This is a genomic window from Stenotrophomonas beteli (assembly GCF_001431665.1).
Classification (GTDB): Bacteria; Pseudomonadota; Gammaproteobacteria; order Xanthomonadales; family Xanthomonadaceae; genus Stenotrophomonas; species Stenotrophomonas beteli.
Window position 1 is genome coordinate 1 of the sequence record NZ_LLXV01000044.1, and the last position, 55397, is coordinate 55397.

The window sequence follows — 55397 nt, forward strand, 5'->3', positions numbered from 1 at the left end:
ACCTGCCCGGCCTCACCCATGAACTGCTCTACGTGTCCACCCACGAGGGGCTGCGCCGTTGGCTGGAAACTACAACCCGCTGCCGGCGTCGCCCTCGGGCTCCAGCGCCTTCACCAGCACCGCCGCCTGCGTGCGGCTATGGCATTCGAGCTTCTTCAGGATCGCGGTGACATGCACCTTCACCGTGTTCTCGGCCAATCCCAGCGTATAGGCAATCTGCTTGTTGAGCAGGCCATCGGCCAGGCACAGCAGTACGCGGAACTGCTGCGGGGTCAGCTGGGCCAGGCGGCTGGCCAGCAACGCATCGGCCTCCGAGCGCTCGGCGGCCATCGCCGGGAACCACAGGCCGCCGTCGAGTACCGCCTGCACGGCCTCGCCGATGGTCTCGGCCGGCGCCGACTTCGGGATGAAACCGGCGGCGCCGAACTGCTGCGCGCGGCGGATCACACGGGGGTGGTCGTTGGAGGAGAGGATCACCACCGGGATGTCGGGATGCGAGCCACGCACGTGCAGCAGTGCAGAAAAACCGTGTGCGCCGGGCATGGTCAGGTCGAGCAGCACCAGGTCCACATCCGGGTGCGCGTCGAGTGCTTCGGCCAATGCCTCGGCGCTGGCGACCTCGCGCACCTGCGCCAGCGGCAGGCTCTGCCGCAATGACTGCACCACCGCCGAGCGCAGCAGCGGATGGTCGTCGGCGATCAGGATGGTGTATTCGCTCATGCCGCCATTGTACGGGCAGGCCAAGCCTCAGCGCCCTGCCGGCTCGACGCTGCTGCGCCAGGCGTCGAGGAACTGGCGGCGCTTGAGCGCATCCAGATACACCAGCAGGCCGGGCCCGAGCTGGATCGGGCGACGGCTGCGGCCCGGGGCGTCGTCGGCACGCGCATTGCCGGTCACGATCGGCATCAGCCGCGCCTCGCGTGACAGCACCTGCTGGCCGCGTGGCGACAGCAGGTAGTCGAGGAAGCGACGCGCTTCCTCCGGGTGCGGGCCAGTGCGCGGAATCACCGCGGTGCGCAGCACCACCAACGTGTAGTCCTCGGGCTCGACAATGGCCAGTGGCGCGCCAGCATCGACACGTGCCTGCGCATAGGAACCGAGCACGTTGTAGACCAGCGACAGCTGGCCGCTGGCCACCTTGTCCAGCAGCACGCCGGTGCGCTCTTCGCGCACCACGTCATTGTCGCCAAGCGCCCCCAGCAACGCGCCGGCGATGCTGCCGCGCTGCGCGTCCTGGGTCGACAGCAGGTAGCCGACACTGCTGCGCTCGATGTCATAGGTGCCGACCCTGCCGCGCAGCGGTGCACCTTCGGCACGCAGCTGGTCCAGCAGCTGGCGGCGCGTGTGCGGCACCTTCGCCGCCGGCAGTACACGGGTGTTGTAGACCATCACCACCGGCTCGTAGCTGATGCCGAACGCCTCGTTGCGCCACTGCGCCCAGGCCGGCAGCGCAGCGGTCTGTGCCGAGCGGTGCGGCAATGCGTGGCCGTCATTGACCAGCTTGGTCTGCAGGTCCATGCCGCTGGAAATCAGCAGGTCCGGCGATGCCGGCCCGGCGCGGTCGTGCAGGTACCGCGCGTACAGGTCCTGGGTGATGATGTCCTCGTACACCACCTCGGTGCCCGGGTGCAGGCGCTGGTAGTCGGCGATGACCACCGCGAACACTTCGATGTCGGTGGTGCCATGGATGCGCAGCTGCGCAGCAGCCTTTCCCTGCGCCGGAAAACGCCGCACCTCGCCGGGCGCGGCCAGCACCGGCAGGGCCAGCAGCAGGGCGACGGCAGCAGCGAACAGGCGGGTCATGAACTGCTCCGGGGCAGGCGGACGGTGGCGACCAGGCCACCCTGCGGGCGGTTGCTGAGGTCGATGCGGCCGCCATGGCTGTCGACCACGCGCTTGACGATGGCCAGGCCCAGGCCGGCGCCGCCAGAGGGCGCTCCCTCGCCACGGGCGAAGCGTTCGAACACGCGCCCGGCATCGGCAGCGGCGATACCGGCACCGTGGTCGGCAATGGTCAGCACCGCCTGCTCGCCCTCGACGGTCAGCGCGATCTGCAATGGGCCATCACCACCGTACTTCAGTGCGTTGTCGACCAGATTCTTGATGGCCTCGCGCAGCAGCAGCGCATCACCCTGCACCTGCACCGGCTCGGCGGTCATCGCCAGCTGCACGCGCGGTGCCGGGCCAGCCTGCGGCAGCGCTTCGTGCAGGGCCTGGTGCACGGTTTCGGCCAGGTCCACCGCCGCAAAGCGCTGCAGATGCGAGCGATGGATCACGCTGGCATCGCTGAGCAGCTGGTTCAACAGCCGGCTCATGTGGGTGGCATTGCGCTCGATCGCCTGCAGGCTGCGCCGCATGTCCTCCGGGTCGTCGTCATCCAGCGCCAGCTGTGCCTGCGCGCGCAGGGCCGCCAGCGGCGTACGCATCTGGTGGGCGGCCTCGGCCATGAACGCGCGGAGTGTCTCGTTGCTGCTGGACAGCCGCTCCATGAAGCGGTTCAACGCCGCCACCATCTGGTCCATTTCACGCGGTACGCGCGCGTCCAGCGGCTTCAGGTCAGAGGGCTCGCGCCGCGACAGCTCACGCTCGACCCGCACCAGCGGGCGGAACGCGCGGTGCACGCCGAAGGCTACCAGTGCCAGCAGCAGGCCGGACAGCACGCCGATCGACAGCAAGGCACGGTTGACCATGTCCTGCGCCACCGCTTCGCGCGCACGCCGGGTCTGGCCCACCTGCACCTGCACCTCGCCCTGGGCCGAGGCAGCGGCGAAGCTGCGGCCGACCACCACGAAGCGCACGGTCTCGCCACTGTAGGGGGCGTCGAACAGCTGAGGCTGCGTGCCGGGCCGGCGCGACGGCACGGGCAGGTCGCCATAGCCGGTGATCAGGCTTCCGCGGCTGTCGGCCACCCGATAGAACACGCGGTCTTCCGGCGCCATCGCCAGAAGGTCCAGCGCCGCGTAGGGCAGATCGACCTGCCATTGGCCATCGACCAGGGCCACCGAATCGGCGATGGACAATGCCGAGGACACCAGCAGATGGTCGTAGGAACGGTTGGCGGCACGCTGGCCATAGTCGCGCGCGGCGAACAGCAGGGCCACCGCGAACACCGCCAGCAACGCACCGAGATACAGCAGCAGCGTGCGCCGCAGCGAGCCTGGTGCGGCATTCGCGGCACGTGCATCAACCATCGGCGTCGCCGCTGCCGTCACTGGCCTCGAGCAGATAGCCCACGCCGCGTACGGTGGTGATGCGCAGTGGAGCGCCGGCCAGCTTCCTGCGCAGGCGACCGACATACAGTTCGATGGCATTCGGGCCGGCCTCGTCGTCAAAGCCGAACAGGCCGTTGCCGATCTCGTCCTTGCCCACCACCTGGCCAAGGCGACCGACCAGGATCTCCAGCAGGCGGTACTCGCGGTTGGGCAGCTCGATCGGCTCGCCGTCGAGGCTGACCCGGTGCGCGGCGTTGTCGAACTGGAAACCGCCGATCTGCACCACTTCGCTGGCCTGGCCCCGCGCACGCCGCAGCAGCACGCGGCAGCGCGCTTCGAATTCGCGGAAGTCGAACGGCTTGCCCAGGTAGTCGTCGGCGCCCACATCCAGCGCCTGCACACGATCTTCAATGCCGTCACGCGCGGTCAGCATCAGCACCGGCGTGCTGTCACCGCGCTCGCGCATGCCGGCCAGCACGCGCAGGCCATCGAGCTTGGGCAGGCCGATATCCAGCACCACCAGGTCGAAGCTCTGGTAACGCAGCACGCTGGCGGCGGCCAGGCCGTCGGCCTGCCAGTCCACCGCATGGCCACTGCGACGCATGCGACGGATGATCGCATCGGCCAGATCCGGGTTGTCTTCGACCAGCAGCAGGCGCATGGGCACGACGGTGGGAGGGGAAGCGAATGCTACCGCATGGCGCCGGGCCTGCCCGCCGGGCGTGGACAGGCGACCATTTACGCTGCACCGCACAAACCGCTGACAGGACGATGACAGCTACGGCAACCCAGACTGCGGCCGCGCACCGTCCGGTGCCCACGATTGCCGCGCGCCTGGCGCGCACCTGGGAGGGTTTGTGGAATTCACGTTTGCCTGGCGGCGTCCTGCCGTCATGATGGCGCTGGCGGCCCTGTCGGCGCCGGCCTTCGCTGCCGAAGACGACCGTCCGGTCACCGCCACGCTCGGTGGCCGCCTGCACCTGGACTTCGCCACCTTCGACAACGACAACCGCGGCACCCCGAACAAGGACGACACCGAGGTCCGTCGGGCCTGGGTCGACGTGTCCGGCAAGTTCTTCGTGGTCGACTACAAGCTGGAAGCCGATTTCTCCGGTGACCGCGTCGAAGCCAAGGACGTGTACCTGGCGCGCAGCTTCGGCAAGGCCGGCAAGCTGACCGTGGGCCAGTTCAAGCAGTACTTCTCGCTGGATGACCGCACCAGCTCCAACTACGGCAGCCTCCTGGAGCGCGGCAACGCCGGCACCACGCTGGCACCGCTGTACCGACTGGGCGCGTCGTGGCAGGCCAACCCCGGTGACTTCACCTGGGCGGCCAGCGTCTACAGCCTGGAAAGCATCGATGCCTGGCAGGTGAAGGGCCGCGCCGCCGGTGGCCGCGTCACCTGGGCGCCCTCACCCAGCGACGGCGACGTGCTGCACCTGGGCCTGTCGCTGGCCCGCGAGGCCTATGACAACCCGGGCGCGAACGGCGTTCCGGGCCTGAAGATCCGCCCGCGCCCGGCGGGCCATCTGTCCGACAACAGCCGCCTGACCCTGGTCGACTTCTCCGCCGGCCGCGATACCGACGTCAACAAGTGGTCGCTGGAATACGCGCAGGTACGCGGCCCGCTGTCGTGGCAGGGCGAGTTCAGCGGCGCCACCTTCGATGATGGTGCGCAGCGCGGCGATGTGATGGCGGCCTACGGCATGCTGAGCTGGTTCGTGACCGGCGAAAGCCGCGCCTACGACCGCAAGACCGGCCGCTTCGCGCGGGTCAAGGACATCCGCCACAAGGCCGACGCCTTCGAAGTGGCGCTGCGCTATGACCAGATGTGGGGCGCACAGCACCTCGACGGTGCACCCGACCTGCGCCGCGGCAGCACCGAAGCATGGACGCTGGGCGGCAACTGGTACCTGCGTGACAACCTGCGCTTCATGCTCAACGTGATTGAGAGCCGAAACCGCGACCGCCTGGCCGGGGTGACGGTGGACCGCACGCGCGCGGTCACCGGCCGCCTGCAGTACGACTTCTAAGCCCGGATTCCCGGGCATGCCGCCCGGGCCCCTTCCACTCCCCCACGTCCTGTTTTCGCAAGGAGTCCGCAGATGATGCTGAGCATCCTCGGCTTTGGCATGGTCATTACGTTCATGTACTTGATCATGAGCAAGCGCCTGTCGCCGCTTGTCGCCCTGATCACCATCCCCATCCTGTTCGCGCTGATCGGCGGCTTCGGCGCCGGCATCGACGAGATGATGCTGGAGGGGATCAAGAAGATCGCGCCCACCGGCGTGATGCTGATGTTCGCCATCCTCTACTTCGGCGTGATGATCGATGCCGGCCTGTTCGATCCGCTGGTGCGGGTGATCCTGCGCTTCGTCAAGGGCGACCCGATGAAGATCGTGCTCGGCACGGCGGTGCTGGCGATGCTGATCTCGCTCGACGGCGATGGCTCGACCACCTACATGATCACCGTCTCGGCGATGCTGCCGCTGTACCAGCGCCTCGGCATGAACGCGTTGAACATGACCTGCGTGACCATCCTGGCCGGCGGCGTGATGAACCTGACCCCGTGGGGCGGCCCGACCGCACGCGCGGCCACCGCGCTGCACGTGGACCCGGCCGATGTGTTCGTGCCGCTCATCCCGTCGATGGTGATCGCCTGTGCCGGCGTGCTGCTGCTGGCCTGGTACCTGGGCCTGAAGGAACGCCGCCGCCTGGGCGTGGTGACCCTGCCGCAGGGGGGCAGCTGGATGGACAACAGCGTGTCCGATGACAACAACGCGCTGCCGTCGGTGGAGGACGCCGAAGACATCAAGCGGCCGAAGCTGCTGTGGGTGAACCTGGCGCTGACCGTAGCGCTGATGACCGCGCTGATCATCGGCGTGCTGCCAATGCCGGTGCTGTTCATGGTCGGCTTCGCCATCGCCCTGGTGATCAACTACCCGAACCTGGCCGAGCAGCGCCGCCGCGTGGTCAACCACGCCGGCAACGTGCTGTCGGTGGTGTCGCTGATCTTCGCCGCAGGCATTTTCACCGGCATCCTCAACAACACCGGCATGGTCGAAGCGATGTCGCACAGCTTCCTGGCCATCATTCCGGAATCGTGGGGCCCGTACCTGGCGGTGATCACGGCGGTGGCGTCGATGCCGTTCACCTTCTTCATGTCCAACGACGCGTTCTACTTCGGCGTGCTGCCGATCCTGTCCGAGGCCGCCAGCAACTACGGCATCACCCCGGTGGAAATGGCGCGCGCCTCGCTGGCCGGCCAGCCGGTGCACCTGCTCAGCCCGCTGGTGCCCTCCACCTACCTGCTGGTGGGCCTGGCCAAGGTTGAGTTCGCCGATCACCAGAAGTTCACCCTGAAGTGGGCCATCGCCATCTCGATGCTGCTGATGATCGGCAGCCTGCTGTTCGGCCTGTATCCCCTCGCCGCCTGACCCTTTGCCAAGGAGCCTTCTGCAATGACGCTTCGAATCGCTTACGTCACCAGTGGAATGGGCAGTGTCGGCACTGCCATCTGCCAGAGCCTGGCCCGCAGCGGCCACACCGTGGTCGCCGGCTGCGCGCCGAATTCACCGCGCAAGGCCAACTGGCTGCGCGAGCAGCGCGAACAGGGTTTCGACTTCATCGCCTCCGAAGGCAATGCCACCGACTGGGCCTCGACCAGCGCGGCGTTCGCCAAGGTCCGCGCCGAAGTCGGCGAAGTGGACGTGCTGGTCAACAACTCCGGCGGCAGCCGCGACCTGCTGTTCCGGCAGATGACCGTGGAAGACTGGAACGCGGTGATCGCCTCCAACCTCAACGCGCTGTTCAACCTCACCAAGCAGGTGGTGGACGGCATGGCCACGCGCGGCTGGGGACGCATCATCAACATCGGCTCGGTCAGCGCCCACAAGGGCCAGATCGGCCAGGTCAACTACGCCACCGCCAAGGCCGCGATGCACGGTTTCAGCCGCGCACTGGCCGCCGAAGTTGCGTCGCGCGGGGTCACTGTCAACACGCTGTCGCCGGGCTACATCGCCAGCCAGGCGATCAGCAGCTTCCCGCCGGATGTGCTGGACCGGCTGGCTGCCTCGGTGCCGGTTCGCCGCCTGGGCCGCCCCGAGGAAGTGGCCGGCCTGTGCGCGTGGCTGGCGTCGGATGAAGCCTCGTATGTGACCGGCGCCGACTACGCCGTCAATGGTGGTCTGTACATGGGTTGAGCCCGTCTCCACGCAACGCGTGGACCGCCTCCCCCACGGAGTGCGCGGGGCCGGATCACCTTCAGTTGTGAAGGTGATCCGGCCCCTTTTTGTTTCTGCATTTCTGAGATGCACTTCCCGATACATCGGCAGAACCGGTGCTATACCTGCCAGCGCTCGCCGAGCCCGATGGATGAACGGCTGGAATCGCGGATCAAGGAGGTTGGCATGCGTGCATTGCTGACTGCGCTTCTCGTGGTCGCCACTACGCTGCTGGCGACACCGACCCGCGCGGAGCCCCCGCTGGGCTCCCGCGTCCTATACCAATCGCGATCCCATCCGGATCTACATCCAGTCCTTCGACTGCGATTCCTTCGACATTGCAGGCTATTACTTCCGGATCGCAGCCATTGCCCATGAAGTGGGACACGCACTGAATTTCGAAGGTATCGCCTTGAGCACCCGAGGTGCGTTCATCCAGCACTTCTGCACCATGGAGGGGAAAGCGGTACTCAACAACCTCACCGCGCGCGGTGAGCTTCTGGTGACCAGCCTGAGGTACTACGACATCGGCGTAGCTGCGTCCAACGGTCCTGGCCTCATCGCACAGGCCGATGCCGGCGGTGAAGACCTGGACCGGCAGGTAGGTAAGCTGTTCTGCGACAACAACGTAACTTCAACCACCGGCGAGAACTACAACGACTTCTACGGAAGAATCTACGATGAAGCGATCGCAGCCCGTCCCTGAACTTCTTCTGATCCTGAGCCTGTTGGTTGCCGGTTCTGCAACAGCAGCCACGTCCGCTGCCACTGCGGAAGAGGCGGATGCAACCTGGCGGCTCGTGGAGCGCTGGTCCTTGCAGCTGTCACGCTCTGACCTTGTCGCGCAGCTGTCACCCCTGGCTCCGGCCGGCTCGCGTTCGGAAGCAAGAAGGGGCCGGGGCGACAGCGCCACCATCGATCTGGCGCCATTCATGGTCGCTGGGAGGATCAAGGGGCCCTCTGGCCAGATCTACACCGACGCGTCGGGGCGAATCATCAAAGGCATTACGCTGCGGCTGAGCGGCGCCTGCATCTCGCGAAAGCAGATGGGTCGTCGCTACCCCGACTTCAATGTCCTTTCCGTGCCGTCAGGGCATAGCCTGGACGAGTCGACGGTGTTCGGCACAGTAGTGAACGGCATCCAGATCGGGTTTTCATTCTCCGAACATGACCGTGACTGCATGGACCAGCTCAAATTGAGCTGGCCTGGGGAGCGCTTCTGATTCCCGCCGGCCTACCACCATGACGAACATGTTGCAGGACACGCACCACTGCCCTGCATCGTTCGTTGGTTTTTCGTAAAGAAGGTTTCATGTTCCGTTCGCATAGTGGCCCTGCACCGCGCACGCGTGCCGGTGATCACCCCCCATGCAACGGACCACCATGCAGACCCGACACCTGACGATCGCCGTGGCGATCGCGCTCTCCGCCGCCGCCAGCGCCCATGCCGCCACCACCGCCGATACCGGCACCAGCACCGATGCCGCGCTGAGCGCGCAGACGCTGGATACCGTCTCCGTGATCGGCCAGGGCGAGACCCGCCAGGTGCAGCGCATCACTGCCGTGGACAAGCAGGTGCTGCCGCCGGGCACCAGTGGCCAGAAGATTCTCGACCGCCTGCCGGGCGTGTCGGTACAGTCCAACGATGCCTTCGGTGCCAACGAGGAATCGCAGACCATCAGCCTGCGCGGCTTCGACAAGAGCCGCCTCGGCTATACGCTGGACGGCATCCCGCTGGGCGACAACAGCTACGGCAACTACAACGGCCTGAGCATCGCCCGCGCGATCATCGCCGAGAATCTGGCCGGCGCCGAACTGTCGCAGGGCATCGGTTCGCTGGGCGTGGCCTCGACCAGCAACCTGGGCGGCACCATCCAGTACTTCTCGATGGACCCGTCCACCGAGTTCGGCGGCCGCGCCAGCGTCACCGTGGGCGACAACAACCAGCGCCGCGGCTACCTGCGCGTGGACACCGGCGACCTCAACGGCTTCTCGGCCTACGTGTCCGGCGTGCACCAGGACCAGGACATGTGGGCCGCGCCCTACCAGAACCAGACCACCCGCCAGTTCAACGCCAAGGCGGTGTGGAACGTCGGCGACCACCGCTTCGGTGCGTTCGTGGCCACCTCGCGCGCCAGCCAGGCCAACTACGCCTACCTGTCCAAGGACATGCTGGCCCGTGGCCTGGGCTATGACTGGAACATCTACGCACCGGACTGGGACCGCGCCGTGGCCGCCGCGTACTGCGCGCCGGGCACCTACAACAAGGCACGCTGCAAGTTCAGCGGCGGCGTCAACAGCATCGACGATGCCTACTACCAGAGCCGCGCATTGCGCGACGACAATCTCTATTCGGTCGATGCCGACCTGCGCCTGGGCGAGCAGGGCCGCCTGAAGCTGCTGGCCTACCACCACGACAACCGTGGCCAGGGCCACTGGTGGGCACCGGGCCAGCCGTCCTACCCGGGCACCGACAAGATGCTGCCGATCTCGATCCGCAGCACCAACTACACGATCAACCGCGATGGCCTGACCGCCGCGCTGTCGTGGACGGTGGGCATCCACGAGCTGGAAGCCGGCCTGTGGTACGAGCAGAACGACCATAACGTGTCGCGCAACTTCTACTACATCAGCGGCCCGTTCCTGGACGACCTGTACCTGAAGAACCCGGACCGCCTGCTGTTCAACCAGGACTTCGACATCCGCACGCGCCAGTTCTACGTGCAGGACCGCATGCGCTTCCTCGATCAGCGCCTGACCGTGGACGTGGGCATCAAGAGCCCGAATACCCGCATGCGCGCCACTGCCAAGCCGGGCGTGGAAACCAGCATCGCATCGGGCACGCTGACCGCCAAGGAATCGGTGCTGCCGCAGCTCGGCCTGGGCTTCAAGCTCAACGCCAACAACGAGCTGTTCGCCTCGTACGCCGAGAACATCGCCGCGTTCGTCGGTGGTGGCAGCGGCGGCCCGCTGCAGGTGTCGCCGGAATCGTTCGCGGCAAGCGCCGGCCTGGAGCCGGAGAAGTCGAAGAGCCTGGAAGCCGGCTTCCGCACCTTCGGTGAGACGTACCAGGCGTCGATCGCCGCCTACAACGTGAAGTTCGACAACCGCCTGCTGTCGCTGAACCCGTGTTCGAGCATCGAAGTGGGCACGCGCCCGGAGTGCGTGACGCGCTTCATCAACGTCGGTTCGGTGAAGAGCCACGGTGCCGAGCTGACCTTCATCCTCAAGCCGATCGACGGCCTGCAGTGGTACAACGCGCTGTCCTGGAACAAGACCACCTACGAGGATGACTACACCTCGGGCGGCGCGATCGTGCCGGTGGCCGGCAAGATCACTGTGGATACGCCGCAGCGCATGGCGTCCAGTGAAATCAGCTGGAACCGCGACGGCTTCTTCGCCAGCCTGCGTGCCAAGTACACCGGCAAGCGCTACTACACCTACACCAACGACCAGTCGGTGCCGGGCGTGACCACCTTCGACGCTGGCGCCGGCTACGACTTCGGCCCGGGCCTGGGCCTGCGCAACGTGCGAGTGTCGTTGAACGCGACCAACCTGACCAACAAGCGCTATGCCGGCCAGCTGAGCTCGTTCGCACCGACCGATCCGAAGGGCACGCGTTATGCGATCCATGCGAGCGCACCGCGGCAGCTGTTCATGACGGTGGCGGCGGAGTTCTAAGTCAGAAGCGGGCGCTGCGGCGCATTGAGTGTTCCTGCATGGCGCAGGTAGGCAGGCCCATGCAGGACACGCCGTAAACCCGTCCTTGGGGGCTCGATGGCGCCATTCATGGCGCCAACGGTCCTGCATGGGCCTGCCTACCCGCGCTCGACAATTCCCAGCGCCGGCGCGGAGGCAATGGAAAGCAAGAGCAAAAGCAAAGAGCCGGGCATTGCCCGGCGCTTTGCTTTTCAAGCTTTTCAAACGCAATCCCTCTGGTGGACCTGCTGCCGCGCCCGCAGGAAGTTGTCTGGAGGAGGCGGGGCACCCTGGTCAGGACCGTTGGCGCCATGGATGGCGCCATCGAGCACCATGGAGGGGCTTTTGCGTGTCCTGACCAGGGTGCCCCGCCTCCTCCCAGCCGATAGCAGGCAGGCGCAGGAGGATCCGCCAACGCATTTCATTCCGGCGCCAGCTGGTCCATCCGTATCCGGTTGGCAAACAGCGAGAACGCCAGCATGCCCGCCAGGCCATTCGCCCGACTCATCCAGTGCGGCAGCCAGCGCGGCGGCTTCAGCACCCCCGCCTCGAACAGCGGCGCGAATGCGATCGCATCGGTCAGGCTCATCTTGCCGGCGAACAACCAGCGGCAGACCTGCAGGCGATCCTCGGCCAGCATGTGGCGGAAGAAGGTATGCACCGACACCAGGCCGCGCAGGTATACCGTGTCCTTGGTGAACGCCAGGCCGCCGCTGGGCGGTACCCCACGGAACACGCGCTGTGCCGAAGCGAAGCTCTCCTCGGCGTTCTGTCCTGCATCGCAGAAGTAGCGGAACACCTCGATGAAATCGGCGCCTTCGCGTGCCATGGCAATCGCTTCGGTACGCAGGCTGATGCGCTTGAGGCGCTCGATGTCGATGCTGCCGGTAATCTGCTCGGCGAACGTGGCCAGCCCTTCCTGGGTTGCCGTCACCCGTGGCGAGGACAATGCCAGGCTCGGCAGCACCGGCTGCTCGCGGCCGTTCAATGCAGTCAGCGAATGCACCAGCGCTTCGTGGTGGAACAACTGCGCGCGGTCGTAGGCGCTGAAGCGCGCACTGGTGCGCAGGCGGATACGGGTCGGGCCGGCGGCGGCCTTGGACACCAGTTCCGGATCCAGCTGCACCTGGATGATGCGCGATTCAAAGAAGGCATCCAGGTCGTTCTGCAACTGCAGTTGCAGGGCAATGGCCGAGACCGGCACCTGCTCTTCCGGTGCCAGCAGTTCGTGATCCAGTTCGGCGGCAATCTGGATGAAGTGGCGCGCGGCCTCGCGCGTGCTCGGGCCATTGCCCGGCAGCGGCTGCTCAGGGGCACCGAACAGCTGCACCGAACAGGTATCGACGGCGGCAGTGCCCAGCCCTTCCAGCAGCTGAGCGGCCAGGTCCCAGCTCTGGGCCGATTGCCGCACATAGTGGCCCAGCGGGTGGCTGTCCTCGCAGTCGGCAGCGATCGCGGCCAGCGCGCGGCGCTCTTCGCTGAAGTCCAGCCGCGGGTAATCCACTTTCGGCAGCACTGGCTGGCCGCGCGCCACGCTGTCCAGGAACGGTGCCTGCACCGTCGCCGGCCAACTGGTCAGGCCCAGCAGGCGGATGCCTCCCACGGCCTCGACCAGGCGCGCGTCGAGCGCTGCATGGTGGGCCACGTCACGGTCCAGCGTCGCGGTCGGTTCCATGCGCGGACTATAGCGCCCTGCCGTATCCGGCGCAGTGCGCCGCCGCCCGAGCATTGGCTCGGGCGCTACAAGGTGTCCCGGGATGCAACCGTTGTAGAGCCGAGCCCACGCTCGGCTGCACTGTCAGCGCCGACGCGGCTTGGCGGCGGGGCGGAACTGCTGGCCCTTGCCCTTCCTGCCGCCACGCTCCTGCGCGGTCTCGGCCTGGCGCACGGCCAGCTTGGCGGCAGCGGCGGCCACTTCTTCCTTCAGCTTGAAGTAGTTCAGCAGGCGGCTCTCTTCGATCTCGCCGGCATCGATCGCCGCTCGCACCGCGCAGCCCGGCTCCTGCTGGTGCTTGCAGTCGTTGAAGCGGCACTGTGCCGCCAGCGCTTCGATATCGGCGAAACCGCCTTCAGACAGCGTTTCTTCGCCGGTCGGCTTCAGCTCGCGCATGCCCGGCGTGTCGATCAGGCAGGCGCCGGTCGGCAGCGGCATCAACGCGCGATGGGTGGTGGTGTGGCGTCCGCGCGAATCGTTGGCGCGCACCGCATTGGTCTTCATCCGCTGCTCGCCGAGCAGGGTGTTGGTCAGCGTGGATTTGCCAGCACCGGACGAGCCCACCAGCACCACGGTGCGGCCCGGGCCCAGCCACGGTTGCAGCACGGCCACACTGTCAGCATCCAGGCCGTTGATCGCGTGCAGCGCGATGCCCTGCATCTCCAGCTCTTCCAGCACCGCCAACGCGTCTTCGCTGTATTCGGTCTGGTCGGCCTTGGTCAGCACCACCACCGGTTCGGCACCACCACCGCCGACCAGCAGCAGGTAGCGCTCGATGCGCCTCGGATTGAAGTCCGCATCCAGGCCACAGACGATGAACACCGTATCGATGTTGGCCGCGATCACCTGCTGGTGGTAATGCTCGCCGGCCGCACCACGCTTGATCGCGGTGCGGCGCGGCAGCAGGGCGACAATGCGGATGCCGTCCAGCAGCACCCAGTCACCCACCGCCGGCCGTTCATGGCTGGGGAAGCGCGGGCGCTGCCATTCCGGCAGCGACTCGGCCTTGATCGATGCGTCAGGGCCATCGGCCACCACATAGTGGGTACGGTGCTGCTCGATCACCCGCGCCGGGCGGGCCTGCGGATGGGCGGCCATCGCGGCCTGCCAGTCGGCCTGCTGTGCCGGGCCCGGCCAGGGCCAGCCGATGGTCTGCAGGGCGGTGAAATCGGGGGTCTGGGTCATCACCGCCATTCTACCCGTGCCGACGCCCTGCCAGCCCAACAACGGCAGGCCCTGGGGCCTTGCCATGCATTGCAGCAATTCCGGTAGGATGGAAGCCCCATGCCTTTTGACGGCCCATTCCCCATGTCCACCTCCTCGCCCAAGCCCCTGGCCATCCGCGAGCGCCTTTCCGAAGTGCGCTACGAAATCCGCGGAGAACTGGCCCGGCGAGCCCGGGAGCTGGAGGCGCAGGGCCGCAGGCTGATCAAGCTCAATATCGGCAACCCGGGCAACTTCGGTTTCCGTGCACCGGAGCATCTGCAGCGTGCGATCGCCGACGACATGGGCCGCACCGACCCGTACACCCACCAGCAGGGCCTGCCGGTGGCACGCGAAGCGATCGCCGCGTACTACGCCCGTCGCGGCGCACCCGATGCGCACCCGGACCGCGTGTTCGTCGGCAACGGCGTCAGCGAACTGATCGACCTGTCGCTGCGCGCACTGCTCAACCCGGGTGACGAAGTGCTGGTGCCTTCGCCGGACTACCCGTTGTGGTCGGCCTCGACCATCCTCAACGATGGCCGTCCGGTGTACTACCGCTGCGCACCGGAGAATGGCTTCCAGCCGGACCCGAGCGAGATCGAGACACTGGTTTCCTCGCGCACGCGCGCCATCGTGCTGATCAACCCGAACAACCCCAGCGGCGCCAGCTACCCGCGTGAGCTGCTGGAACGCGTGGTGGAGATCGCGCGCCGCCACAACCTGCTGTTGCTGGTTGACGAAATCTACGACCAGATCCTGTACGACGATGCGGTGTTCCAGCCGGTCGCGCCGCTGGCCGGCGACCACCCATGCCTGACCTTCAGCGGCTTGAGCAAGGTGCATCGTGCCTGCGGCTGGCGCGTGGGCTGGGCCCACCTCAGCGGCGACGACGCGCGCCTGGGCGACTTCCGCGCCGCGCTGGACCTGCTCGGTGCGCTGCGCCTGTGCGCCAACGTGCCGGGGCAGTACGCCATCGAGGCGGCGGTGAATGGTCCGGACACCATCTCCGAGCTGTGCGCCCCCGGTGGCCGCCTGTATGAAACCCGCCGCGCGGTGATCGAAGCGTGCGAAGCCAGCGAACACCTGTCGCTGGTCGCGCCCGCCGGCGCGCTGTACGCATTCCCGGCCGTGGTCGGCGCCGCCGCCAAGGGCTTCGACGACCACACCTTCGCGCTGGACCTGATGAACAACGAAGGGGTGCTGGTGGTTCCGGGATCCAGCTTCAACGTGCCCTACCGCCACCATTTCCGCGTGACCCTGCTGCCGGAAGCCGCGGTGATGCGTGACGTGTTCGCCCGCATCGACCGCGAGCTGGCGCGCCGTGCCGAGGACGCGACCAAGGTCGTGCCGATGAAGCCGCGCCGCTCGGTGGCCTGAGCCGTGGCGTTGTCCTACCTGGCGCTGGGCGACTCGTACACCATCGGTGAAGCGGTTGCGGTTCAAGGCCGATGGCCGCACCAGCTGGCCGCCGCGCTGCGTGCGCAGGGCCTGGACCTGGCCGACCCGCAGACCATCGCCACCACCGGCTGGACCACCGACGAACTCGGTGCCGGCATCGATGCGGCCGCGCCGCAGGGCCCCTTCGATTTCGTCAGCCTGTTGATCGGGGTCAACAACCAGTACCGTGGCCGCCCGCTGGACGAGTACCGCGAGCAGTTTGAAGCGCTGCTGCAGCGGGCGATCGGCTTCGCCGGTGGCCGTCCCGGACGCGTGCTGGTGCTGTCCTTCCCCGACTGGGGCGCGACCCCGTTCGGCGCCGGCAGTGGCCGCGACCTGGCCGCGATCGAGATCGAAACCGACGAGTTCAATGCCGCCGCCGAGGTGATCAGTACCCGGCACGGTGTGGCCTTCGTCGACATCACCGGCATCAGCCGCGCGCAGGGCGACGCGCCGACAATGATCGCCGAAGACGGGCTGCATCCCTCGGCGCGGATGTACGCGTTGTGGAGTGCGCGCGCGCTGCCGGTTGCCGCGCACCTGCTCGGCGGAACGGACTGAGGCGATGGACGGCACGCCACGGAATGGCACGCCCCTGCCCTGCACGCCCCTGACGGCACTCCAGGCCCGCTTGATTGCCGAGGCCTTCCGCCCGGCGCGGGCCTGGGGCAACCACCGCGACTATTACTACACCCGTGGCAAGCTCGGCAGCGATCCGCTGTACGACGGCATCCTGCAGCAGCTGCCGGAGGACGGACAGCCGGTACTCGACCTGGGCTGTGGGCTGGGGCTGCTGGCCCATGTGCTGCGGCAGCGCGGTGGCACCCGGCGCTACCTCGGCGTGGACGTGGACGCCGGCAAGATCGCCCGCGCGCAACGTGCTGCCACCGGCCTGCCCGATGTGCATTTCGACTGCCTGGACGTGCAGGCGCCGCTGCCTGCGCAGGCCGGGCACGTTCTGCTGCTGGACGTACTGCAGTACCTGGACGCAGGCCCGCAACAGGCACTGCTGCACGCGGCCAGCACGCGGGTGGCACCCGGCGGCCGCCTGCTGCTGCGTACACCACTGGCCACCGGCGATGGCCGAGACCGCACCACGCGGGTGGCGGACCGGCTGGCCTGGCTGGTCGGCTGGATGGGTACGCGACCGCGCCACTACCCCGACCCGCAGGTGCTGCAGGCGACACTGGCCGAGGCCGGCTTGAAGGTGACGGCGCCGCGCCCCCTGCATGGGCGCACGCCGTTCAACAGCTGGTTGCTGGTGGCCGAACGCCGCTGACGTGCGCGCCGCCGCCCGAGCGTGGGTTCGGGCGCTACAGGAGGGCGCCCTCGCCTTGTAGGGCCGCGCCCACGCTCGGCTGCTTCACGCGGCCCGGACCGGGCGCTACGGGATCGGCAGCCGCGCTTTCAACCCCCGCTCGTCCAGCGCCTGCAGCACGCGCTCGATGATCACCAGGTTGTGGCCATGGGCGGCGCCTTCATGCAGCAGCACGATGGCGCCCGGACGCAGGTCGGGCAGCAGCCGTGCCAGCACGCCCTCCGGCGTGCAGCCGACGCCGTCGTAGCCGCGGGCACTCCAGCCCACGCGCACCAGCCCCAGCGCCTTCAGTACCGGCGCCACGAACGGGTTGGTCATGCCCACCACCGAACGGTACCAGCGCACCGGCTGTCCCCCGACCGCCTGCAGCGCGTGCTGGCAGCCTTCGATTTCGGCGCGCATGGCAAACGGGCCCAGTCGCCAGAACCGGGCCTGCGGATGGCTGAAGCTGTGATTGCCGAGATCGTGCCCACGGCGCAGGATCTCGCGCACCAGTTCCGGCTGCGCCAGCGCGCGCTCGCCCACCAGGAAGAAGGTGGCACGCGCCTGGTGGCGGTCCAGCAGGTCGAGCACCGCGCGGGTTTCCGGGCCGGGGCCATCATCGATGGTCAGCCAGACACGGTCGCCGGGCTCCGCCAACCGGCTCAGCACCGGCGCGTAGAAGCGGCTGTTGGGCAGGAACACCGGCACCATGAACAGCGCGTGGCTGGCCACCATCACGGGCAGGCCCCAGTGCCACCCGGCCAGCACCCAGATCAGGATCACGGCCAGCTGCGACACCAGCAGCCAGGGCAGCCAGCGCCAGGGGCGGGCCGGGATGCGATGCAATGTTCCTGCGTTGCTCATCCCCCATGATGCCATGGGGGGTAGAATTGCGGATTCGAATTCCCGGAACCCCGACGTCCATGTCCCTCGATCCCGCCCTGCGTTCGCGCATCGAATCCATCCTCAACGCCAACCGCGTCGTGCTGTTCATGAAGGGCCAGCCGTCGATGCCGCAGTGTGGTTTCTCGGCCAAGGCCGTGGGTGCCCTGCAGGATCTGGGCGTCGAGTTCGCCCACGTCAACGTGCTGGCCGACCAGGAAATCCGTGAAGGCATCAAGGCCTACGGCGACTGGCCGACCATCCCGCAGCTGTACATCGACGGCGAACTGGTCGGCGGCAGCGACATCGTGCTGCAGATGGCCGCCAGCGGCGAGCTGAGCAGCGTGCTGGGCCTGGCCGCGCCGGACCGCACCCCGCCGAGCATCACCGTCACCCCGGCCGCCGTGGAAATGCTCAAGGGCGCGCTGGCCGATGCCCCGGGCGCTGCGCTGCAGCTGACCATCGACGCGCGCTTCCAGCCGAACTTCCAGCTGGCCCCGCACGATGAAGGCGCGATCGCCGCAGAGTCCAATGGCCTGCGCGTGCAGTTCGACCTGGCCAGCGCGCGCCGCGCCAACGGCATCACCATCGACTGGGTGGACGACATCCGCGGCAAGGGCCTGGCCATCGACAACCCGAATGCGCCCAAGCCGGTGCAGGAAATCAGCGTGCGTGATGCCGATGACCTGGTGCGTGCCGGCAACATCACCCTGGTCGACGTGCGCCCGGCCGACGAGCGCGAGATCGCTGCCGTGGGCGTGCCGTTCAAGACCTTCGACGGCAACGGCCGTGCCGCGCTGGAAGCCCTGCCCAAGGACACCGCACTGGCCTTCATGTGCCACCACGGTGGCCGCAGCGCGCAGGCTGCCGAGCAGTTCCGCGCCCTGGGCTTCACCAAGGTGTTCAACGTCACCGGCGGCATCAACGCCTGGTCGGAAGACGTCGACAACGGCGTGCCGAAGTACTGATTGAAGGCCCGGGGTCAGAGCCCTTTCCTGCGGAAAGGCGATCTGCCCCCTAAAAAAGGGGACGGAGGGGATTAAGTCGTTTGTGGCATGAACGACTTAATCCCCTCCGTCCCCTTTTTCTTACCCTGCAAAACCGCCTTCGGCCAGGTAGTCCAGCTCTTCGGCCGTGGGGAAACGACCGAGCACCGCGTTGCGGTGCGGGAAACGGCCGAAGCGGCGGATGATGTCGCGGTGCAGTTCGGCGTACTGCAGGTACTCCTTGTCACCGAGCACGTCGAACATCGCCACCGAACGGTCCTGATCCAGCGGATCTTCGGAATGCTCGAAGGGCAGATAGATGAAAGCCCGCAGCTTCGGAACCAGCTGCAGGTCCAGCCCTTCCTCGATCGCGCGCATGGCGTAGTGCCGCGCCAGGCCGTCGGTGGCGTAGGAATGGGCGGTCCCGCGGAAGCAGTTGCGCGGGAACTGGTCCAGCAGCAGCATCAACGCGAGCGCGCCCTCGGCACTGCCCAGCCAGTGCTCGCGCGCGCGCGCGGCCGCAGCGAAATGCTCATCCAGAAACAACTGGCGGAACTGCGCGTCGAACGCGTCGTCACGGGCGAACCACTTCGCAGGGCCCGCCTCCTTCCAGAATTCCACCACTTGCGCGGCAACGTCCATCACCTACTCCCCAGGGCCGGCGCGCCGCGCCAGGCCGTCATCATCATTCGTCGAAGCGCAGGTGGCGGACCGACTTGCCGTTGCGCCGGATAAGCTTAAGCGCCTCGATACCGATCTGGATATGGTTTTGCACGAACTGGGAGCTGACCTTGGCATCGGACGCCTCGGTCTTGACCCCGTCCGGGATCATCGGCTGGTCCGATACCAGCAGCAGCGCGCCGCTGGGGATGTGGTTGGCGAAGCCGGCCGCAAACACCGTGGCCGTCTCCATGTCGATGGCCATGCAGCGCATCGCCCGCAGCCGCTCCTTGAAGGCCTCGTCGTGCTCCCAGACCCGGCGGTTGGTGGTGTAGACGGTGCCGGTCCAGTAGTCGTGGCCGAGGTCGCGGATCATGGTCGAGACCGCACGCTGCAGCGCGAACGCCGGCAACGCCGGCACTTCCGGCGGCAGGTAATCGCCCGAGGTGCCTTCGCCGCGGATCGCAGCAATCGGCAGCACCAGGTCGCCCAGCTGGTTCTTGCGCTTGAGGCCACCGCACTTGCCCAGGAACAGCACCGCCTTGGGCATCACCGCCGACAGCAGGTCCATGATGATCGCCGCGTTGGGGCTGCCCATGCCGAAATTGATCATGGTGATGCCGTCGATGGTGGCGCTGGCCATCGGCCGGTCCAGGCCGATGACGGGTGCGCCGGTCAGCTCGGAAAAGGTATGCAGGTAGCCGCCGAAGTTGGTCAGCAGGATGTGCTGGCCGAACTGGTCCAGCGGTACGCCGGTATAGCGTGGCAGCCAGTTGTCGACGATTTCCTGCTTGCTCTTCATGGGCGGTGGTCCGGTGTACGGCGTGGGGACCGGCTATTTTCAGCCAGCCGGGCGGCCCCGTCGAGGCATTGCCGGCACGCGTGTGAAGAAGGTCACTTGGCAAGCACGCCGCCGTCCGGCTAGCGTCGGCGGCTGGACTACGCTGCGAGGGGAACTGCATGGCATCGACGTTGTTGCGCGCCGGGGTGGCACTGGCGCTGCTTTCATTGAGCACGGCACCCGCCGTGGGCGCTTCGCGCTTCGTCGCCGACCCCTACCCCAGCACCTACCAGGCCCATCCCGATGCGCCGGTGCTGATCCACAACGCCACCGTGCTGACCGGCACCGGCCAACGCCTGGACAACGCCGACGTGCTGCTGCGCGATGGCCGTATCGCCGCCGTTGGCCGCCAGCTGCAGGCCGACGCCGGCGTCACCCGCATCGATGCGCAGGGCAAGTGGGTGACGCCGGGGCTGATCGACGTGCACTCGCACCTGGGCGTGTACCCCAGCCCGGGCGTCGGTGCGCACAGCGACGGCAACGAAGTGACCGCGCCGGTCACCGCCAACGTCTGGGCCGAACACTCGGTGTGGCCGCAGGACCCGGGCTTTGCCACCGCACTGGCCGGCGGCGTGACCAGCATGCAGGTGCTGCCCGGCTCGGCCAACCTGGTTGGCGGCCGCGGCGTGACCCTCAAGAACGTTCCCGCCATCACCTATCAGGCGATGAAATTCCCCGGCGCGCCATGGGGGCTGAAGATGGCCTGCGGCGAGAACCCCAAGCGGGTCTATGGCGAAGGCAAGGGCGTGGCCCCGGCCACGCGGATGGGCAACGTAGCCGGCTACCGTGCCGCCTTCATCGATGCCGCCGACTACATCGCCAAGAACACGCCCAAGGCGGCCAAGCGCAAGCGCTGGTTCGGCAGCGACAAGGGCGACAGCGCCGGCGACGCCGGTGGCAAGCGCGACCTCAAGCTGGACACGCTGGCGGGCGCGATCCAGGGCGACATCCGCGTGCACATCCACTGCTACCGCGCCGACGAAATGGCCACCATGCTCGACCTGGCCAAGGAGTTCGGCTTCAAGGTGGCCGCCTTCCACCATGGCGTGGAAGCCTACAAGCTGGCCGACCGCCTGGCCGCCGATGGCGTCTGCGGTGCGCTGTGGGCCGACTGGTGGGGCTTCAAGATGGAGGCCTTCGACGGCATCCAGGAAAACATCGCGCTGGTCGACCGGCCGAAGAACAGCTGCGCCATCGTCCATTCCGATTCGCCCGAAGGCATCCAGCGCCTGAACCAGGAGGCAGCAAAGGTGATGGCCTCGGCGCGACGTGCGCGCATGCCGGAGATCACCCCCGAACATGCCATCACCTGGATGACCGCCAATGCTGCCAGGGCGCTGGGTATCGAGGGCCAGACCGGCACCCTGGAAGCCGGCAAGATGGCCGACGTGGTGGTGTGGAACGGCAACCCCTTCAGTTCCTATGCGCTGGCCGAGCAGGTCTTCATTGATGGCCGCAGGCTGTACGACCGCAGTGCACCGGCAGCGACGCCACGTTCTGATTTCCAGCTCGGCCAGGAGGTGCGCTGATGATGGTGCTCAAGCAGTTGGCGCAGTCTGCCGCGAAGGGCAGCCGGGCATGGCTCGGCGCTACTTTCATGGTGCTGGCCTGCCTCTCCGCCTCCGCACAGGCGCAGGACCTGCTGGTGCGCAATGCCACGGTGCACACCGCCAGCGCGCGCGGCAGCCTGCAGAACGCCGATGTGCTGGTGCAGGGCGGCATCATCCGCGCGGTGGGCAACGGCCTGTCGGCGCCGGCCGGGGCGACCGTGGTCGAGGCCAACGGTCGGCCGCTGACCCCGGCGCTGTTCGGTGGCATCACCGAAATCGGCATTGAAGAAGTGTCGGGTGAATCGAGCACGGTCGACAGCACGCTGAAGATCGGCGAACAACCGCTGCGCCCCGAGTTCGATGTCACCCTGGCCTACAACCCGGCCTCGGTGCTGATCCCGGTGGCGCGCCTGGAAGGCATCGGGTTCACCGCACTGGGTGCGGCCACCGGAGGCGGCTTCGTGGCCGGCCAGGGGGGCGTGGTCCGGCTGGACGGCAGCGCCGACCCGCTCGGCCCGCGTGCCCTGTTCCTGCGCCTGGGCTCGGCGGCATCGGAGCTGACCGGCCACTCGCGCGCGGCGCAATGGATGCTGCTGCAGCAGATGGTGGATGAGGCCCGCGGCCAGGTGGCCGCCGATTCGCCGCATGCGCTGCTGACCCCGGCCGGGCGGCGCACGCTGGGCCGCTACCTGGCCGGCCAGGGCCGCATCGTGGTGGAGGTGGACCGCGCGGCGGACATCCGCCAGCTGCTGCGCTGGGCCGGGCGCGAGAAAGTGAAGATCGCCCTTGCCGGCGCCAGCGAAGCCTGGCAGCTGGGGCCGGAACTGGCAGCGGCGCACGTGCCGGTGTTCGTCGATGTGCTGGCCAACCTGCCGGCCAGCTTCGACCAGATCGGTGCCACCCTGGAAAACGCGGCACGCCTGCAGCGGGCTGGCGTGGCAGTCTCGTTCGTGCAGCGTGGCGACGCCTCGCACAACGCACGCAAGATGCGCCAGCTGGCGGGCAATGCCGTGGCCAATGGCCTGCCCTGGGCCGACGGCCTGGCCGGCCTGACCCGGGTTCCGGCACAGGCCTTCGGCGTGGCCGACCAGATCGGCAGCATCGAGCCCGGCAAGCGCGCCGACCTGGTGCTGTGGGAAGGCGACCCGCTGGATGTGGCGCACTACGCCGAACAGGTCTGGCTGGGCGGCCGCGCGATGCCGATGCGCTCGCGCCAGACCGAACTGCGCGACCGCTACCTGCAGCGCAACGCGCAGCCCTGACCGCTTTCGAGGACCCTCCATGGCTACGCTGCGCTGGTATTTCGACTTCGTCTCGCCCTATTCCTACCTGCACTGGCAGAAGCTGAAGCAGCTGCCGCAGTTCGGCCAGATCCAGCCTGTGCCGATTGCCTTCGGCGCGGTGCTGCATCACCTGGGCAACCTCGGCCCGGCCGAGATTCCGGCCAAGCGCCGCTTCATGTACCGCCAGCTGCAGTGGACCGCGCAGGCCGAGGGTACGCCGATGCGTTTCCCGCCGGGCCATCCGTTCAACCCGCTGTCGGCGCTGCGCCTGTGCCTGGCGGCCGGTGCCAGCGCGCAGGCGGTGGACGTGCTGTTTGACTGGATCTGGCGCGAGGGCAATGCCGGCGACAGTGCCGAGGCCCTGCGCGAGCCCGGCGCCCGGCTGGACATCGAGGATGTCGCTGCTGCCATTGCCGATCCGGCGGTGAAGGAGCAGCTGCGGCGCAACACGGACGCCGCCATCGGCGCGGGCGTGTTCGGCGTCCCGACCCTGGCCATCGGTGATGAACTGTTCTGGGGCAACGACGCGCACCCGTTGATGGCCGCCGTGCTGGACGATCCGGGCCTGTTGCAGCAGCCCGAGTGGCAGCGCCTGGACCACCTGCCGATGGCGGTGCAGCGCAATCGCTGAACAGGCACTGGCGTATTTCCCTCGCGCGCCGGGCGCGGTTTTGAGATAGTTTTCACATTTCCGAACCTACAACCGCCCTGGAGGGGGAGCCGCGGATGCGCATCGGAATCGTCGTCGACTCGGCCTGCGACCTGCCGCAGGACTTCATTGCCGAACACAACATCGTGCTGCTGCCGATCACCGTGCGGATCGGCGAAGCCGTGCTGGCCGATCATCGTGACGAGCAGGCCACGCTCAGTTTCCTGCATGCCCACGTGGCCGAACACGGCGCCGAGGCGGAGACCATCCCCTTCAGCGTCAACCAGATCCGCGACCTGTTCCTGCAGCAGCTGGTGATCGACTACGACCACGTGTTCTGCATGACCATCACCAAGACCCGCAGCCCGATCCACGACAACGCACTGCAGGCCAGCTTCGCCATCCTCAACGACTACAAGCCGGTACGGCAGGCGGCGGGCTACAACTCGCCGTTCGCGCTGCGCGTGCTCGACACGCAGAACCTGTTTGCGGCGCAGGCCGTGACCGCGGTCGAGGCGGTGCGCCTGCGTGACAGTGGCGCCAGCGTGCAGCAGATCCGCGAGCGGCTGGAGGAACTGGCCGGCAGCGTGCATGGCTACATGGTCACCCGCGACCTGTACTACATGCGCGCCCGCGCACGGCACAAGGGCGACCGCAGCGTCGGCCTGCTCAGCGCGGCGCTGGGCAGCGCACTGGATATCAAGCCGGTGCTGCACGGCTACCGCGGCGAGACCGGGCCGGTGGCCAAGATCAAAGGCTTCGACAACGCCGTGCAGAAGCTGTTCGCCGTGGTCGGCCAGCGTGTACGCGCCGGTCTGATGACACCGACGGTGTGTGTCAGCTACGGCGGTGAACTGGACGAACTGCGCGCCCTGCCCGGCTATGCGGCGTTGAAGCAGGTCTGCGCCGAGCAGGGCGTCAGCCTGTATGAGTCGGTGATGAGCCTGACCGGCATGGTCAACGTCGGCAAGGGCGCGGTCACCGTGGGTTTTGCCGATGGGCCGCATCGGTTTGAATGAAGGCCGACCGCAGCGGGAATCTGCACATCGATTCCACCGCGGTTGTGCCAGCCTTGCCGCACCTCAAGGAGAACTCCATGCCTGCGCAGTATCACATCAGCCTGCCCGACCCCTCCAAGGCCCGCGGCAACGACCCTGACCTGTCCTTCCATTCGCAGGGCGCCACCGGTTTCGCCGAAGAGCTGCAGGACGCCCTGCGCAGCGGCACGCTGTTCGAGCGCTGGAAGGCCAAGCAGCCCGACCCGGATGCGGTGGAACCGCAGTGGGGCGTGACCGATCCGGACGCCACCGTGACCGGTGAGCAGAAGGACCTGCGCATCAACCTGGTGGCCACCACCCGCATCGACAGTGACGTGTTCAAGCAGCGCCTGCGCCTGCTGGCCGGCAGCCACTGGGAACTGCGCGACGTGCGTTGAGGCCCTGCCCGCCGGGCATGGCCCGGCGCTACCGTGCCCGTGTCGTGATCGACCCGGTGCCGATGACCATGCTCGGGTAGACGCCAACCTTGGTTGGCGCTTGCACAAACGGCTGCCAACCAAGGCGCCGCCGGACATGGCCCGGCGCTTCCGGGGCCTGCTCCGGTAGATGCCAACCTTGGTTGGCGCTTTCCAACCCGCCACGCATGTGGCTGGCACACTGTGGGAATGAGAAACAGAGATGCTGACTGCTTCAGTGGTGCGTTTCCCTCGCCAGAGGAGTTGGGCAGTCAAGCTCGCTACTGGAACTACAAGGTTCCGACCCGAGCCGGCCTGATCGAAGGCCCGGCCACCAGCCTGAGAATCCAGCGTGCCTGCGCCCAATCGCTCATCGGCGCCTGCGCAAATCTGATCCAGTCGCGGCCCGCGTCACAGGCTACTGTGCGGGTAACCAGCTGCATCGCCCAGCCAGGGATGTTCTCCAGCGAGATTTGCCTTTACCTGGACGAAGCGTACTTCCAGGGCCACGTCGCCTCGACAGCGGATGGCCAGGTCACCGCCATCACCTCGCGCAGCCTTTCCGCCGAATGGCAGCTCGCCCTAACTCGAGGCGTTGAGGAGCGAGGTGTGCAGGTCAGCATTCCTCCCGCCGACCACGATGAAGGTCTGGAACAGGAGTACTGGTTTTACCGCGAGGTAGCGGACCGGCGTTGATGCGTCCACCGGGTCCACAGCACGTGGCCCGGCGCACGACGGGCTCTGGTAGACGCCACCCTTGGTTGGTGCTCCCAAAAAACTGCCAACCAAGGTTGGCAACTACCGACGAACCGCCGGGCATGGCCCGGCGTTTCCCTATCGCTACCAGCCACCACCCAGCGCGCGGTACAGCTCCACCCGCGCGATCGCAGCCGTGGCCTGGCTGTTGGCCAGCGCGGCCTGATTGTCCAGCGCGATGCGCTGGGTGGTCAGCACATCCAGCATGTCGACCACGCCAGCCTGGTACTGGCGGCGCGCCGCCCGCAGTGCGGTCTCGCTCTCATCCACCGCCACGTGCAGCTGCACCGTGCGCTGCTGCTCGGCACTGTAGCCGCCGATGGCGTCGTCCACTTCATGCCAGGCCTGCAACACGGTACGGCGGAACTGCAGGGCCGACTGTTGCTGCTGCAGCCGGCTCAGCGCGAGGTTGGCCTTCAGCCGCCCGCCCTGGAAGATCGGCAGGCTGATCGACGGCCCGATGCTGAAACGGTGCGCGTTCCAGCCATCCAGATCATCCAGCTGCCTGGCCTGGAAGCCAGCGTCGCCATTCAAGGTGATGCGCGGCAGGAAACTGGCCTTGGCCACGCCGATGCCGGCCGTTGCCGCATGCAGTGCCGCCTCGGCACGACGGATGTCCGGGCGACGCTCGGCCAGTTCACTGGGCAGCCCCACCGCCACCGCTGGCAACGCCGGCCAGTCACGGCGTGCACCCTGCAGCTGCGCGTCCAGCGCCTGCGGCGGCTGCGCCAGCAGGAACGCCAGCGCATTGCGCAGCTGCGATTCGCGGTGCCGCAGCGGCGCGATACGTGCGTGCAGCGATGCCACCTGCGCGGATGCGCTGGCCACCTGCAGCGTGCTGGCCACGCCCTGCCGCTGGCGTGCCTCGGTCAGCCGTTTGATATCGTGCGCGATGCTGAGATTGTCCTCGGTGATTGCCAGCAACTGCCGCGTCGCACGCAGCTGCAGGTAGTCACGCGCGGTTTCCGCCAGCAGCGCGATGCGCACGGCATGTGCATCCTCCTCGGCCATCTGCACGCGCGCGTCGGCCGCTTCCACCTGGCGGCGCACGCGGCCCCACAGGTCCAGCTCCCAGCTCAGGCCGATGCCGGCCTGAAACAGGCCGTAGTCATCACGGCCGCCGTTGCCGGACGGATCATTCAGGCCCACCTCGCTGTTGCGTGCACGCACGCCACTGGCGCTCGCGCCGACGCTGGGCAGGCGGTCGGCAGCGGTGATGCCGCGTGCGGCGCGACTCTGCTGTACGCGGTTGGCGGCCAGCTGCAGGTCCAGGTTGGCCGCCAGCACCTGGTTGGCCAGCTGCCCCAGCATTGGATCATCGAAACCGGCCCACCAGGCCGCGTCCTGGTCGATGGCGTTGCCGGCGACGGCCTCACCCTGCCAGTGGCTGGGCAGTTCCGCCTGCGGGCGTACGAAGTCCGGACCCATCGTGCAGGCCGCCAGGGCCGTGCACAGGCTGGCCGCAACGAAGGTACGGAACACGGTGATCGCGCTCATGCACCCTCCCCGGCCGCCTGGCCCGGACTGTGCTGCACGCTCTGCGCGCGCACGCGGCTGCCCAGGTCAACGCTGGCTTCCACCGACATGCCGGCACGCAGCTGGTCCAGCAGCGGCTGGCCCGGCTCCAGCACGATCTTCACCGGAATGCGCTGCACCACCTTGGTGAAGTTGCCGGTGGCGTTCTCTGGTGCGACTGCAGCAAAGGTGACGCCGGTGGCTGGTGCAATGCTGTCGATGTGCCCGCGCAGCGGCGTGCCCGGGAATACGTCCACCTTCAGTTCGACCTGCTGGCCGGGCTGCATGCGGGTCATCTGCGTTTCCTGGAAGTTGGCGACCACGAAGGCGCGCTTCAGCGGCACCACCGCAGCCACCGGGGTGCCCGGGGTCAGGTAGGCACCCACGCGCACTGCGCGGCGACCGACCATGCCATCGATCGGTGCGCGCAGCGCGGTGTGCGACAGATCCAGTTCAGCGCGCGCCTGCGCCGCTTCCGCACGCTGCACCGCCGCCTGCGCGGCCTGTACGCCCGCGCTGAGGATGTCGGTGCGCTGGCGTGCGGTCGACAGCGCGGCCTGGCCCTGCTGCAGATGGGCACTGGCCACGGCCTGCTTCGACTGCGCCTGCTGCGCGTTCTGCACGGTACCGGCGCCGTCGCGGGCCAGTTCGCGGTAACGCTGCTGGTCGGCACTGGCCAGGGTCAGCTCGGAACGGCTGACATCGACACTGGCCCTGGCCTGCGCGATCAACGAGTCCTGCTGGGCCAGTGCGGCCTGCGCATTGGCCAGCTGTGCACGGGCATTGGCGAGGTCGGCACGGGCCGCCTGCAGGGCGACCTGGTAGTCGCGGTCGTCGATGCGGGCGAGCACATCACCGGCCTTCACCGACTGGTTGTCCTCGACTTCCACGGCACTGACGAAGCCGGGAATCTTCGGCGCTACCAGGGTGTAGTCGGCCACCACGTACGCATTGTTGGTGGTCTGGTGACCGCCATCGCGCAGCAGCAGCCAGGCGCCGACGGCCAGGGCCAGCACGCCCAGGCCCAGGCCGGTGTTGAGGGTGGTTCGATTGATCGTCATGAGGGGGTTCCTGCGAAGGGTTCAGGCCACGGCACGTGGCGGATGGATGCGGGTGGGCATCCAGGCAATGAGGGGAATGAAGGCCAGCGCCACCAGCGCGACCACCCAGTACAGGTCGGCCGAAGTCAGCGCCTGTACCTGCGCATGCAGGCGCGCGCCCAGCTGCGGGCCATCGGCCAGCCACGGTTGCTCGCCGAGGCGGTCGACCAGCACGGTGGAATGGAAATGACGGCGGCCCTGGGCGACAGCATCCAGCACGCCACCGGCGAGCACGGCAGCGAAGCCCTTGACCGTGTTGAACCACGCCGAGGCGAACGGGCCGTCCTGCGGCGCCAGGCCGCCGGTGGCCAGCATCAGCAACGGCAGCACCGCCATCGGCTGGGCGAACACCTGCAGCAGCTGCACCCACAGGAAGTTGTCGCCGATCCAGGCCACATCCAGGTGCGAGCCCAGCCAGCAGGCCAGCGCCAGCATCGCCAGGCCGGTGGCCTGCACCCAGCGGCAGTCCACCGCGCGGATGTTCAGCAGTGCCGCCACCAGCGGCAGCGCGATCACCTGCGGCAACGCCACCCACAGCAGCATCGGTGCGGTCTGCAGCGGCCGGTAGCCCTGCACGCTGGCCAGGAAACCGGACGGGATCGAGATCACTGCCAGCAGCACGAACAGCACGCCGCCCAGCGTCACCAGCGAGTAGCTGAGGTTGCGGTTGGCCAGCAGCTGCAGCTTGAAGAACGGCAGCGGATGGAACCATTCATTGATCATGAACAGCACCATCAGGCCGGCACCGCCACCGATCATCAGCGTGATCATCGGCGAGTCGAACCAGTTCAGGCGCGGGCCCTGCACCAGGCCCAGCACCAGCAGCACCAGCGCCGGCAGGCCCAGCAGCAGGCCGACGCCATCGAACTGGGCGAAGCGTTCCAGCCGCAGCGGGTCCTGCGGCAGGCCCCAGCCGACCATCGCCATCGCGGCCAGGCAGTACGGCACGATCTGCCAGAACGCCCAGTGCCAGCCCACCTGCTCGACCCAGAACGCGGCCAGCGGGGTGCCCATGCTTGGGCCGAACGTCGCCGTCAGCGCATAGCCGGCCAGGCCGTACAGCTTGATGCCCGGCGGCAGAAAGCGCAGCGCCACGCTCATCAGCAGCGGCGGCAGTGCACCACCGCACAGGCCCTGCAGCGCGCGCAGCAGCAGGAACACCTGCAGGTTCGGGGCAAGCGGGCACAGCACGCCCAGCACCATGAAGCCACCGATCATCGCCAATGCGAAGCGGCGCAGCGAGAAGGTGGCCGCACACCACGGTGCGAAGGCCATCGCGCTGACCGACATCGCGCTGTAGAGGGCGATGATCCAGCTGCCGTCATCGACGCTGAAACCCATCGCACCGCGGATGTCGGCCAGGGCAACCTTGGTGATGTTCTCGTTGAAGCCCGACACCAGCACTGCCAGCAGCACGCCACACAGGCCGACCAGAATGCGGCGATCGAGCCCGGGGGCGGCGGCAGGACGGGGCGCTGCGGCGGCCGGGACAGCGGCGGCCGGCGGACTCATCGCCGGGCACCGATCCGTGCACTGCACGGCATGTTGAGGGTCATTGGAATGCGCTCAGTGAAACTCCGGGGAGCGCAGTCTAGGGAGCCGGTGCCCTACGAAAAATGGCGTGGCCCGCACCCCACGCGTGCGTCAGGCGCACGCTCCGGTCCCGTCAGCGACGCCCATCCTCGCTGGCGTCGCACATGCCCTTGATCGCACGGCGCAGCCACTGGTGTGCCGGATCGTTGTCCATGCGCGGATGCCAGGCCTGTACCAGAGCCACCGTACGTACCGGCACCGGCAGCGGGAACATGCGCAGCGGCAGGCCCATGTAGGCGATGCGCTCGAGCATTACGCTCGGCATCTGCGGCAGCACCAGATCGGAATCGGCAGCGGCGAAGATCGCGCCATGGAAGGTGGGAATGACGACGGCCACACGCCGCTGCAGGCCAAGCAGCGCCAGTTCTTCGTCGATCGGCCCATGGGTCAATCCGCGCCGGGAAACAGCGATGTGGTCGCATGCCGCAAAGCGCTCGGCGCTGATTTCGCCATCGAACAGCGGGTGATCCGTACGGGCTGCGCCCAGCAGCGAAGTAGTGAACAGGTGCTGCACCTTGGTCTCGGGACTGTGCCGGCCCGCCGTACTGATGTACAGGTCGATGCGCCCCTGCACCATCGCGTCATCATCAGTGTCGCCCTCGGGAACGAAGCGCAACGTGCAATGCGGGGCCTGCTCGCGGAAGACTTCGCGCAGCCGACCACCGTAGCTGCCGACGAACACATCATTGGCCCGCACGCTGAAGGTACGCTCCAGCACCCGCATGTCGACTGCGCGACCGGCGTTGAATACGCGATGGGCCTGCTCGATCACATCGCGGACCTGCTCACGCAATTGCAGCGCACGGGGCGTGGGAGCCAGGCCTCGTCCGGCACGTACCAGCACCGGGTCGCCCAGCGCGGTACGGATCCGGCCCAGGGTACGGCTCATCGCCGGCGCGCTCAGGTTCATCCGCCGCGCAGCGGCGGCCACGCTGCATTCGTCGATCAGCACGTCCAGTGCCAGCAACAGGTTCAGGTCCGGCAGGGGCATGACAGTCTCCAGTAAATCAGATGACTCTACGACACGCGTAACGACCGTAGATTGCGTTTTACGCATTCATTGACTGCCGCGCACGGCATGGGTGCGCGCACGGACATCGGCGACCATCCCCGGCCTGCCAAGGAGACATCCATGTTCACTACCCTGCTGGTCGCCCTGGACGGCGGCCCCCAGCACGCGCGCGTGCTGGACCTGGCCGCGGCCATCGCCGGCCCGCGCAGCCGCCTGCACCTGCTGTGCGTGCTCGACCCCGAATTCGCGCTGGCCGCCGATGCCAGCGAAGCCGATCGCCGCGAGTATCCGGAAGCCGCGCGGCAGCGCTTGCAGGCAGAGACGGTGCTGGCCGAAGCCCTGGCCGAGCTGCGCGAGCGCGGCGTCGATGCCATCGCACAGATTCCCTCCGGCGATCCCGGCGAAGTGATCAGCGAGCAGGCGCTGCGCCTGAAGTGCGACCTGATCGTCATCGGCCATCGCCACCTGTCCCGGCTGGAACGCCTGTTCGAACCCTCGGTCGGGCAATGGACCATCGACCACGCGCCCTGCCCCGTGCTGGTGGAAACCCGCGACCCACACCCCTAGCCCCCATGGCTCCACGTTCCCCGCTGTTTCCCACGCGGGTCAGCTACCGCGCCTTCGGGCGCCAGTTCGGCCGCGGCGAACAGGCGCTGCTGGGCGCGATACGGCAGCTACGCGACCCCGATCTGCACGCCGATGGACTCGCCCAGCTGAGCGGACTGGGGCTTGGCCAGGAGGGCTGCGAGGCCTTCATCGGCCTGCTGCCACTGCTGGCCACGCCCGCGGCCCCGATCGATCTGCTGCCGGCCGGCTCGCCGTTCATTGCCGCCAGCGAACTGGACCTGCTGGTCTGCCTGCTGCGCATCGCGCAATGGCGGCACGCACGGCCCCGCGAAGACGACACGCTGGCACCGTTGCGTCGGCAGTTGGCGCGCTGCGCGACGGCCGTGCAGGCGGCACAGCTGCCGTTGCGGCAGCGCTCGTTGTCCCCGGTCGGGCTGAGGCTGCTCGATCCCAGCGGCTGGTTGCGGCAGCGATGACCCGGCCGCACCGCCCCGCGTTCGCATGCAGGGGCAGGACGCGCTCAACAGTCCATCGTTCCGTGCGCGCTGCCCTCGTCATCCAGCACGTGCGCATGCAGGACCACCTGGTTGCGGCCGGCACGCTTGGCGGCATACAGGCCGGCATCGGCATCGGCCAGCAGCTGATCGGCGCTGGCCATCGCGGGCGGATGCAGATAGCCCACGCCGATGCTGATACTGACCGGCCCTTCCGGCAGTGGCAGCGCCGCCACCGCCTCGCGCAGGCGCTCGGCCAGCGCCAGCACCCCCGACAACGCGCTGCCGGGCACGATCACTGCGAATTCCTCGCCACCGTAGCGCGCAACACGATCACCGGCACGACCGGCGCTCGCCTTCAGTACCGCTGCCACGGCCTGCAGGCAGCGGTCGCCGGCGGGATGGCCGTGGCGGTCGTTGAAGGCCTTGAAATGATCGATGTCCAGCAGCAGCAGGCCCAGCTCGGTGCCACTGCGCCGTGCGCGGTTCCACTCCGCCAGCAGCAGCGCATCGAACTCGCGGCGGTTGGCCACCCCGGTCAGGCCATCCTGCCGCGCCAGTTGGTCCAGTGCTGCCTGGCGTTCCAGAAGATCCGCCTGGAGCAGCACGCTGCGCAGGCCGAAGCCCAGGGTGGCTACGACGAAGCCCGCGACTGCCAATGGCCGCGCATGATCGACCACCAGCGTGCCGACCACCAGCAGCAGCAACGGCAGGATGATCGGACCGGCGGCCTGCACCGTCCGCGCCAGCCGCGGGTGTGGCGTTGCGCCTGTGTCCGGCGCCGTGTCCAGCGCCAGGCAGGCGATCAGCAGGAACGGTACGTCGATCAGCAGATCGTTGAACGCACCGAATGCATCATCGGATGTGTAATGGTTGATGTAGTAGGCCACCAGCAGGTAGGCCAGCGCGTACAGCGCCAGTGCGCGGAAGAATCTGCGCCGTTCGGGCACGTCGCCGGCCAGCCATCGCACCACGGCGAACCCGGCGATACACAGGTTCTGGATGTCGAACATGCGCTGCATGTTGGCCATCGCGTGGGCGTCGACCTCGACACGGGCGGCAAACGATGCGGTGTGTACGAAGAACAGCACACCCAGCAGCGCTGCCATCGCCGCGTCGATCAGGCTGATGCTGAAGCGCTCGCGGCGTGCCCGGGCCAGGATGAACACCAGCGGCACGCCATACAACACGTACAACAGCAGGCTGACGCGCGGAGTGAAGTCAGCCCGGCCGGCGCCCAGTGCGTCCACCATGTTGAACGTCATACCGCCGGCCCACAGCAGCATTGCCATCGCGGTGGCACGCCAACCCAGAGCGGCGCGGTCACGTTGCGCCCGTACCAGGCACGCGGCAGCGGCCAGCAGCGGCGCGCCGGCCAGGAACACGAAAGAGCCCACGCCCGCCGGGCCCGGCCAGAACGCCACGGCCAGGCCATGGCACAGCACATACAGCAGCGCCAGCACTACCGGCATGCCTTCCCCCATCCGCAAGGCCGTATGGGCGCACGATAGCGCGCCGGCACGCCACAGCGGCGTGATCCACTGCGGCAAAACGACACTCCGCGTGCACCACCACGGTAGTGCCGGCCGCTGGCCGGCAATCCCAGGCAATCACAAGGCTGCAGGTTGCCGGCCAGCGCCCGGCACTACCGGAATGCCCTCAGGCGTACAGCGCGCGGGCGTGATGGGCGATGTGCTCGCCGATGAAGCTGGCGATGAAGTAGTAACTGTGGTCATAGCCGGGCTGCAGGCGCAGGGTCAACGGATGACCGGCCGCTTCGCAGGCCGCCTGCAGGCGCTGCGGCTGCAGCTGGGTCTGCAGGAACTCATCGGCCTCGCCCTGGTCGACCAGCAATGGCAGCCGTTCTTCGGCCATGGCCAGCAGCGCACAGGCATCCCACTGCGCCCAGTCTGCGGGGTTGTCGCCCAGATAGGCGGTGAAGGCCTTCTGCCCCCACGGCACCTGGCTGGGCGCAACAATCGGCGAAAACGCCGACACGCTGCGGTAGCGCCCCGGGTTGCGCAGGGCGATCACCAGCGCCCCATGGCCCCCCATCGAATGCCCGCTGATGGCGCGCGCGGCGGTCACCGGGAAGTGGGCCTCGATCAGCGCCGGCAGTTCCTGCACCACGTAGTCGTGCATGCGATAATGCTTGGCCCACGGCTGTTCGGTGGCGTTGAGATAGAAGCCGGCGCCCTTGCCCAGGTCGTAGCCTTCGGCATCGGCCACCTCATCACCGCGCGGGCTGGTATCGGGCGCAACGATGATCACCCCGTGCTCGGCCGCATAGCGCTGCGCGCCCGCCTTGGTGATGAAATTCTGCTCGGTGCAGGTCAGTCCGCTCAGCCAGTACAGTACCGGCAGCGCCTGCGTCTGCGCCTGCGGCGGCAGGAACACGGCGAACTGCATCGGGCAGCCCAGCGTGGTGGAATGATGGCGGTAGACGTCCTGCCAGCCGCCGGAACAGGCGCGATGTTCGATGCGTTCCATGAAACTCTCCTGCGTGCCGGTCTCAGCCGCCACGTGTGTTGATCAATTCATCCAGCTGCGACAGCAGGCGCAGCAGCGGTCCGACGCCGGGCTGGCCGTCCAGATTGCGGTACGCGGCCACCGCCACCTGGCTGCGCGGCGGCCATTGGCCGCCAGCACAGGCTTCGTGCAGGCGGGGCAGGAACACCTGCGCCAGCCAGTGTTCGAACGGCATCTCATCGATGCCGAACGGTGAATCCACCGCACGCGGCGCCCCGACCGGCCCCTCGAGCCAGCCCAGCGCACGCAGCGCCTGCTCGATCGGTTCGACCAGGGCCGCGCGCGGGTCGTCCGCGCGCGGCCTGCACAGGGCATCCCGCCAACCCACGCCGCGGCTCAGTAGTGGACCACCGAACGGATCGACTTGCCTTCATGCATCAGGTCGAAGGCTTCGTTGATCTTGTCCAGGTCCATGGTGTGGGTCACGAACGGCGCCAGTTCGATATCGCCCTTCATCGCATCCTCGACCATGCCCGGCAGCTGGCTGCGGCCCTTCACGCCGCCAAAGGCGGTGCCCATCCACTTGCGGCCGGTCACCAGCTGGAACGGACGGGTGGAGATCTCCTGGCCCGAACCGGCCACGCCGATCACCACGCTCTGGCCCCAGCCACGGTGCGCGCATTCCAGTGCCGCACGCATCACGTTGACGTTGCCGATGCACTCGAAGCTGTGGTCCACGCCCCAGGTGGTCATCTCGACGATGACCTGCTGGATCGGCTTGTCGTGGTCTTTCGGGTTGATGCAGTCGGTGGCGCCGAACTCGCGGGCCAGCTCGAACTTGGACGGATTGGTGTCCACTGCGATGATGCGGCCGGCCTTGGCCTGGCGCGCACCCTGGATCACCGCCAGGCCGATGCCACCAAGGCCGAACACCGCCACGCTGTCGCCTTCCTGCACCTTGGCGGTGTTGTGTACCGCGCCGATGCCGGTGGTGACACCGCAGCCGAGCAGGCAGACATGCTCCGGGTTCGCGTCCGGATTGATCTTCGCCAGCGATACCTCGGCCACCACGGTGTACTCGCTGAAGGTCGAGCAGCCCATGTAGTGGTACAGCGGCTCGCCGTTGTAGCTGAAGCGGCTGGTGCCGTCGGGCATCACGCCCTTGCCCTGGGTGGCGCGCACCGCAACGCACAGGTTGGTCTTGCCGCTCCTGCAGAACAGGCACTCGCCGCACTCGGCGGTGTACAGCGGAATCACGTGGTCGCCCGGCTTGACGCTGGTCACGCCCTCGCCCACCTCCACCACGATGCCGGCGCCTTCATGGCCCAGCACCACCGGGAACAGGCCTTCCGGATCATCGCCGGACAGAGTGAACGCATCGGTGTGGCAGACACCGGTATGGGTGATCTTCACCAGCACTTCGCCCTTCTTCGGCGGGGCGACGTCGATCTCGACGATCTGCAGCGGCTGGCCGGGACCAAAGGCGACGGCGGCACGGGACTTCATGGTGGCTTCTCCAAAGACAGGCAGTAACAGGATGGGCGGCGCAATGTTGCGCCGTCGTTTATTTCAGGTACGAGCGGATCAGCGCGCTCATGTCGCGCACGCGTTCGGCGCGTTGTTCGTCGGACGCCGCGGGCTGGCCGAACTCCTCGCGCAGATGGGCCTCCATCACCTCGGACATCAGGCCGTTGACCGCGCCACGGATGGCGGCGATCTGCTGCAGCACCGGCCCGCAGTCGGCACCGGCTTCCAGCGCGCGGTCCAGCGCATCGCACTGGCCGCGGATGCGGCGCACGCGGGCCAGGACCTTCTTCTTCTCTTCGGGGGAGTGCGGCATGGCGAGGCCACCTCGGAACTATACTGGGGGATAGTATACACGCCCGCCTCCGAACTCAATCTGCCGGGGTCAATCGAACAGCCCCTGGCCTGCGAGCCGAGTCAGCTCATCCACCACATAACGCACCTTCGGCCGCAGGTGGCGGGTTGGCGGCCACAGCGCATGGATGTCGATATGCCGCTGCATATGCGCGTCCAGCACCGATTGCAGCGCGCCGGATTCCAAGTGCCGGCGCACCAGTGACTCCGGCATCTGGCAGATGCCCAGCCCGGCAATGGCCGCATCGATCACCGCATCGCCGTCGTTGAGCTGGTAGCGGGCGTTCGGGATGAACGTCCCATCCGCATCATCGCTGCCGACCCGCCACGCCACCGGTTGCCCATGCCGGAAGCCGACGATGCTGCGGTGCTGCGCCAGTTCCTCCACGGTCGCCGGCACACCGTGCGCCTGCAGGTACTCCGGCGATGCGCAGGTGACCAGTCGCTGGCGCCCCAGCCGCCGCGCCACCAGATGCTCGGCCTGGTGCAGCCCGCCGAAGCGGATCAGCAGGTCGATGCCTTCCTCGACCGGATCGACGAAGTGATCGGTGAAGGTCATCGTCAGCTGCAGGTCCGGGTACTGCCGGCACAACCGCAGCAGCACCGGCAACACCACCAGCCGCCCGAACGAGGACGGCATGTCGATGCGCAGCCGCCCGCTGGGCAGGCCGGCCGAGCCCAGGCAGGCCTCGGCCGCGGAGATTTCCTCCAGCGCCGCCGCACACGATGCGTAGTACGCCTCGCCATCGGTGGTCAGCGCGATGCGGCGCGTGGTGCGGTGGAACAGGCGCACGCCCAGCCGCGCTTCCAGCCGGGCGATGGCCTTGCCCACCGCCGAGCGCGAGATGCCCAGTGCATCGGCCGCTTCGGTGAAGCTGCCCGAGCGTGCGGTGGTAACGAAGGTCACCAGCCCATTCAACGATTCCAGCGGCAGCATCTGTCGCGCTCCATTGGGGACAAATAGTCCCGCACCGAGGGAGATCGAAGCGCTTTATGCACCCGCATGTCAACTCCATCCTGTGTGCATCGCGCCGCTGGCGCCCCTCCTCCGCACCGAGACGACCGACATGACCACCGCCCTGTTCCGCCCGTTCGACCTGGCAGGCACCGCCCTGCGCAACCGCATCGTGATGGCCCCGATGACCCGCGCCCGCAATCCCGGCAGCGTCGCCAACGCACTCACCGCGCAGTACTACCGGCAACGCGCCAGCGCCGGCCTGATCATCAGCGAAGGCACGCCGGTCTCGCCGCAGGGCCAGGGCTACATCGACGTGCCGGGTATCTGGTCCGACGAACAGGTGGCAGGCTGGAAGCTCGTCACCGAGGCCGTACATGCCGAGCAGGGCACGATCTTCGCCCAGCTCTGGCATGTCGGCCGCATGTCGCATGCTTCGCTGCAGCCCGACGGTGGCCAGCCGGTCAGCGCCGGCACGCGCCCCGTGGCCAGTGCACCAAAGAACACCTCGTTCGTGTACCTGGCCGATGGCAGCCGCGGCCATGCCGATCCAACCCCGGCACGTGCCCTGGATACCGCAGAGATTCCCGGCATCGTCGCCGACTTCGTGCGCGGCGCCGGGAATGCGATCGCCGCCGGCTTCGACGGCATCGAGCTGCATGCCGCCAATGGCTACCTGTTCGAGCAGTTCCTCAACCCGCTCATCAACCAGCGTGAGGATCGCTACGGCGGCTCGCTGCCGAACCGCGCGCGGCTGATCCTGGAGACGGTCGACGCGATGGCGCAGCGCATCGGTGCCCACCGCATCGGCGTGCGCCTGGCACCGAACAACCTCACCTTCGACATGCCGTTCTACCCCGACAACGAAGCCGCCTATCTGTACCTGGCCGAGGAACTGGGCAAGCGCGGGCTGGCCTATGTGCACCTCAACGACAATCTGCAGCAGGGTCAATCGGTGATGGGCGAAGCGTTCCTGCAGCAGTTCAAGCAGGCCTACGGTGGCACCGTGATCCTGGCCGGCGGCATGACCCGCGAACGCGCCCTGCAGCTGGTCGAGGCCGGCACCATCGACCTGGCCGCATTCGGCCAGCCGTTCATCGCCAACCCGGATCTGGTCGAACGCCTGCAGCGCAACATCGCGCTGGCCACGCCCGACCGCAGCACCTATTACGGTGGCGGCGAAGCAGGCTACCTCGACTACCCGGCCGCCGGCTGATCCCGCACGGGGCCCGCGCGGGGTCGGATCCCTTTCCAACGGAAAGGGCTCTGACCCCTGTTCGGCGGACAAGGAGTCAGAGCCACGCTGCGCGCGGATCCGACCCCGGCCTTCAGGCGTCCTCGCGCACGTAGGCGAACGACTCGTCCAACCGCTCGAAGCCGATCACCTCAGCGACGATGGCCTGCGCATCCTCATCGCTGATGTTTCCTTCAGCAATATCGTCGACACGGGCGAACAACCGCTGCAACGCCGCGTACTGGTCATCGCGCAGGAACGACTGGTGGCTCTGCAGCCAGCGCTGCAGGTTGCTGGCCAGCTCGCCTTCGGAAAGCAGCGTATACGGCGCTTGGTAGTCGGCAACCGCTTCAACCATCTTGCGGAACAGGAAATCCTGGTAATTGGCGGCCAGTACATCGGCACGATCATCGTCATGCCACACCAGCACCACCGGCGGCTCGGCAACACCGGGCGCGTTGCTCCAGAAGCAGTAGCTGTCGCCTGCCCCGGTTCGCGCGAACGGCAGCAGCTGCAGGTCGGGGCGCAGGGGATTGTAGTGGTCCTCGGCGGTCAGCTCCTGCCACACCTCGAGCAGCTCGTCGTGTTCCAGTGGTTCGTAATCCTGCGCGTACAGCAGCACCGGCGGATCCGCCTGCAGCGTCGGGAACACCACCTCGGACCACTCCGGATGCGGACCGCCCCAGCTCAACCGGCCTGCTGCCTGCAGCTGCTTGAACAACGGGGGGAAGGCCTGCCCGGTGGCCTGTTCGATGTCAGAGAGTGCGCTCATGGAAGTCCTTGTCGATAGAGGCCGCCCAGCTTGCCCGAATCCGCGCAGAAGATGAACCCGCAGCACGCGGCAGGACTAGACTGCAACCCTCGGATGCCGTCCATCGCTGCCATGAACGCAACTCCCCACAGCTTCATCGTCAACATCGACGTGCCGGACCTGGCCGCCGCCGAAGTGTTCTATGCGGCCGCTTTTGGACTGCGCGCCGGACGTCGGCTTGGTACCGGCGCGGTGGAACTGCTGGGCGGACCGGCACCGTTGTACCTGCTGCAGAACGAGACCGGCAGCATCGCCACCGAAGAAGGCGACGTGCGCGACTACGAGCGCCACTGGACGCCGCTGCACCTGGACTGGGTGGTGGATGACATCGAAGCCGCGCTGGCACGTGCGGTTGCGGCTGGGGCGATGCTCGAACAACCGGTGCGCGAGCGCCGCTGGGGCCGTATCGCCGTGCTGGCCGATCCGTTCGGCCACGGCTTCTGCCTGATCCAGTTCAGTGGCGAAGGCTACGACGCGCTGGTCGAATGAAGTGCTGGCTGCGTCGCGGGCGCCAATCCACGCATGGCGTGGACCTACTGATCCGCTTCAAGCAACGCGCGAAGGCTGTCGTTCCGCAGTGAACCCACGTCATGCGTGGATGCGAACCACCGCACCTCACTCCCGCAACATGTCCACGAACGCGCGCAGCGCACCGGGCATCTGCCGCTGCTTCGGGTAATACAGCGCGAACCCGGCGAACGGTTCGCTCCAGTCTTCCAGCACCGCCACCATCTGCCCCGATTCGATGTACGGCCGTGCGGTGTCTTCCAGCACGTAGGCCAGGCCGATGCCATCAAGCACTGCACCGACCACGGTGCCCTGCTCGCTCAACGTGAGCCGGCCCGGCACGTCGATCTCCAGCGCCTGCCCGCTACGCTCGAACTGCCATTTGTACAGATGTCCACTGGCAAAGCGGAAGCGGATGCATTCATGGGCGGCCAGATCGCGCGGATGCTGTGGCGCGGGGTGCCGCCGCAGGTAGTCCGGCGAGCCGACGATCACCCCGCGCAGCGGCGGCCCCATGGGCACTGCCACCATGTCCTCGGGCACGAACTCATGCAGGCGCACACCGGCGTCGTAGCCCTCGGCCACGATGTCGACCAGCCCGTCGTTCTCGGTCAGCTCCACCCTCACGTCCGGATGGGCGTGCAGGAAGCGCGCCAGCCTTGGCCCCAACTGGGTCGCCACCGCCGCTCGTGTCGCATTGATCCGCAACAGACCGGCCGGCGCGGCGCGGAAGTGGTTCATTTCTTCCAGTGCGTCGTGCACCTGCCCCAACGCCGGCTGCAGGCGCTCCAGCAGGCGCTGTCCGGCCTCGGTCAGCGCCACGCTGCGGGTGGTGCGATGAAACAGGCCCACGCCCAACCGTTCTTCCAGCGCGCGGATCGCATAGCTCACCGCCGAGGTCGACAGCGCCAGTTCGGCGCCGGCGCGGCGGAAGCTGCGGTGGCGGGCGACCGCAGCGAACGCGGCCAGATGGGTCAGGTTGTCAGTGGCCATTGTGCAGTTCCACTTGATGAATCATGCCGATATCCGCGCTTCTTGCCACTGGGCATGGGGCGTATTGTAAAGCGCCTTTCGATAAACCCTGCCAAGGATTCCCCATGTCCCTCGCCCGTGGTTACGCCGCCCATTCACATACCGACCCGCTGATTCCGTACGAGTTCGAACGCCGCGCGGTCGGCCCGGACGATGTACGCATCGAAATCCTCTACAGCGGCATCTGCCACTCCGACCTGCACCAGGCCCGCGACGACTGGGGTGGCTCGATCTACCCGATGGTGCCGGGCCACGAGATCATCGGCCGCGTCACCGAGGTCGGCGGCAACGTCACCCGCTTCAAGGTCGGCGACCACGCCGGCGTCGGCTGCATGGTCGATTCCTGCCGCCACTGCGATGCCTGCCAGCACGACCTGGAGCAGTACTGCGCCGAGGGCGCGACCTGGACCTACAACGGCCGTGAACGCGAAACCGGCGCACCGACCTACGGTGGCTATTCCGACCACGTGGTGGTCGAGCAGCGCTTCGTGGTGAAGGTCTCCGACACCCTCGACCTGAAGGCCGCCGCGCCGCTGCTGTGCGCCGGCATCACCACCTGGTCGCCGCTGCGTCACTGGAAGGTCGGCCCGGGCCAGAAGGTCGGCGTGATCGGCCTCGGCGGCCTCGGCCACATGGGCGTGAAGTTCGCCAAGGCGCTCGGCGCGCACGTGGTGATGATCACCACCACCCCGGAGAAGGGCGCCGACGCCAAGCGCCTGGGCGCCGACGAAGTGCTGGTCTCGCGCGACGCCGTGCAGATGAAGGCGCACGCCGGCAGCTTCGACTTCCTGCTCAACACCATTCCGGTCGGCCATGACACCAACCCGTACATGGGCCTGCTCAAGCGCGAGGCCACCATGTGCCTGGTCGGCGTGCTGACCGAACTGGACCCGCCGCTGACCGGTGGCAGCGTGATCTTCGGCCGCAAGCACCTGACCGGCTCGGCGATCGGCGGCATGGCCGAAACCCAGGAAATGATGGACTTCTGTGCCGAGCACGGCATCGTCAGCGACGTCGAGATCATCGACATCAAGAACGTCAACGAAGCCTGGGAACGCATGGCGAAGAACGATGTGCGCTACCGCTTCGTGATCGACATGGCGACGCTCAGGAACGCGGCCTGATCCAAGGCGGATATGGAAAGAAAAACCCCGGCAATGCCGGGGTTTTTCTTCTGGTAGTGCCGGCCGCTGGCCGGCAACCCCGCATGGCGGTCAGTACGCGAACTCGCGGAACACCGGATCCACGTCGCCGTGCCAGCGGCCATGGAACAGCGCCAGCTTGCGCTCGGCCGGGGTCAGCCCGGATTCGACGATTTCCTGCAGCACGTCCAGGAACTTGCTCTCGTCCTGGCCATCGGCGTTGCGCGCGGCGCGGCGCTTGAGGCCTTCCACCGAAATCTTCACCGCCTCGCGCGCCAGGTCACGCACCGTGCCGTTGCGGAACGGCAGGTTCATCGCATGCCTGGGCACGCCGTCGCGCAGTGCGTGACGCTCGGCCAGGCTGAAGTCACGCACCAGGTCCCACGCCGCATCCAGCGCGGTGTCGTCGTACAGCAGGCCGACCCAGAACGCCGGCAGCGCGCACAGCCGGCTCCACGGGCCACCGTCAGCGCCGCGCATCTCCAGGTACTTCTTCAGGCGCACTTCCGGGAACGCGGTGGTGGTGTGGTCCGACCAGTCGCGCAGGGTCGGCAATGCACCCGGCAGCACCGGCAGCCTGCCCTGCATGAAGTCGCGGAAGCTCTGCCCGCTGGCGTCGTGGTAAATGCCGTCGCGGTAGGAGAAGTACATCGGCACATCGAGCAGGTAATCGACATAGCGCTCGTAACCGAAGCCATCGTCGAACACGAAGTCGAGCATGCCGGTACGGTCGGCATCGGTGTCGGTCCAGATGTGCGAGCGATAGCTCAGGTAGCCATTCGGCTTGCCTTCGGTGAACGGCGAATCGGCAAACAGCGCGGTGGCAATCGGCTGCAGCGCCAGCGACACGCGGAACTTCTTCACCATGTCCGCTTCGCTGGCGAAATCCAGGTTCACCTGCACGGTGCAGGTGCGGGTCATCATGTCCAGGCCCAGCGAACCGACCTTGGGCATGTACGACCGCATGATCCTGTAGCGGCCCTTCGGCATCCACGGCATCTCATCGCGCGCCCACTTGGGCTGGAAGCCCATGCCGAGGAAGCCCAGCTGCAGCTCGCCGGCCACCTGCGCGACTTCGTTCAGATGGGTACCGGTCTCCACGCAGGTCTGGTGGATGGTCTCCAGCGCCGCGCCGGACAGCTCCAGCTGGCCCGCCGGTTCCAGCGTCACCGAGGCGCCGTCGCGCAGCAGTGCGATGGTGTTGCCGTTCTCCTGCACCGGCTGCCAGCCGAAGCGGACCAGGCCGTTGAGCAGCGCTTCGATGCCGCGCTCGCCCTCGAAGGTCGGCGGACGCAGGTCATCCAGGCGGAACCCGAACTTCTCGTGCTCGGTGCCGATGCGCCACCGCGCACGGGGCTTCTCGCCGGAGGCGATCTCCGCAACCAGCTGCGAGCGGTCGGTAATGGGCGTATCGGCGACGTGGCTGGGGCTCGACAAGGGCAGGACTCGCTGGACAGTGGCAGGGGATGTGGGGCCCGTGGCCTTCCATCGCAAGGGCGCACTATAGCGTGGCACCCCGTTGCGTCATGCGACGGTGACGGGTTTCAGCATCCTACCGACGCCCTCTTGACCCTCGTACACTCAAGGTCATGAGCCGCCATTCACGACACCCCGAACTGCACCGCTCCGAGCGTGTCGGCTGGCTGCGCGCCGCCGTGCTGGGGGCCAACGATGGCATCGTCTCGGTGGCCGGCCTGGTGGTCGGCGTGGCCGCCAGCGGTGCCTCGGCCAGCACCATCCTGGCCACCGGGGTCGCCGGCACCGTGGCCGGTGCGATGTCGATGGCGGCCGGTGAGTATGTCTCGGTGCAGACCCAGGCCGACACCGAGGACGCCGACCTGGCGATGGAAAAGCGCGAGCTGCGCGAAGATCCCCACAGTGAGCTGGAAGAGCTGAGTGCGATCTACCGCCATCGTGGCCTGGACCCGGCGCTGGCCCGCCAGGTCGCCGAGCAGCTCACTGCGCACGACGCGCTGGGCGCGCACGCCCGCGATGAGCTGGGCATCACTGACACCCTGCGCGCGCGTCCCCTGCAGGCGGCGCTGGCCTCCGCCGGTGCGTTCACCTGCGGCGCCGCACTGCCGGTGCTGACCGCCCTGCTTGCGCCGGTGGACAAGGTGGCGCTGATGACCACCGCCAGCACCCTGCTTGGGCTGTGCCTGACCGGCGCGATGGCGGCCCAGGCCGGCGGCGCACCGCCGCTGCGCGGCGCAATCCGCGTGATGTTCTGGGGCGCGTTGGCGATGGCCGCCGCCGCCGGCGTCGGTCGCCTGCTCGGCGCACACGTGACATGACCGCCACGCTGCCCCCGGCCACCACGCTGTTGGCCGAGATGGCCAGCCTGGCCGGCTGCGAACGTGCCGAGGGCTACGCCTGCATCACTGCGCGGCGCGAGCACGGCGCCAGCTCGGTGGAGATTCCGCAACCGCAGTTCGCGATCCTGCTGGAAGGCCACAAGCAGGTACGTACCGCGCACCAGTCATTGGCATTCGTGCCCGGCGACATCCTGCTGCTGACCCAGCGTTGCCGCATCGATGTGGTCAACCGCCCCGATCCAGACAGCGGCCGCTACCTCAGCGCGATCGTGCCGCTGTGCGCCGAAGTGCTGGCGGCAGCGCGCGCGCTGTGGAACGAGGAGCTGCCCAGCGCCGGCCCGGTGATGGCACGGCTGCCCCTGGTCGACCATGGCGCGGTACTGCGCCAGTGGCGGCAGTCGCTGCAGGACGGGCGTTACAGCGAAGCCCGGCTGGCGCTGGCCACGCTGGTGCTGACCCTGTGCCGCCAGGGCCACGGCAACCTGCTGTTGCCGCAGGCGCCGAGCCTGGGCGAACAGATCCGCGACCGCATCGCCGCCGAGCCGGCACGCGACTGGCAATCACGCGATGTGGAGGAACAGTTCGCACTGAGTGGCGCGACCCTGCGCCGTCGACTCGCCGCCGAGGCCACCAGCCTGCGCCAGCTGCTGACCGAGGCGCGCCTGGCGCATGGCATGCAGCTGCTGTACACGACGGATCTGCCGTTGAAGACCGTGGCCGCACGCGCGGGCTACCGGTCTGTGGCGAGTTTCAGCAAGCGCTTCGCCGAGCAGTACGGACTGGCACCCACAGACATTTGAGGGTGTTCGGCAGGGCTGCGCCCTGCACCTGCAGAGGCAACGGCAACGGCCGAAGCAACAGCAACACCGGGCTATCCGTGGGATGGCAGAGCGGTGCCGGAGTGCGGGGACGCCGCAAGTACGTCCCTGTAGGCTTGGCAGCCGCATCCATGCGGCTGACACCCCGCACTCCGACACCGCCCCACCTTCGACAGGTTCACTCGGCTGTTGGTAGGTGTCGACCTTGGTCGACACATCTATCAGATATCGAATGAAACTCTGGGGTCAGATCCGTTTTCCTGCGGAAAACGGATCTGACCCCGCGAGCTGACAGATCGCGGAAAACGGTAGCAACAGCAACACCGGGCTATCCGTGGGATGGCAGGGCGGTGCCGGAGTGCGGGGACGCCGCAAGTACGTCCCTGTAGGCTTGGCAGCCGCATCCATGCGGCTGACACCCCGCACTCCGACACCGCCCCACCTTCGACAGGTTCACTCGGCTGTTGGTAGGTGTCGACCTTGGTCGACACATCTATCAGATCTCGAATGAAACTCTGGGGTCAGATCCGTTTTCCTGCGGAAAACGGATCTGACCCCGCGAGCTGACAGATCGCGGAAAACGGTCGAAGGCGGGGTAGGTCCGGTTGCGGGAGTGTCCGCGGCATGGATGCCGCGGCCAAGCCCCCATGGAAGGGTTTGCGGCGTCTCCCGCAACCGGACCCACCCCGCCATTCCACGGATAGCCCGCTGTTGCTGTTGCTGTTGCTGTTGCTTCGGCCGTTGCCTTGGCTCATAGCGGGTGCAGGGCGCTGCCCTGCAGACCACCCCCTCCCTGAGCATTCCGCGCAGTGGTTTGAGCGCCGCGCACACGCCGGCCACGGCACGCTATGCAGCAACGGAACCGCCCGTCATCCACCGAGACTCCTCATGACCCTGCGTCGCCTGCCACTGCACGCCACCCTGCTGCTGGCCCTGTCCTCGTTGCCACTGGCCGCCCTGGCCGAAGCCACTTCACCCGCTCCCACCCAGCAGGTGCCGGGTGTCTATCACCAGCGCATCGGTGCACTGCAGGTCACCGCCCTGTTCGACGGCGTGGTCGCGCTGGGCCGGCAGGAAGTGGTGGACGTGCCGCCGACGCTGGTCAGCCGCCTGCTGGAAGGCCGCTACGTGCCCGAAGACAAGAAGGGCCTGCAGACCGCGATCAACGCATTCCTGGTGCGCCAGGGCAACCACCTGACCCTGGTCGATACCGGCACCGCGCAGTGCTTCGGCCCCGGCCTGGGCCAGGTGCTGGGCAACCTGCGCGCCTCCGGCGTGGACCCGGCCGAGGTGGACGAGGTGCTGCTGACCCACGCCCATCCGGACCACCTGTGCGGGGTCCTCGATGCGCAGGGCAAGCCGGCCTACCCGAATGCCACGGTGTGGCTGTCCAAGGCCGATGCCGATTACTGGCTCAGCCCGGCCAGCGAAGCCACCGCGCCGAAGGGCGTGCGCTTCGCCTTCCCGCTGGCGCGCAAAGCGGTAGCGCCGTACCAGGCCAGCGGCCACCTGCGCACCTTCAGTCCCGGCGATGCCCTGCCCGGTGGCGCGGTGGCGATGGACACCCATGGCCATACGCCCGGCCATGTCTCTTACCGGTTCGACAGCCAGGGCCAGTCACTGCTGGTATGGGGCGATGTGCTGCACTTCCATGCGGTGCAGTTCGCGCACCCGGAGGCGGCATTCGAGGCGGATTCGGACCGCAAGGCGGCCATCGCCAGCCGTCGCGGGCTGCTGCAGCAGGCCACCGCCAACGGCTGGTGGGTGGCCGGTGCGCACCTGCCGTTCCCCGGCCTGGGCCATGTGCGTGGCGAGGGCAAGGCCTATGCGTGGGTGCCGGCGGAGTATTCGCCGTTGAAATGACCCGTGTAGAGCCGAGCCCATGCTCGGCTACCGCGCTCAGCGTGCCGGGATTCCACAGCCGAGCGTAGGCTCGGCTCTACAGGAAGGCGGGGATGCCTTACTCCAGCCCCAGCCAGCCGCCGATCACGCCGCGGGCTTCTTCCACGCCGGTGCGGTCCTCACCGGAGAACACCTGCACGCTCACGCTGTCGCCGTAAGCCGAATGCAGCTCCTTGCGCACCTTCTGCAGGGTCTGCATCTGCTGGCTGCGGCTGAGCTTGTCGGCCTTGGTCAGCAGCGCGTGCGCCGGCATGCCGCGCTGCACGGCATAGGACAGCATCTGCCGGTCGTAGTCCTTCAGCGGATGGCGTATGTCCATCACCACCACCAGGCCCTTGAGGGCTTCGCGGGTGCGGAAGTACTTGTCGATGAAGGCCTGCCAGTGCGCCTGCAGTTCCAGCGGCACCTTGGCGTAGCCGTAGCCGGGCAGGTCGACCAGGCTGGCGTCGGGGGTGATCTGGAAGAACACCAGCTGCTGCGTGCGGCCGGGCGTCTTGGAAACACGGGCCAGCGCGTTCTGGCGGGTCAGCGCGTTGAGCGCACTGGACTTGCCGGCGTTGGAGCGGCCGGCGAAGGCCACCTCGGCCCCTTCATCGGGCGGCAGCTGCCGCGCGTTGTGGGCCGAGAGGTGGTAACGGGCGCGTTCGATGAGCAATGACATGTGCCTAGGATCGCATGTTGCGGCGCCGCGCGCCCGTTCCGGGGGCCGCGCGGGGCATTTTGCTGCACTGCTGCGTTGACCGTGCGCGGAAACGCCGTTGATAATCCAGGCGATGCCGGCGGCCACCGCCCGGCCCGGTCCATACGGAGCTTCAGCATGCGCCACGCTCGCGTTCTTGCCGTATCCGCCCTTGCCACTGCTGTCGTCGTTGCCGCCGCTGCGTTCGCGCAGACCACGCTGACCCCGTTGCCCGACAACGGGCCGATCAACACCGCCTCGCTGGAAGTGGATTTCAGCAAGACCCACTGGGGCGATGCCAAGGCCGGCCAGACCAAGGCGTCGGCCTGCGCGGCCTGCCATGGCGCTGACGGCAACGCCACGGTGGAGATGTACCCCTCCATCGCCGGCCAGAGCGAGCGCTATGTGGCCCAGCAGATGGCACTGATCGCCAACGGGCAGCGCAGTTCCGGTGCAGCGGTGGCGATGGTGCCGTTCGTGCAGAACCTCACCCCGCAGGACATGCGCGATATCGGCGCGTTCTTCGCCACCCAGAAGGCCACCGCCGGCATCGCCGACGATACGGTCGTCGCCGATGGCCCCTACAAGGGCATGAAGTTCTACGAGATCGGCCAGCAGCTGTATCGCGGTGGCGACGCCAAGCGTGGGCTGCCGGCCTGCATGGCCTGCCACGGCCCCAGTGGCGCCGGCAATCCGGGCCCGGCCTATCCGCATATCGGCGGCCAGCACGCCAGCTATGTCGCCCGCCGCCTGCAGGAGTACCAGGCCGGGCAGACCCACGAGACCGACAAGACCCACTTCCAGATCATGGCCGCGGTGGCGCAGAAGCTGAGCGAGCAGGAAGTGCAGGCGCTGTCGAGCTACCTGCAGGGCCTGCACAACAAGGCCGACGATGTGGCCACTGCGGCGACACCGGCACAACCGGCCGCCGCCCCCTGACCACCACTGGTCGGCGCGGGCCGCCACCAGCGCCCGCACCTGCGGTATGTTTCCTTCACGCCGGCGACTGCGCCGGCGTTGTTTTTTTCAACGGAGATGCGTGTCGATGAGGTTGATTTCCCGCCTGCTGTTGTCCCTGCTGGTCCTGCTGCCGCTGGCCGCGACCGCCGCCCCCGCCAGCGCACCGCTGGTGGAAGGCAAAGACTACGAACGCATCGCCCAGCCCGGCCCGTTCCAGCCGCTGGCCGGCAAGATCGAGGTGGTCGAAGTGTTTGGCTACACCTGCCCGCACTGCGCCCACTTCGAGCCGCAGCTGGCAGCCTGGGCGGCCAAACTGCCCGCCGACGTGCGTTTCACCCCGGTCCCGGCCGCCTTTGGTGGCCCTTGGGACGCGTGGGCGCTGGCCTATTACGCCGCTGACGAAGTGGGCGTGGCCAAGCGCAGCCATGCCGCCGTCTTCAAGGCCCTGCACCAGGACGGCTCGCTGCCGATGCAGAACGTTTCGGCCGATGAGCTCGCCACTTTCTACAAGGCCTACGGCGTGACCCCGGACCGCTACCTGCAGGCGCTGCGTGGCGAGGCCGTGCAGAAGAAGGTCGATGCTGCCCGCGCGTTCGCCCAGCGCACCAAGGTGCCGGGCACTCCGGCCATCATCATCAATGGCCAGTACCTGGTGCGTGGCAGCAACTTCGACGACCAGCTGCGCATCGCTTCGGCCCTGATCGCCCAGGCCCGCGCCGCGCGCGGCCGCTGAACCAACCCCTACCCTCGACACGGCGCTGTCGTCGCCGCGTGTCATCATTTCCCCCTGGCCGGTGCTCCGGTGCCGGCCCCACCTTTCCAGATGCTGGAGACGTTTCCATGAAGACCCGTTTCGCCGCCCTCGCCCTCGCAGCCCTGCTGCCGATCCTGGCGGCCTGCAAGGCCGACGACGGCACCGCCAACACCACCGCGGCTCCGGCCGAACCGGCGGCCGCGCCGGCCACCACCGCACCGGCGGCGCCGGCCGCTGGCAATGAGGGCGCCGCACCTGCGGCCGAAGGCGACAAGGCTGCTGCCGAAGCCGCGCCGGCCGCCGCTCCGGCGCCGACCACCACCGCACTGACCGGTCCGGCCCCGGTGGAAGGCGCCGACTACCAGCTGATCCCGAACGGCCAGCCGTTCCAGCCGGCCGCCGGCAAGGTCGAGGTCGTCGAGATCTTCGGCTACGTCTGCCCGGCCTGCGCCGCGTTCCAGCCGCTGGTCGGCCCGTGGAAGGCCGGCCTGCCGAGCGACGTGAACTTCGTCTACGTGCCGGCCATGTTCGGCGGCACCTGGGACAACTACGCCCGTGCCTTCTACGCCGCGCAGACCCTGGGCGTGCAGGAGAAGACCCACGAAGCGCTGTACGCTGCGATCCACTCGCAGAAGACCCTGAAGGGCGAGCGCGGCACCGATTCGGTTGACGACATCGCCAAGTTCTACAGCGCCTACGGCGTGGATCCGAAGCAGTTCGCCGCCACCATGGGCAGCTTCGCGGTGAATGCCAAGACCAACTCGGCCAAGCAGTTCGCCCAGCGCAGCCAGATCAGCGGCACCCCGTCGATCATCGTCAACGGCAAGTACCTGGTGAAGGGCAAGAGCTTCCCGGACATGCTGCGCATCGCCGACCACCTGATCGCCCGTGAACGCGGTGCGGCCCAGGCTCACTGATCCAAAGGACGTTGTTCCTGGCCGTGAATTCCCCCCGTACACGGACCCTGCGCTTGCTGACGGCCAACATCCAGGCCGGCTCAAGCACCCGCCGCTACAGCGACTATGTGACCCGCAGCTGGTCACATGCGCTGCCGGCGGGGCGCAAGCGCAGCAGCCTGGACGCGATCGCCAGCCTGGCGCGCGAACATGACATCGTCGGCCTGCAGGAAGCCGATCCGGGCAGCCTGCGCTCGGGCTTCACCAACCAGACCCATTACCTGGCCCAGCGCGCCGGCTTCAACTACTGGAGCCACCAGCCGAACCGGCGCATGGGCGGGGTCGCCTCCAGTGCCAACGGGCTGTTGAGCAAGCTGGAACCAGTGGAAGTGCAGGACCACGCCCTGCCCGGCCGCATCGGCGGGCGCGGCGTGCTGCTGGCCAGGTTCGGCGACGGTGCCGATGGCCTGGCGGTGGCGGTGGCGCATCTGTCGCTGGGCGCGGGCTCGCGGATGGCGCAGCTGGGCTTCATCGCCGAGCTGCTGTCCGACCACCCGAACGCGGTGTTGATGGGCGACTTCAACTGCCTGGCCGAGCGACCGGAAATGCAGGTGCTGTACCAGAAGACCCGGCTGCAGCCGCCGGGCTGCATCGTGCCGACCTTCCCCAGCTGGCGCCCCGACCGGGCCATCGACCACATCCTGGTCAGCAGCGGCCTGCAGACCCGCAGCGTGGAAGCCGTACCGGCCGCGTTCTCCGATCACCTCGCCCTGGCCATGGCGATCGACGTACCGGCCAACGCCCTGCGCTGACCGCTCCTGGTAGGTGCCAACCTTCGTTGGCACGCTCCCCGCCGGGCATGGCCCGGCGCTACCCGGCCTGCACCACCGGTACCTTCAGCCGCCGCGCGGTCATCGTGCTGCCCACCGAGGCCAGCACCGTGCAGCCGATCGCCAGCCACTGCACCCCGTGCAGGTGCTCGTGCAGCAGCAGCATCGCCCACAGCGCGGCCACCGCCGGCTCCATGCTGATCAGGATGCCGAAGGTCTCCTTCGGCAGGCGCTTGAGCGCCATCATCTCCAGCGACATCGGGATCGCACTCGATACCAGCGCCACCAGCAGGCCGGCCGCCAGGATCTTCGGATCGAGCAGCGCGGCACCGGCATGCACCACGCCGACCGGCACCACCACCAGCGAAGCCGCCAGCAGGCCCAGCGACACCGAATGCCCGGCATGCAGGTGGCCGGCACGCTTGCCGAACACGATGTACAGGCCCCAGCACGCCGCTGCGCCCATCGCATACAGCACGCCGGCCGGGTCCAGCGCCGGGCCACCGCCGATCGGCAGCAGCAACATCAGCCCCACTGCCGCACAGCCCACCCAGAGGAAATCGATCGGACGTCGTGACGACAGCATCGCCACCGTCAGCGGCCCGGTGAACTCGATGGCCACCACGATGCCGAACGGAATCGTGCGCAGGGCCATGTAGAACAGCAGGTTCATCAGGCCCAGGGTGAGCCCGTAGCGCAGGATGGCGAACGCATCCACGCGGCTGGTCTTCCAGCGCCACGGCCGCCAGAACAGCAGCAGCAACAACGCAGAGAAGCCCACGCGCAGCGCGCTGGTGCCCTGGGCACCGATCAGGGGGAACAGATGTTTGGCGTAGGAGGTGCCGATGGCCAGCGAGGTGACCGAGCCGAGCACTGCCAGCGCCGGCAACATCGGCGCAAATCGTGAGGTCTGCATGTGCAAAGTCTATTGCGCCAGGGCCGAGCACTTGGCTCAATTGACGGCCTGTTCGTGCAACTTCTGCTCACCATGGCCAGCGCCCCCGTGCTCGACAGTTTCGACCGCGCCATCCTCGACCTGCTGCAGCGGGACAACACCCTGCCGCAACGCGAAATCGCCGAGGCCGTGCACCTGTCCACTCCGGCCGTGCAGCGCCGGATCAGGCGCCTGCAGGACAGCGGGGTGATCGCCGCCAACGTGGCCGTGGTCGCCGCAGCGAAGGTCGGACGGCCGTTGACCATCATCGTCGAGGTGCGCGTGGTCAGCGAGCAGCGTGAACGCGTGGCGCCGTTCAAGCGCCGCGTGCAGGACGACCCGGCTGTGCAGCAGTGCTACTCGATCACCGGTGATGGCGATTTCCTGCTGCTGCTTTCGGCCGCCTCGATGGAAGAATACGAGGCGATCACCGAACGCCTGTTCGGCGGCGATGACAACATCGAGCGGTTCCGGACGTCGGTGGCGCTGGGTACGTTGAAGCGCAGCTTCGAGGTGCCGCTGCTGCCAGGCCCATAGCGTCGGGCCATGCTCGACTGCCTTTTGACCGCAAAGCGACAGCTGTCGAGCATGGCTCGACGCTACAGTCGGAGATCATGAACACACCGTTTTCCCCTGCCCATCGCCTGCGCCGCGGGTTGCTGCGCGGCCTGTTCCTGGCCATTGCCATCGTTGCCGCGATGGCCTTCTGGAAGAGCCCATGGGCGGCCGCGCCGAAGATGCTCTGGTCGCTTTCGCGGATGCCGGCCGCCGTCCATCTGCCCGTGCCGGTGGACGGCGTGCGCCCCAGCCAGATCGCCGATACGTTCGGCGCGCCGCGTGGCCGTGACCGTTCCCATGCCGGCATCGACATCTTCGCCAGGCGCGGAACGCCGGTGCGCAGCGCTACCGCCGGGGTCATCGCCGACGTCCGCGACGGCGGGCTGGGCGGCCGCCAGGTGTGGGTGATCGGTCCGGCCCGCGAACGCTACTACTACGCGCACCTGGAGGACTGGGCCGAGGGCCTGGCGCGCGGCCAGGTGGTGCAGGCCGGCGACCTGCTCGGCGAGGTCGGCGACAGCGGCAACGCCAAGGGCACGCCACCGCACCTGCACTGGGGCATCTACGGCGCCGACGGCGCACGCGACCCGCTGCCACTGCTGCGCTGACCCTCCGCGCCTCATGAACAACGGGCCGCCTGTTCATGATTTGTAAATAGGAATAGTTCGTATTACCATTTCTTTCGTTTGCGGCGGTGCCAGGACGGCCTGCCCGACCTTCCCCTATCCGTAGCGCCTCGCCTCCTGGATGCCGGCCGAACGCGCGTGCTCGTCCAGGAATGCCATGACCGCTCCCACCTTCCGTACCCCGCAGCCGCAGCGGCTGTCCGTTGCCGTGCTCGTTGCACTCTGTGCGCTGGCCCCGGCCGCCTTCGCCGAAACCGCCGCCGATCCGACCACCCTCGACAAGGTAGTGGTAAAGGGCGAGCGTGCCGAAGGCTACTCGGTGCGCCGTACTTCGGCCGGCACCCGCTTCGACCTGGCGCCGCGCGAGATTCCGCAGTCGGTCAGCATCATCAGCCACCAGCGCATCGAAGATCAGAACCTGGACGACATCATCGACGTACTGGCCAATACCACCGGCATCACCAGCACCCAGTCCGACAGCGAGCGCACCGAGTTCTACGCGCGTGGCTTCTACATCGACGCCTACCAGTTCGATGGCCTGCCCACGCAGATGGTGCAGAACTGGAGCTACGGTGACTCCGGCCTGGACCTGGCCCTGTACGACCGCGTGGAAGTGGTGCGCGGTGCCACCGGCCTGCTCAGCGGCGCCGGCAATCCGTCCGCATCGGTGAACCTGATCCGCAAGCATGCCGACAGCGCCGAGCTGGCCGGCAGCGTGTCGGTGAACGTGGGCAGCTGGGGGCGCACCCGCACCACGGTGGACGTGGGCAGCGCACTCAACGCCAGCGGCACCGTGCGCGGCCGCGTGATCGGCAGCTACCTGGACACCGACGGCCAGATGGACCGCTACAACCAGCGCAAGACGCTGGGCTATGCGGTGATCGATGCCGACCTGACCCCGGACACGCAGCTGAGCGTGGGCTACGACTACCAGCAGAAGCGCGCCAATGGCGCGACGTGGGGCGGTTTCCCGATGCTGTATTCAGATGGCTCGCGCACCGGCTACGACGAATCATTCAACGCCAGCCCGAACTGGACCTACTGGGACACCACCAGCAAGCGCGCCTTCGCCACCCTGCAGCACGCCTTCAGCAATGGCTGGAAGTTCAAGGTCGGCGCCACCCACGACGAGACCAAGGCCGACGACAAGCTGTTCTACCCGGCATACAACGACTGGACAACGGGCGAATCGAACTTCGACAGGGCCACCGGCGCGGGCATTTCGCCATCCGCGGGCTTCTACAACACCGAGCGCAAGGTCACCGGTGTTGATGGCTACATTGACGGCCCGTTCCAGCTGTTCGGCCGCGAACACCAGTTCATGGCCGGCCTGAGCTACAACAAGCGCGACTACGCCAACTACGGCGACTATCAGGTCGGCGGCACCGGCCAGCGCTGGGACCCGTTCGCCAGCTACCTGGACTGGACGGGCAACATCAGCGAGCCGAACTGGAACCCGCTGGCACTGGCCAGCGAGGGCACCATCACCCAGAAGGCCGGCTACGCGGCCGCACGCCTGTCACTGGCCGACCCGCTGAAGCTGATCATCGGCGCACGCTACACCGACTGGAAGAGCGAAGGCGAAGGCGCCGACCGCGCGCACAAGGTCACCACGCCGTATGCCGGGCTGGTGTTCGATATCAACGACACCTACTCGGCCTACGCCAGCTACACCGAGATCTTCCAGCCGCAGACGCTGAAGGACCGCAACGGCAGCTACCTCGATCCGGTCGACGGCAAGAGCTACGAAGTGGGCATCAAGGGCGCGTGGTTCGACAACCGCCTGAATGCCTCGCTGGCGGTGTTCCGCATCGAGCAGGACAACGTCGGCCAGGCCACCGGTGAACCCGTGCAGGGCAGCCAGAACGAGTTCGCCTACCGCGCCGCGCGTGGCACGGTCAGCCGTGGCTTCGAGTTCGAAGTGAACGGCGAACTGGCCCCGGGCTGGAATGCGACCTTCGGTGC

The 55397-nt window shown here is 67.8% G+C and carries 55 protein-coding genes (1 of these 55 running past the window's edge); 31 read left to right on the forward strand and 24 right to left on the reverse strand.

All coding sequences use genetic code 11. From position 1 onward, the window contains the following. Window positions 1-69: 69 nt before the first annotated feature. The 4 genes from ARC23_RS11555 to ARC23_RS11570 are packed head-to-tail and all read right to left on the reverse strand — an operon-like array spanning window position 70 to window position 3873. On the reverse strand, window positions 70-720 hold the full coding sequence (locus tag ARC23_RS11555; protein ID WP_057497398.1) for a response regulator: 651 nt from the start codon (window positions 718-720) through the stop codon (window positions 70-72). 27 nt (window positions 721-747) lie between these two features. Next, window positions 748-1803 (reverse strand): ABC transporter substrate-binding protein, encoded by a 1056-nt coding sequence (locus tag ARC23_RS11560; RefSeq protein WP_057497346.1) that lies wholly within the window; start codon window positions 1801-1803, stop codon window positions 748-750. Beyond that, complete coding sequence (locus tag ARC23_RS11565; protein ID WP_057497347.1) at window positions 1800-3191, reverse strand: sensor histidine kinase; 1392 nt, start codon at window positions 3189-3191, stop codon at window positions 1800-1802. Before ARC23_RS11565 ends, ARC23_RS11560 begins: the two co-directional genes overlap by 4 nt. Further along, the gene (locus tag ARC23_RS11570) at window positions 3184-3873 is read right to left on the reverse strand and encodes a response regulator transcription factor (RefSeq protein ID WP_057497348.1); all 690 of its coding nucleotides are present in this window, start codon (window positions 3871-3873) and stop codon (window positions 3184-3186) included. The genes ARC23_RS11565 and ARC23_RS11570 overlap by 8 nt, the downstream gene beginning before the upstream one ends. Window positions 3874-4105: 232 nt before the next feature. Between ARC23_RS11570 and ARC23_RS11575 the strand changes: the two genes are divergently transcribed. From ARC23_RS11575 to ARC23_RS11600, 6 genes are all read left to right on the forward strand, one after another. Beyond that, the gene (locus tag ARC23_RS11575) at window positions 4106-5245 is read left to right on the forward strand and encodes an OprO/OprP family phosphate-selective porin (RefSeq protein WP_057497349.1); all 1140 of its coding nucleotides are present in this window, start codon (window positions 4106-4108) and stop codon (window positions 5243-5245) included. 75 nt (window positions 5246-5320) lie between these two features. Next, entirely contained in the window at window positions 5321-6649 is a 1329-nt protein-coding gene (locus tag ARC23_RS11580; protein ID WP_057497399.1) for a CitMHS family transporter, read from the forward strand. Window positions 6650-6673: 24 nt separating this feature from the next. After that, window positions 6674-7414 carry an acetoacetyl-CoA reductase gene (phbB, locus tag ARC23_RS11585; protein WP_005414435.1) on the forward strand — a complete coding sequence of 247 codons (741 nt, stop codon included), beginning with the start codon at window positions 6674-6676 and terminating at the stop codon, window positions 7412-7414. A gap of 433 nt (window positions 7415-7847) precedes the next feature. Next, entirely contained in the window at window positions 7848-8141 is a 294-nt protein-coding gene (locus ARC23_RS11590; protein ID WP_238985236.1) for a hypothetical protein, read from the forward strand. Beyond that, entirely contained in the window at window positions 8116-8658 is a 543-nt protein-coding gene (locus tag ARC23_RS11595) for a hypothetical protein (RefSeq protein WP_057497351.1), read from the forward strand. The genes ARC23_RS11590 and ARC23_RS11595 overlap by 26 nt, the downstream gene beginning before the upstream one ends. Window positions 8659-8818: 160 nt before the next feature. Continuing rightward, on the forward strand, window positions 8819-11116 hold the full coding sequence (locus ARC23_RS11600; RefSeq protein WP_057497352.1) for a TonB-dependent receptor: 2298 nt from the start codon (window positions 8819-8821) through the stop codon (window positions 11114-11116). Window positions 11117-11555: 439 nt separating this feature from the next. Here the strand turns inward: ARC23_RS11600 and ARC23_RS11605 are convergent, their stop codons facing one another. Next, window positions 11556-12809: a flavohemoglobin expression-modulating QEGLA motif protein gene (locus ARC23_RS11605; protein WP_057497353.1), complete on the reverse strand. Its 1254-nt coding sequence runs from the start codon at window positions 12807-12809 to the stop codon at window positions 11556-11558. A gap of 123 nt (window positions 12810-12932) precedes the next feature. Further along, the gene (gene rsgA / locus ARC23_RS11610; RefSeq protein ID WP_057497354.1) at window positions 12933-14042 is read right to left on the reverse strand and encodes a ribosome small subunit-dependent GTPase A; all 1110 of its coding nucleotides are present in this window, start codon (window positions 14040-14042) and stop codon (window positions 12933-12935) included. Window positions 14043-14156: 114 nt separating this feature from the next. Here rsgA and ARC23_RS11615 point away from each other — a divergent pair, with 114 nt between their 5' ends. The 3 genes from ARC23_RS11615 to ARC23_RS11625 are packed head-to-tail and all read left to right on the forward strand — an operon-like array spanning window position 14157 to window position 16770. Continuing rightward, entirely contained in the window at window positions 14157-15431 is a 1275-nt protein-coding gene (locus tag ARC23_RS11615) for a pyridoxal phosphate-dependent aminotransferase (protein ID WP_057497355.1), read from the forward strand. A 3-nt stretch (window positions 15432-15434) separates the two neighbouring features. Continuing rightward, the gene (locus ARC23_RS11620) at window positions 15435-16052 is read left to right on the forward strand and encodes an SGNH/GDSL hydrolase family protein (protein WP_057497356.1); all 618 of its coding nucleotides are present in this window, start codon (window positions 15435-15437) and stop codon (window positions 16050-16052) included. Window positions 16053-16056: 4 nt separating this feature from the next. Further along, the gene (locus ARC23_RS11625) at window positions 16057-16770 is read left to right on the forward strand and encodes a class I SAM-dependent methyltransferase (RefSeq protein WP_057497357.1); all 714 of its coding nucleotides are present in this window, start codon (window positions 16057-16059) and stop codon (window positions 16768-16770) included. 105 nt (window positions 16771-16875) lie between these two features. Here the strand turns inward: ARC23_RS11625 and ARC23_RS11630 are convergent, their stop codons facing one another. Then, window positions 16876-17655 (reverse strand): polysaccharide deacetylase family protein, encoded by a 780-nt coding sequence (locus ARC23_RS11630; RefSeq protein WP_057497358.1) that lies wholly within the window; start codon window positions 17653-17655, stop codon window positions 16876-16878. 59 nt (window positions 17656-17714) lie between these two features. Between ARC23_RS11630 and grxD the strand changes: the two genes are divergently transcribed. Then, window positions 17715-18641, forward strand: a complete 927-nt coding sequence (gene grxD / locus ARC23_RS11635; RefSeq protein WP_057497359.1) for a Grx4 family monothiol glutaredoxin — start codon at window positions 17715-17717, stop codon at window positions 18639-18641. A gap of 120 nt (window positions 18642-18761) precedes the next feature. Here grxD and ARC23_RS11640 read toward each other — a convergent pair whose 3' ends face one another. Both ARC23_RS11640 and ARC23_RS11645 read right to left on the reverse strand, forming a co-directional pair. After that, the gene (locus tag ARC23_RS11640; protein ID WP_057497360.1) at window positions 18762-19301 is read right to left on the reverse strand and encodes a DUF924 family protein; all 540 of its coding nucleotides are present in this window, start codon (window positions 19299-19301) and stop codon (window positions 18762-18764) included. Between the two features lie 43 nt (window positions 19302-19344). Further along, entirely contained in the window at window positions 19345-20121 is a 777-nt protein-coding gene (locus ARC23_RS11645) for an AMP nucleosidase (RefSeq protein ID WP_057497361.1), read from the reverse strand. Window positions 20122-20279: 158 nt separating this feature from the next. Between ARC23_RS11645 and ARC23_RS11650 the strand changes: the two genes are divergently transcribed. The 6 genes from ARC23_RS11650 to ARC23_RS11675 all read left to right on the forward strand — a co-directional run bounded on the left by ARC23_RS11650 (window position 20280) and on the right by ARC23_RS11675 (window position 25791). Beyond that, window positions 20280-21689, forward strand: coding sequence for an amidohydrolase (locus tag ARC23_RS11650; RefSeq protein WP_057497362.1), 1410 nt, complete (start codon window positions 20280-20282; stop codon window positions 21687-21689). Continuing rightward, on the forward strand, window positions 21689-22972 hold the full coding sequence (locus ARC23_RS11655; RefSeq protein WP_057497363.1) for an amidohydrolase family protein: 1284 nt from the start codon (window positions 21689-21691) through the stop codon (window positions 22970-22972). The genes ARC23_RS11650 and ARC23_RS11655 overlap by 1 nt, the downstream gene beginning before the upstream one ends. Before the next feature lie 19 nt (window positions 22973-22991). After that, window positions 22992-23624, forward strand: a complete 633-nt coding sequence (locus tag ARC23_RS11660) for a 2-hydroxychromene-2-carboxylate isomerase (RefSeq protein WP_057497364.1) — start codon at window positions 22992-22994, stop codon at window positions 23622-23624. Between the two features lie 95 nt (window positions 23625-23719). Then, window positions 23720-24661: a DegV family protein gene (locus ARC23_RS11665; protein WP_057497365.1), complete on the forward strand. Its 942-nt coding sequence runs from the start codon at window positions 23720-23722 to the stop codon at window positions 24659-24661. Window positions 24662-24738: 77 nt separating this feature from the next. Further along, complete coding sequence (locus tag ARC23_RS11670) at window positions 24739-25077, forward strand: hypothetical protein (RefSeq protein WP_057497400.1); 339 nt, start codon at window positions 24739-24741, stop codon at window positions 25075-25077. A gap of 282 nt (window positions 25078-25359) precedes the next feature. Then, window positions 25360-25791 carry a DUF3916 domain-containing protein gene (locus ARC23_RS11675; RefSeq protein ID WP_238985237.1) on the forward strand — a complete coding sequence of 144 codons (432 nt, stop codon included), beginning with the start codon at window positions 25360-25362 and terminating at the stop codon, window positions 25789-25791. 144 nt (window positions 25792-25935) lie between these two features. On the opposite strand, the gene ARC23_RS11680 is transcribed toward ARC23_RS11675, so the two are convergent. The 4 genes from ARC23_RS11680 to ARC23_RS11695 form a co-directional block, all read right to left on the reverse strand. Continuing rightward, a complete protein-coding gene (locus tag ARC23_RS11680; RefSeq protein ID WP_057497366.1) occupies window positions 25936-27348 on the reverse strand; it encodes an efflux transporter outer membrane subunit in 1413 nt (470 codons plus the stop codon). Beyond that, window positions 27345-28427, reverse strand: a complete 1083-nt coding sequence (locus ARC23_RS11685; protein ID WP_057497367.1) for an HlyD family secretion protein — start codon at window positions 28425-28427, stop codon at window positions 27345-27347. The genes ARC23_RS11680 and ARC23_RS11685 overlap by 4 nt, the downstream gene beginning before the upstream one ends. A 21-nt stretch (window positions 28428-28448) precedes the next feature. Further along, on the reverse strand, window positions 28449-29978 hold the full coding sequence (locus tag ARC23_RS11690) for an MFS transporter (protein WP_057497368.1): 1530 nt from the start codon (window positions 29976-29978) through the stop codon (window positions 28449-28451). 154 nt (window positions 29979-30132) lie between these two features. Continuing rightward, a complete protein-coding gene (locus tag ARC23_RS11695) occupies window positions 30133-31050 on the reverse strand; it encodes a LysR family transcriptional regulator (protein WP_057497369.1) in 918 nt (305 codons plus the stop codon). A 141-nt stretch (window positions 31051-31191) separates the two neighbouring features. On the opposite strand from ARC23_RS11695, the gene ARC23_RS11700 reads away from it, so the two are divergent. Together ARC23_RS11700 and ARC23_RS11705 are read left to right on the forward strand one after the other, a co-directional pair. Beyond that, window positions 31192-31638 (forward strand): universal stress protein, encoded by a 447-nt coding sequence (locus ARC23_RS11700; protein WP_057497370.1) that lies wholly within the window; start codon window positions 31192-31194, stop codon window positions 31636-31638. Window positions 31639-31643: 5 nt separating this feature from the next. Further along, on the forward strand, window positions 31644-32114 hold the full coding sequence (locus ARC23_RS11705; protein ID WP_057497371.1) for a hypothetical protein: 471 nt from the start codon (window positions 31644-31646) through the stop codon (window positions 32112-32114). A gap of 44 nt (window positions 32115-32158) precedes the next feature. On the opposite strand, the gene ARC23_RS11710 is transcribed toward ARC23_RS11705, so the two are convergent. From ARC23_RS11710 to ARC23_RS11735, 6 genes are all read right to left on the reverse strand, one after another. Then, window positions 32159-33604, reverse strand: coding sequence for a GGDEF domain-containing protein (locus tag ARC23_RS11710; protein WP_057497372.1), 1446 nt, complete (start codon window positions 33602-33604; stop codon window positions 32159-32161). Between the two features lie 187 nt (window positions 33605-33791). Further along, window positions 33792-34622, reverse strand: a complete 831-nt coding sequence (gene fghA / locus ARC23_RS11715; protein ID WP_057497401.1) for an S-formylglutathione hydrolase — start codon at window positions 34620-34622, stop codon at window positions 33792-33794. Window positions 34623-34644: 22 nt separating this feature from the next. Beyond that, on the reverse strand, window positions 34645-34989 hold the full coding sequence (locus ARC23_RS11720) for a YqcC family protein (protein ID WP_057497373.1): 345 nt from the start codon (window positions 34987-34989) through the stop codon (window positions 34645-34647). 8 nt (window positions 34990-34997) lie between these two features. Then, a complete protein-coding gene (locus tag ARC23_RS11725; RefSeq protein ID WP_057497374.1) occupies window positions 34998-36107 on the reverse strand; it encodes an S-(hydroxymethyl)glutathione dehydrogenase/class III alcohol dehydrogenase in 1110 nt (369 codons plus the stop codon). A 58-nt stretch (window positions 36108-36165) separates the two neighbouring features. Continuing rightward, a complete protein-coding gene (gene frmR, locus ARC23_RS11730; RefSeq protein ID WP_005411009.1) occupies window positions 36166-36441 on the reverse strand; it encodes a formaldehyde-responsive transcriptional repressor FrmR in 276 nt (91 codons plus the stop codon). A 69-nt stretch (window positions 36442-36510) separates the two neighbouring features. Further along, a complete protein-coding gene (locus ARC23_RS11735; RefSeq protein WP_057497375.1) occupies window positions 36511-37416 on the reverse strand; it encodes a LysR family transcriptional regulator in 906 nt (301 codons plus the stop codon). A 130-nt stretch (window positions 37417-37546) separates the two neighbouring features. Between ARC23_RS11735 and ARC23_RS11740 the strand changes: the two genes are divergently transcribed. Continuing rightward, window positions 37547-38650 (forward strand): alkene reductase, encoded by a 1104-nt coding sequence (locus ARC23_RS11740; RefSeq protein WP_057497376.1) that lies wholly within the window; start codon window positions 37547-37549, stop codon window positions 38648-38650. 112 nt (window positions 38651-38762) lie between these two features. On the opposite strand, the gene ARC23_RS11745 is transcribed toward ARC23_RS11740, so the two are convergent. After that, window positions 38763-39440, reverse strand: a complete 678-nt coding sequence (locus ARC23_RS11745; RefSeq protein ID WP_057497377.1) for an SMI1/KNR4 family protein — start codon at window positions 39438-39440, stop codon at window positions 38763-38765. A 111-nt stretch (window positions 39441-39551) separates the two neighbouring features. Between ARC23_RS11745 and ARC23_RS11750 the strand changes: the two genes are divergently transcribed. Further along, window positions 39552-39968: a VOC family protein gene (locus ARC23_RS11750; protein WP_057497402.1), complete on the forward strand. Its 417-nt coding sequence runs from the start codon at window positions 39552-39554 to the stop codon at window positions 39966-39968. Window positions 39969-40094: 126 nt separating this feature from the next. On the opposite strand, the gene ARC23_RS11755 is transcribed toward ARC23_RS11750, so the two are convergent. Continuing rightward, window positions 40095-40979 (reverse strand): LysR family transcriptional regulator, encoded by an 885-nt coding sequence (locus ARC23_RS11755; RefSeq protein ID WP_057497378.1) that lies wholly within the window; start codon window positions 40977-40979, stop codon window positions 40095-40097. Window positions 40980-41083: 104 nt separating this feature from the next. Between ARC23_RS11755 and ARC23_RS11760 the strand changes: the two genes are divergently transcribed. Then, window positions 41084-42142, forward strand: a complete 1059-nt coding sequence (locus tag ARC23_RS11760; protein ID WP_057497379.1) for an NAD(P)-dependent alcohol dehydrogenase — start codon at window positions 41084-41086, stop codon at window positions 42140-42142. A 90-nt stretch (window positions 42143-42232) separates the two neighbouring features. On the opposite strand, the gene ARC23_RS11765 is transcribed toward ARC23_RS11760, so the two are convergent. Beyond that, window positions 42233-43597, reverse strand: a complete 1365-nt coding sequence (locus ARC23_RS11765) for a glutamate--cysteine ligase (RefSeq protein WP_057497380.1) — start codon at window positions 43595-43597, stop codon at window positions 42233-42235. Between the two features lie 152 nt (window positions 43598-43749). Between ARC23_RS11765 and ARC23_RS11770 the strand changes: the two genes are divergently transcribed. The 3 genes from ARC23_RS11770 to ARC23_RS11780 all read left to right on the forward strand — a co-directional run bounded on the left by ARC23_RS11770 (window position 43750) and on the right by ARC23_RS11780 (window position 47156). Further along, window positions 43750-44454, forward strand: coding sequence for a VIT1/CCC1 transporter family protein (locus ARC23_RS11770; protein WP_057497381.1), 705 nt, complete (start codon window positions 43750-43752; stop codon window positions 44452-44454). Then, window positions 44451-45275: a helix-turn-helix transcriptional regulator gene (locus ARC23_RS11775; RefSeq protein ID WP_057497382.1), complete on the forward strand. Its 825-nt coding sequence runs from the start codon at window positions 44451-44453 to the stop codon at window positions 45273-45275. The genes ARC23_RS11770 and ARC23_RS11775 overlap by 4 nt, the downstream gene beginning before the upstream one ends. A 906-nt stretch (window positions 45276-46181) precedes the next feature. Then, window positions 46182-47156 carry an MBL fold metallo-hydrolase gene (locus ARC23_RS11780; protein WP_057497383.1) on the forward strand — a complete coding sequence of 325 codons (975 nt, stop codon included), beginning with the start codon at window positions 46182-46184 and terminating at the stop codon, window positions 47154-47156. 97 nt (window positions 47157-47253) lie between these two features. Here the strand turns inward: ARC23_RS11780 and yihA are convergent, their stop codons facing one another. After that, window positions 47254-47856 carry a ribosome biogenesis GTP-binding protein YihA/YsxC gene (gene yihA / locus ARC23_RS11785; protein ID WP_057497384.1) on the reverse strand — a complete coding sequence of 201 codons (603 nt, stop codon included), beginning with the start codon at window positions 47854-47856 and terminating at the stop codon, window positions 47254-47256. Between the two features lie 156 nt (window positions 47857-48012). Here yihA and ARC23_RS11790 point away from each other — a divergent pair, with 156 nt between their 5' ends. The 4 genes from ARC23_RS11790 to ARC23_RS11805 all read left to right on the forward strand — a co-directional run bounded on the left by ARC23_RS11790 (window position 48013) and on the right by ARC23_RS11805 (window position 51296). Then, the gene (locus tag ARC23_RS11790) at window positions 48013-48813 is read left to right on the forward strand and encodes a c-type cytochrome (RefSeq protein WP_057497385.1); all 801 of its coding nucleotides are present in this window, start codon (window positions 48013-48015) and stop codon (window positions 48811-48813) included. 106 nt (window positions 48814-48919) lie between these two features. Then, the gene (locus tag ARC23_RS11795) at window positions 48920-49567 is read left to right on the forward strand and encodes a thiol:disulfide interchange protein DsbA/DsbL (protein ID WP_057497386.1); all 648 of its coding nucleotides are present in this window, start codon (window positions 48920-48922) and stop codon (window positions 49565-49567) included. A gap of 107 nt (window positions 49568-49674) precedes the next feature. Beyond that, on the forward strand, window positions 49675-50505 hold the full coding sequence (locus ARC23_RS11800; protein WP_057497387.1) for a thiol:disulfide interchange protein DsbA/DsbL: 831 nt from the start codon (window positions 49675-49677) through the stop codon (window positions 50503-50505). Between the two features lie 53 nt (window positions 50506-50558). Continuing rightward, window positions 50559-51296 carry an endonuclease/exonuclease/phosphatase family protein gene (locus ARC23_RS11805; protein ID WP_203226357.1) on the forward strand — a complete coding sequence of 246 codons (738 nt, stop codon included), beginning with the start codon at window positions 50559-50561 and terminating at the stop codon, window positions 51294-51296. Between the two features lie 58 nt (window positions 51297-51354). On the opposite strand, the gene ARC23_RS11810 is transcribed toward ARC23_RS11805, so the two are convergent. Next, window positions 51355-52230, reverse strand: a complete 876-nt coding sequence (locus ARC23_RS11810) for an EamA family transporter (RefSeq protein ID WP_057497388.1) — start codon at window positions 52228-52230, stop codon at window positions 51355-51357. Window positions 52231-52302: 72 nt separating this feature from the next. On the opposite strand from ARC23_RS11810, the gene ARC23_RS11815 reads away from it, so the two are divergent. From ARC23_RS11815 to fhuE, 3 genes are all read left to right on the forward strand, one after another. Further along, window positions 52303-52785, forward strand: coding sequence for an Lrp/AsnC family transcriptional regulator (locus ARC23_RS11815; protein WP_057497389.1), 483 nt, complete (start codon window positions 52303-52305; stop codon window positions 52783-52785). Between the two features lie 77 nt (window positions 52786-52862). Further along, entirely contained in the window at window positions 52863-53414 is a 552-nt protein-coding gene (locus tag ARC23_RS11820) for a M23 family metallopeptidase (RefSeq protein WP_057497390.1), read from the forward strand. A 175-nt stretch (window positions 53415-53589) separates the two neighbouring features. Continuing rightward, a protein-coding gene (fhuE, locus tag ARC23_RS11825; RefSeq protein WP_057497391.1) for a ferric-rhodotorulic acid/ferric-coprogen receptor FhuE crosses the window boundary here: on the forward strand, window positions 53590-55397 show its 5' portion. 352 nt of this gene lie beyond the right edge of the window; only the first 1808 of its 2160 coding nucleotides appear in the window; the start codon lies at window positions 53590-53592; its stop codon lies off the right edge, out of view.

What these genes read in the sequence shown, in the direction of transcription:
- grxD (WP_057497359.1), top strand. Translation starts at nt 17,715, where the DNA reads ATGTCCCTCGATCCCGCCCTGCGTTCGCGCATCGAATCCATCCTCAAC.
- ARC23_RS11570 (WP_057497348.1), bottom strand. Translation starts at nt 3,873, where the DNA reads ATGCGCCTGCTGCTGGTCGAAGACAACCCGGATCTGGCCGATGCGATC.
- ARC23_RS11790 (WP_057497385.1), top strand. Translation starts at nt 48,013, where the DNA reads ATGCGCCACGCTCGCGTTCTTGCCGTATCCGCCCTTGCCACTGCTGTC.
- ARC23_RS11670 (WP_057497400.1), top strand. Translation starts at nt 24,739, where the DNA reads ATGCCTGCGCAGTATCACATCAGCCTGCCCGACCCCTCCAAGGCCCGC.
- ARC23_RS11565 (WP_057497347.1), bottom strand. Translation starts at nt 3,191, where the DNA reads ATGGTTGATGCACGTGCCGCGAATGCCGCACCAGGCTCGCTGCGGCGC.
- ARC23_RS11820 (WP_057497390.1), top strand. Translation starts at nt 52,863, where the DNA reads ATGAACACACCGTTTTCCCCTGCCCATCGCCTGCGCCGCGGGTTGCTG.
- ARC23_RS11680 (WP_057497366.1), bottom strand. Translation starts at nt 27,348, where the DNA reads ATGAGCGCGATCACCGTGTTCCGTACCTTCGTTGCGGCCAGCCTGTGC.
- ARC23_RS11750 (WP_057497402.1), top strand. Translation starts at nt 39,552, where the DNA reads ATGAACGCAACTCCCCACAGCTTCATCGTCAACATCGACGTGCCGGAC.
- ARC23_RS11575 (WP_057497349.1), top strand. Translation starts at nt 4,106, where the DNA reads ATGATGGCGCTGGCGGCCCTGTCGGCGCCGGCCTTCGCTGCCGAAGAC.
- ARC23_RS11745 (WP_057497377.1), bottom strand. Translation starts at nt 39,440, where the DNA reads ATGAGCGCACTCTCTGACATCGAACAGGCCACCGGGCAGGCCTTCCCC.
- ARC23_RS11780 (WP_057497383.1), top strand. Translation starts at nt 46,182, where the DNA reads ATGACCCTGCGTCGCCTGCCACTGCACGCCACCCTGCTGCTGGCCCTG.
- ARC23_RS11710 (WP_057497372.1), bottom strand. Translation starts at nt 33,604, where the DNA reads ATGCCGGTAGTGCTGGCGCTGCTGTATGTGCTGTGCCATGGCCTGGCC.
- ARC23_RS11770 (WP_057497381.1), top strand. Translation starts at nt 43,750, where the DNA reads ATGAGCCGCCATTCACGACACCCCGAACTGCACCGCTCCGAGCGTGTC.
- ARC23_RS11705 (WP_057497371.1), top strand. Translation starts at nt 31,644, where the DNA reads ATGGCTCCACGTTCCCCGCTGTTTCCCACGCGGGTCAGCTACCGCGCC.
- ARC23_RS11725 (WP_057497374.1), bottom strand. Translation starts at nt 36,107, where the DNA reads ATGAAGTCCCGTGCCGCCGTCGCCTTTGGTCCCGGCCAGCCGCTGCAG.
- ARC23_RS11755 (WP_057497378.1), bottom strand. Translation starts at nt 40,979, where the DNA reads ATGGCCACTGACAACCTGACCCATCTGGCCGCGTTCGCTGCGGTCGCC.
- ARC23_RS11600 (WP_057497352.1), top strand. Translation starts at nt 8,819, where the DNA reads ATGCAGACCCGACACCTGACGATCGCCGTGGCGATCGCGCTCTCCGCC.
- ARC23_RS11655 (WP_057497363.1), top strand. Translation starts at nt 21,689, where the DNA reads ATGATGGTGCTCAAGCAGTTGGCGCAGTCTGCCGCGAAGGGCAGCCGG.
- ARC23_RS11685 (WP_057497367.1), bottom strand. Translation starts at nt 28,427, where the DNA reads ATGACGATCAATCGAACCACCCTCAACACCGGCCTGGGCCTGGGCGTG.
- ARC23_RS11700 (WP_057497370.1), top strand. Translation starts at nt 31,192, where the DNA reads ATGTTCACTACCCTGCTGGTCGCCCTGGACGGCGGCCCCCAGCACGCG.
- phbB (WP_005414435.1), top strand. Translation starts at nt 6,674, where the DNA reads ATGACGCTTCGAATCGCTTACGTCACCAGTGGAATGGGCAGTGTCGGC.
- ARC23_RS11810 (WP_057497388.1), bottom strand. Translation starts at nt 52,230, where the DNA reads ATGCAGACCTCACGATTTGCGCCGATGTTGCCGGCGCTGGCAGTGCTC.
- ARC23_RS11625 (WP_057497357.1), top strand. Translation starts at nt 16,057, where the DNA reads ATGGACGGCACGCCACGGAATGGCACGCCCCTGCCCTGCACGCCCCTG.
- ARC23_RS11800 (WP_057497387.1), top strand. Translation starts at nt 49,675, where the DNA reads ATGAAGACCCGTTTCGCCGCCCTCGCCCTCGCAGCCCTGCTGCCGATC.
- ARC23_RS11695 (WP_057497369.1), bottom strand. Translation starts at nt 31,050, where the DNA reads ATGCCCCTGCCGGACCTGAACCTGTTGCTGGCACTGGACGTGCTGATC.
- ARC23_RS11660 (WP_057497364.1), top strand. Translation starts at nt 22,992, where the DNA reads ATGGCTACGCTGCGCTGGTATTTCGACTTCGTCTCGCCCTATTCCTAC.
- ARC23_RS11630 (WP_057497358.1), bottom strand. Translation starts at nt 17,655, where the DNA reads ATGAGCAACGCAGGAACATTGCATCGCATCCCGGCCCGCCCCTGGCGC.
- ARC23_RS11665 (WP_057497365.1), top strand. Translation starts at nt 23,720, where the DNA reads ATGCGCATCGGAATCGTCGTCGACTCGGCCTGCGACCTGCCGCAGGAC.
- ARC23_RS11775 (WP_057497382.1), top strand. Translation starts at nt 44,451, where the DNA reads ATGACCGCCACGCTGCCCCCGGCCACCACGCTGTTGGCCGAGATGGCC.
- ARC23_RS11740 (WP_057497376.1), top strand. Translation starts at nt 37,547, where the DNA reads ATGACCACCGCCCTGTTCCGCCCGTTCGACCTGGCAGGCACCGCCCTG.
- ARC23_RS11580 (WP_057497399.1), top strand. Translation starts at nt 5,321, where the DNA reads ATGCTGAGCATCCTCGGCTTTGGCATGGTCATTACGTTCATGTACTTG.
- ARC23_RS11560 (WP_057497346.1), bottom strand. Translation starts at nt 1,803, where the DNA reads ATGACCCGCCTGTTCGCTGCTGCCGTCGCCCTGCTGCTGGCCCTGCCG.
- ARC23_RS11645 (WP_057497361.1), bottom strand. Translation starts at nt 20,121, where the DNA reads ATGAAGAGCAAGCAGGAAATCGTCGACAACTGGCTGCCACGCTATACC.
- ARC23_RS11795 (WP_057497386.1), top strand. Translation starts at nt 48,920, where the DNA reads ATGAGGTTGATTTCCCGCCTGCTGTTGTCCCTGCTGGTCCTGCTGCCG.
- ARC23_RS11650 (WP_057497362.1), top strand. Translation starts at nt 20,280, where the DNA reads ATGGCATCGACGTTGTTGCGCGCCGGGGTGGCACTGGCGCTGCTTTCA.
- ARC23_RS11690 (WP_057497368.1), bottom strand. Translation starts at nt 29,978, where the DNA reads ATGAGTCCGCCGGCCGCCGCTGTCCCGGCCGCCGCAGCGCCCCGTCCT.
- ARC23_RS11615 (WP_057497355.1), top strand. Translation starts at nt 14,157, where the DNA reads ATGTCCACCTCCTCGCCCAAGCCCCTGGCCATCCGCGAGCGCCTTTCC.
- ARC23_RS11555 (WP_057497398.1), bottom strand. Translation starts at nt 720, where the DNA reads ATGAGCGAATACACCATCCTGATCGCCGACGACCATCCGCTGCTGCGC.
- fghA (WP_057497401.1), bottom strand. Translation starts at nt 34,622, where the DNA reads ATGGAACGCATCGAACATCGCGCCTGTTCCGGCGGCTGGCAGGACGTC.
- ARC23_RS11605 (WP_057497353.1), bottom strand. Translation starts at nt 12,809, where the DNA reads ATGGAACCGACCGCGACGCTGGACCGTGACGTGGCCCACCATGCAGCG.
- rsgA (WP_057497354.1), bottom strand. Translation starts at nt 14,042, where the DNA reads ATGGCGGTGATGACCCAGACCCCCGATTTCACCGCCCTGCAGACCATC.
- ARC23_RS11595 (WP_057497351.1), top strand. Translation starts at nt 8,116, where the DNA reads ATGAAGCGATCGCAGCCCGTCCCTGAACTTCTTCTGATCCTGAGCCTG.
- frmR (WP_005411009.1), bottom strand. Translation starts at nt 36,441, where the DNA reads ATGCCGCACTCCCCCGAAGAGAAGAAGAAGGTCCTGGCCCGCGTGCGC.
- ARC23_RS11815 (WP_057497389.1), top strand. Translation starts at nt 52,303, where the DNA reads ATGGCCAGCGCCCCCGTGCTCGACAGTTTCGACCGCGCCATCCTCGAC.
- ARC23_RS11735 (WP_057497375.1), bottom strand. Translation starts at nt 37,416, where the DNA reads ATGCTGCCGCTGGAATCGTTGAATGGGCTGGTGACCTTCGTTACCACC.
- ARC23_RS11760 (WP_057497379.1), top strand. Translation starts at nt 41,084, where the DNA reads ATGTCCCTCGCCCGTGGTTACGCCGCCCATTCACATACCGACCCGCTG.
- yihA (WP_057497384.1), bottom strand. Translation starts at nt 47,856, where the DNA reads ATGTCATTGCTCATCGAACGCGCCCGTTACCACCTCTCGGCCCACAAC.
- ARC23_RS11640 (WP_057497360.1), bottom strand. Translation starts at nt 19,301, where the DNA reads ATGGACGTTGCCGCGCAAGTGGTGGAATTCTGGAAGGAGGCGGGCCCT.